The organism is Myroides odoratimimus (assembly GCF_038039805.1).
Classification (GTDB): domain Bacteria; phylum Bacteroidota; class Bacteroidia; order Flavobacteriales; family Flavobacteriaceae; genus Flavobacterium; species Flavobacterium odoratimimum_B.
The window spans coordinates 57672-98106 of record NZ_JBBPHK010000016.1 but is presented as its reverse complement, the minus strand read 5'-3'; the positions used below and the strand labels follow the sequence as shown (position 1 = coordinate 98106).

40 protein-coding genes, 1 tRNA gene and 2 rRNA genes (1 of these 43 running past the window's edge) are annotated in these 40435 nt (G+C 35.0%); 31 read left to right on the top strand and 12 right to left on the bottom strand.

The window, feature by feature from the left end:
• A 23S ribosomal RNA gene (locus AABL85_RS12575) occupies window positions 1-670 on the top strand; the annotation flags it as partial.
• A 103-nt stretch (window positions 671-773) separates the two neighbouring features.
• Window positions 774-883: ribosomal RNA gene (rrf, locus tag AABL85_RS12570) — 5S ribosomal RNA — on the top strand.
• Window positions 884-1030: 147 nt separating this feature from the next.
• Here rrf and AABL85_RS12565 read toward each other — a convergent pair.
• On the bottom strand, window positions 1031-1495 hold the full coding sequence (locus AABL85_RS12565; protein ID WP_286415235.1) for a regulatory protein RecX: 465 nt from the start codon (window positions 1493-1495) through the stop codon (window positions 1031-1033).
• A 19-nt stretch (window positions 1496-1514) separates the two neighbouring features.
• Entirely contained in the window at window positions 1515-2387 is an 873-nt protein-coding gene (locus tag AABL85_RS12560) for a cupin-like domain-containing protein (protein ID WP_341310331.1), read from the bottom strand.
• Window positions 2388-2576: 189 nt separating this feature from the next.
• Between AABL85_RS12560 and AABL85_RS12555 the strand changes: the two genes are divergently transcribed.
• Complete coding sequence (locus AABL85_RS12555; RefSeq protein ID WP_341310330.1) at window positions 2577-3071, top strand: DinB family protein; 495 nt, start codon at window positions 2577-2579, stop codon at window positions 3069-3071.
• Window positions 3072-3116: 45 nt separating this feature from the next.
• Here AABL85_RS12555 and AABL85_RS12550 read toward each other — a convergent pair.
• Window positions 3117-3199 (bottom strand) — tRNA-Leu (locus AABL85_RS12550).
• Between the two features lie 158 nt (window positions 3200-3357).
• Between AABL85_RS12550 and AABL85_RS12545 the strand changes: the two genes are divergently transcribed.
• The 3 genes from AABL85_RS12545 to pth all read left to right on the top strand — a co-directional run bounded on the left by AABL85_RS12545 (window position 3358) and on the right by pth (window position 5632).
• Window positions 3358-4299 carry a ribose-phosphate pyrophosphokinase gene (locus tag AABL85_RS12545; RefSeq protein ID WP_006259932.1) on the top strand — a complete coding sequence of 314 codons (942 nt, stop codon included), beginning with the start codon at window positions 3358-3360 and terminating at the stop codon, window positions 4297-4299.
• A gap of 28 nt (window positions 4300-4327) precedes the next feature.
• Entirely contained in the window at window positions 4328-4936 is a 609-nt protein-coding gene (locus AABL85_RS12540; RefSeq protein WP_286415309.1) for a 50S ribosomal protein L25/general stress protein Ctc, read from the top strand.
• 129 nt (window positions 4937-5065) lie between these two features.
• On the top strand, window positions 5066-5632 hold the full coding sequence (gene pth, locus AABL85_RS12535) for an aminoacyl-tRNA hydrolase (protein WP_006259930.1): 567 nt from the start codon (window positions 5066-5068) through the stop codon (window positions 5630-5632).
• A gap of 61 nt (window positions 5633-5693) precedes the next feature.
• On the opposite strand, the gene aspS is transcribed toward pth, so the two are convergent.
• The 3 genes from aspS to AABL85_RS12520 all read right to left on the bottom strand — a co-directional run bounded on the left by aspS (window position 5694) and on the right by AABL85_RS12520 (window position 9803).
• Entirely contained in the window at window positions 5694-7451 is a 1758-nt protein-coding gene (aspS, locus tag AABL85_RS12530) for an aspartate--tRNA ligase (protein ID WP_041894886.1), read from the bottom strand.
• Window positions 7452-7545: 94 nt separating this feature from the next.
• Window positions 7546-8700 (bottom strand): MFS transporter, encoded by a 1155-nt coding sequence (locus tag AABL85_RS12525; protein ID WP_341310329.1) that lies wholly within the window; start codon window positions 8698-8700, stop codon window positions 7546-7548.
• Between the two features lie 32 nt (window positions 8701-8732).
• The gene (locus AABL85_RS12520) at window positions 8733-9803 is read right to left on the bottom strand and encodes an NADH:flavin oxidoreductase/NADH oxidase (RefSeq protein WP_341310328.1); all 1071 of its coding nucleotides are present in this window, start codon (window positions 9801-9803) and stop codon (window positions 8733-8735) included.
• Window positions 9804-9972: 169 nt separating this feature from the next.
• On the opposite strand from AABL85_RS12520, the gene AABL85_RS12515 reads away from it, so the two are divergent.
• Entirely contained in the window at window positions 9973-10902 is a 930-nt protein-coding gene (locus AABL85_RS12515; protein ID WP_341310327.1) for a siderophore ABC transporter substrate-binding protein, read from the top strand.
• 40 nt (window positions 10903-10942) lie between these two features.
• On the opposite strand, the gene AABL85_RS12510 is transcribed toward AABL85_RS12515, so the two are convergent.
• Window positions 10943-11599, bottom strand: a complete 657-nt coding sequence (locus AABL85_RS12510) for a metal-dependent transcriptional regulator (protein WP_286415316.1) — start codon at window positions 11597-11599, stop codon at window positions 10943-10945.
• A gap of 85 nt (window positions 11600-11684) precedes the next feature.
• Between AABL85_RS12510 and AABL85_RS12505 the strand changes: the two genes are divergently transcribed.
• The 4 genes from AABL85_RS12505 (at window position 11685) to AABL85_RS12490 (ending at window position 17533) form a co-directional block, all read left to right on the top strand.
• Complete coding sequence (locus AABL85_RS12505) at window positions 11685-13955, top strand: TonB-dependent receptor (protein ID WP_341310326.1); 2271 nt, start codon at window positions 11685-11687, stop codon at window positions 13953-13955.
• 16 nt (window positions 13956-13971) lie between these two features.
• The gene (locus AABL85_RS12500; RefSeq protein WP_341310325.1) at window positions 13972-14433 is read left to right on the top strand and encodes a thioredoxin family protein; all 462 of its coding nucleotides are present in this window, start codon (window positions 13972-13974) and stop codon (window positions 14431-14433) included.
• A gap of 882 nt (window positions 14434-15315) precedes the next feature.
• Entirely contained in the window at window positions 15316-15678 is a 363-nt protein-coding gene (locus tag AABL85_RS12495) for a BlaI/MecI/CopY family transcriptional regulator (RefSeq protein ID WP_006259921.1), read from the top strand.
• 163 nt (window positions 15679-15841) lie between these two features.
• Window positions 15842-17533 carry a M56 family metallopeptidase gene (locus AABL85_RS12490; protein ID WP_341310324.1) on the top strand — a complete coding sequence of 564 codons (1692 nt, stop codon included), beginning with the start codon at window positions 15842-15844 and terminating at the stop codon, window positions 17531-17533.
• Window positions 17534-17648: 115 nt separating this feature from the next.
• On the opposite strand, the gene AABL85_RS12485 is transcribed toward AABL85_RS12490, so the two are convergent.
• Window positions 17649-18464: an XRE family transcriptional regulator gene (locus AABL85_RS12485; protein ID WP_006259918.1), complete on the bottom strand. Its 816-nt coding sequence runs from the start codon at window positions 18462-18464 to the stop codon at window positions 17649-17651.
• Window positions 18465-18736: 272 nt separating this feature from the next.
• On the opposite strand from AABL85_RS12485, the gene AABL85_RS12480 reads away from it, so the two are divergent.
• The 6 genes from AABL85_RS12480 (at window position 18737) to AABL85_RS12455 (ending at window position 21134) form a co-directional block, all read left to right on the top strand.
• Window positions 18737-19009, top strand: coding sequence for a hypothetical protein (locus tag AABL85_RS12480; RefSeq protein WP_341310323.1), 273 nt, complete (start codon window positions 18737-18739; stop codon window positions 19007-19009).
• A gap of 69 nt (window positions 19010-19078) precedes the next feature.
• On the top strand, window positions 19079-19306 hold the full coding sequence (locus AABL85_RS12475; protein WP_006259916.1) for a hypothetical protein: 228 nt from the start codon (window positions 19079-19081) through the stop codon (window positions 19304-19306).
• A gap of 466 nt (window positions 19307-19772) precedes the next feature.
• Window positions 19773-20123 carry a hypothetical protein gene (locus AABL85_RS12470; protein ID WP_025125244.1) on the top strand — a complete coding sequence of 117 codons (351 nt, stop codon included), beginning with the start codon at window positions 19773-19775 and terminating at the stop codon, window positions 20121-20123.
• A complete protein-coding gene (locus tag AABL85_RS12465; protein WP_341310322.1) occupies window positions 20120-20290 on the top strand; it encodes a hypothetical protein in 171 nt (56 codons plus the stop codon). Before AABL85_RS12470 ends, AABL85_RS12465 begins: the two co-directional genes overlap by 4 nt.
• A complete protein-coding gene (locus AABL85_RS12460) occupies window positions 20271-20579 on the top strand; it encodes a CHAP domain-containing protein (RefSeq protein ID WP_341310321.1) in 309 nt (102 codons plus the stop codon). Before AABL85_RS12465 ends, AABL85_RS12460 begins: the two co-directional genes overlap by 20 nt.
• A gap of 45 nt (window positions 20580-20624) precedes the next feature.
• Window positions 20625-21134, top strand: coding sequence for a hypothetical protein (locus AABL85_RS12455; RefSeq protein WP_341310320.1), 510 nt, complete (start codon window positions 20625-20627; stop codon window positions 21132-21134).
• 102 nt (window positions 21135-21236) lie between these two features.
• On the opposite strand, the gene AABL85_RS12450 is transcribed toward AABL85_RS12455, so the two are convergent.
• Window positions 21237-21839: an ATP-binding cassette domain-containing protein gene (locus AABL85_RS12450; protein ID WP_341310319.1), complete on the bottom strand. Its 603-nt coding sequence runs from the start codon at window positions 21837-21839 to the stop codon at window positions 21237-21239.
• 496 nt (window positions 21840-22335) lie between these two features.
• Here AABL85_RS12450 and AABL85_RS12445 point away from each other — a divergent pair, with 496 nt between their 5' ends.
• From AABL85_RS12445 to AABL85_RS12435, 3 genes are all read left to right on the top strand, one after another.
• Window positions 22336-22779, top strand: coding sequence for a hypothetical protein (locus AABL85_RS12445; protein WP_006259908.1), 444 nt, complete (start codon window positions 22336-22338; stop codon window positions 22777-22779).
• Window positions 22780-22877: 98 nt separating this feature from the next.
• Window positions 22878-23378: a septal ring lytic transglycosylase RlpA family protein gene (locus AABL85_RS12440; protein WP_341310318.1), complete on the top strand. Its 501-nt coding sequence runs from the start codon at window positions 22878-22880 to the stop codon at window positions 23376-23378.
• Window positions 23362-23763, top strand: a complete 402-nt coding sequence (locus AABL85_RS12435) for a septal ring lytic transglycosylase RlpA family protein (RefSeq protein WP_006262406.1) — start codon at window positions 23362-23364, stop codon at window positions 23761-23763. The genes AABL85_RS12440 and AABL85_RS12435 overlap by 17 nt, the downstream gene beginning before the upstream one ends.
• 2 nt (window positions 23764-23765) lie before the next feature.
• On the opposite strand, the gene AABL85_RS12430 is transcribed toward AABL85_RS12435, so the two are convergent.
• Complete coding sequence (locus AABL85_RS12430) at window positions 23766-24233, bottom strand: CYTH domain-containing protein (protein ID WP_341310317.1); 468 nt, start codon at window positions 24231-24233, stop codon at window positions 23766-23768.
• Window positions 24234-24330: 97 nt separating this feature from the next.
• Between AABL85_RS12430 and AABL85_RS12425 the strand changes: the two genes are divergently transcribed.
• A complete protein-coding gene (locus AABL85_RS12425; protein ID WP_286415436.1) occupies window positions 24331-26403 on the top strand; it encodes a site-specific recombinase in 2073 nt (690 codons plus the stop codon).
• Window positions 26404-26458: 55 nt separating this feature from the next.
• On the opposite strand, the gene AABL85_RS12420 is transcribed toward AABL85_RS12425, so the two are convergent.
• The gene (locus tag AABL85_RS12420; RefSeq protein WP_286415336.1) at window positions 26459-28336 is read right to left on the bottom strand and encodes a monovalent cation:proton antiporter-2 (CPA2) family protein; all 1878 of its coding nucleotides are present in this window, start codon (window positions 28334-28336) and stop codon (window positions 26459-26461) included.
• 176 nt (window positions 28337-28512) lie between these two features.
• Between AABL85_RS12420 and dinB the strand changes: the two genes are divergently transcribed.
• From dinB to AABL85_RS12370, 10 genes are all read left to right on the top strand, one after another.
• On the top strand, window positions 28513-29583 hold the full coding sequence (dinB, locus tag AABL85_RS12415) for a DNA polymerase IV (RefSeq protein WP_341310316.1): 1071 nt from the start codon (window positions 28513-28515) through the stop codon (window positions 29581-29583).
• Between the two features lie 63 nt (window positions 29584-29646).
• Window positions 29647-30543: an LD-carboxypeptidase gene (locus AABL85_RS12410; protein ID WP_341310315.1), complete on the top strand. Its 897-nt coding sequence runs from the start codon at window positions 29647-29649 to the stop codon at window positions 30541-30543.
• Window position 30544: 1 nt separating this feature from the next.
• The gene (locus tag AABL85_RS12405; protein ID WP_341310314.1) at window positions 30545-30904 is read left to right on the top strand and encodes a YraN family protein; all 360 of its coding nucleotides are present in this window, start codon (window positions 30545-30547) and stop codon (window positions 30902-30904) included.
• 181 nt (window positions 30905-31085) lie between these two features.
• On the top strand, window positions 31086-33518 hold the full coding sequence (locus AABL85_RS12400) for a TonB-dependent receptor (protein WP_286415346.1): 2433 nt from the start codon (window positions 31086-31088) through the stop codon (window positions 33516-33518).
• 78 nt (window positions 33519-33596) lie between these two features.
• Window positions 33597-34748 carry a PepSY-associated TM helix domain-containing protein gene (locus tag AABL85_RS12395; RefSeq protein WP_341310313.1) on the top strand — a complete coding sequence of 384 codons (1152 nt, stop codon included), beginning with the start codon at window positions 33597-33599 and terminating at the stop codon, window positions 34746-34748.
• Window positions 34749-34827: 79 nt separating this feature from the next.
• Window positions 34828-35238, top strand: coding sequence for a BrxA/BrxB family bacilliredoxin (locus tag AABL85_RS12390; RefSeq protein WP_006259897.1), 411 nt, complete (start codon window positions 34828-34830; stop codon window positions 35236-35238).
• A gap of 212 nt (window positions 35239-35450) precedes the next feature.
• Entirely contained in the window at window positions 35451-36182 is a 732-nt protein-coding gene (locus AABL85_RS12385) for a lysophospholipid acyltransferase family protein (protein WP_041894832.1), read from the top strand.
• Between the two features lie 80 nt (window positions 36183-36262).
• Window positions 36263-37261 (top strand): acyl-ACP desaturase, encoded by a 999-nt coding sequence (locus AABL85_RS12380; RefSeq protein ID WP_006259895.1) that lies wholly within the window; start codon window positions 36263-36265, stop codon window positions 37259-37261.
• 23 nt (window positions 37262-37284) lie between these two features.
• Window positions 37285-37935: an HD domain-containing protein gene (locus tag AABL85_RS12375; protein ID WP_341310312.1), complete on the top strand. Its 651-nt coding sequence runs from the start codon at window positions 37285-37287 to the stop codon at window positions 37933-37935.
• Between the two features lie 169 nt (window positions 37936-38104).
• Entirely contained in the window at window positions 38105-39505 is a 1401-nt protein-coding gene (locus tag AABL85_RS12370) for an SLC13 family permease (RefSeq protein ID WP_286415355.1), read from the top strand.
• A gap of 102 nt (window positions 39506-39607) precedes the next feature.
• Here AABL85_RS12370 and AABL85_RS12365 read toward each other — a convergent pair whose 3' ends face one another.
• On the bottom strand, window positions 39608-40435 hold the end of the coding sequence (locus tag AABL85_RS12365) for an amidophosphoribosyltransferase (protein ID WP_286415357.1). It continues 1071 nt past the right edge of the window; only the last 828 of its 1899 coding nucleotides appear in the window; its start codon lies off the right edge, out of view; its stop codon occupies window positions 39608-39610.

Below are 40435 nucleotides of genomic sequence, written 5' to 3'. Positions count from 1 at the left end.
TAAGGAGGACATTGCTTGGTGGGTAGTTTGACTGGGGTGGTCGCCTCCAAAAGAGTAACGGAGGCTTCTAAAGGTTCCCTCAGCACGCTTGGTAACCGTGCGTAGAGTGCAATGGTATAAGGGAGCTTGACTGAGAGACTAACAAGTCGACCAGGTACGAAAGTAGAGCATAGTGATCCGGTGGTTCCGCATGGAAGGGCCATCGCTCAAAGGATAAAAGGTACGCCGGGGATAACAGGCTGATCTCCCCCAAGAGCTCATATCGACGGGGGGGTTTGGCACCTCGATGTCGGCTCGTCACATCCTGGGGCTGGAGAAGGTCCCAAGGGTTGGGCTGTTCGCCCATTAAAGTGGCACGCGAGCTGGGTTCAGAACGTCGTGAGACAGTTCGGTCTCTATCTACTGTGGGCGTTAGAAATTTGAGTGGATCTGATTCTAGTACGAGAGGACCGAATTGGACCAACCTCTAGTGCATCTGTTGTCTCGCCAGGGGCATCGCAGAGTAGCTACGTTGGGAAGGGATAAGCGCTGAAAGCATATAAGTGCGAAACCCACCACAAGATGAGATTTCTTTAAAGGGTCGTTGGAGATTACAACGTTGATAGGCTATAGATGTAAAGACAGTAATGTCAAAGTCGAGTAGTACTAATAACCCGTAAGCTTATGTGAATCTCCCCTTGTTTAACTACAAGGGGAGGGCAACTTTCTAAGGATAGTTAAGTTAAAATATCAATATAGTTAACAATATTAGTTACGTTTAGTAACAACCGATTTAAGGTGGTTATTGCAGCGGGGCTCACCTCTTCCCATTTCGAACAGAGAAGTTAAGCCCGCTAGCGCAGATGGTACTGCTAACCAGTGGGAGAGTATGTCGCCGCCTTTCTTTATAGAATCCCCAATCTCATTAGAGGTTGGGGATTTTTTTGTTTGTATAGGGTAGATGTTAAATGTTTAAAAGAAAGAAGTATCAATTGTTTATAGTAATTTTGAAACGTCTTATAAGGCTATAAAAAAGAGCCTTAATAGGCTCTTATTCTTTTTGAAGATCATTTACTTTATCAAGTATATATTCCATTTCATATCCTTTTCTGTGTAAGTATCCTATTAACTTTTGTGTTTTTTTATTTAAGTCTTTATCTGTTATAGAGTGCCAACGTTGTTCTGCTAGTTTATTTAAAGTTTCGAAATACATTGTGTCTTCTATTTCAGTCATCGCTATTTTTATTAGATTAGCTGATATTTTTTTGAGTTTAAGTTCTCCAATTATTCTGTTTTTTCCCCATCCACTAATACGATGTTTACCTCTTGCAAAACTACGGGCAAAGCGCTCTTCGTTTAGAAATTTATTATTTATTAGATAGACGAGTATTTCATCGTGTAGATCAGAGGAGACCTTTAAATTGTATAGTTTAGATATAACTTCAGCATGACATCTGTCTTGATAAGCACAAAAATGTTCTAATTTATTTTTTGCTTGTTCTAGTGTTAGGTACATGTTTTTATTCTTCTTTAAGTTATTTTATACCTAGTCTTTTATGAGTAGTGATTATAGCTTTTTTGTTTTTGTAATCAATCCAATTTTGCCCTTTTAACTTTCTCATAAAACTATCGAAATATCTCATTATAGTAACATTATAGATCGCTTTTGCTAGGTTACTATATTTAGATGGAAATGCTCTTAGACTCATTGATATACTAGGTGTCAGGTATTTCATATAGTGCCAATAACCCTCAGGCATATAAAGCATTTCTCCATGTTTTAGGTTACAGATATATCCTTCTGCATTTTTTAAAGCAGGCCATTTATCAAAATCAGGATTGTCAAAATCAATGTCTTCTCTGGATATTAATGCATGTGGTATTTTATACATGTATTTCGTTTGTTTTGGTGAAAATAGCATACATTGCTTTTCTCCATTAAAATTAAAATGTAATATATTAGAATAATCAATATCAAAATGCATGAAAACCTTTGAATTTGTTCCTCCAAAAAATAACATCGGAAGTTGTTTTACTAAGCGTAATCCTAGTTTAGGCCATCTGAAATCATTTCTAAGACTCGGTACTTCTTTCATGATATTGTAAAGAAATATTCTATAATCAGTAGGTTCCTTTTCAAGTAGATCAATATAATCAGCCATTTTCATTGTTGCATGTGCTTCATTAAATCCATCTTTATGGGAAACAGGTCTGTCATCATAAAGAGGCACTATTTTTTCACCAGCGATTTCTTTTATATAGTTTAAACGCCATTTTTTGTAAGCAGGCCAGTCTTCGGTTAAGTTTTCTATTACAACAGGAATCTGTTTTTTAAAATATTTTTCAATAAAGTCTTTTTCAGATATAGATTTTACTCTTTCTATTTCTTGAAGTTGTAATTTTTTCATGTTATTTTACATTTATACCTCTTTGAACTCTGTAGTATTAAATTTATGTAACCTCAAATTTAATAAATCATTATTGGTTTTTGTTATAAGTTATTCGTAAAATAAGTTTAGTGACCGTAAAAGTTATTGGTCTACATTTTAAGAACTAGTTTAATCTATTTGTAATAGTTGTATCTTTAAAACAAAAACATGAGTATAAGTAATAGTTATTTGTTAGAATTTGGACATGAATTGAATAGTACAAAGAAAATAATTTCTTGTGTGCCTAATGACAGATGGGGTTGGAAACCTCATGAAAAGTCTATGAGCTTAGGAGATTTGGCTAAGCATATTGTAGAATTGACTATTTGGACTGAGAATATCCTAACAAAGGATAGTTTGGATTTTCAAGTAGATTACAAGCCTTTAGAAGCACAAACTACAGAAGAACTATTGGTTCTTTTAGATAAGTATGAAAAGGCTGTTGTATCTGCTTTAAATATGTTTGATGAAGAAAAGTGGATATCTGAGTGGAAATTAAAATCAGGTGATCATATAATTGTTGCTATGCCAAAGGTTGGAGCTAATCGATTTATCGTAAATAATCATATCTACCACCATAGGGGACAGTTATCTGTTTATTTGCGTTTGTTAGATGTGCCTATACCTGGTATGTATGGGCCTTCAGCAGATGATGCTAAATAAAAGTATATATATTAAAAAAGCCTAACTCATTGAGTTAGGCTTTTTTGGTGCCCGGAGTGGGAATCGAACCCACACTCCGAAGAACACGAGTTTGAGTCGTGCGCGTCTACCAATTCCGCCATCCGGGCTGATGACTTATTGTTTGTGAGTGCAAATGTAGATAAAAAAAATTAGGTACAAAGAAAAAATATAAAAAAAATCGTTTTCTCAATTTATATTTTATAAATTTGCACCGCTTAATAAATATAGTTAAGCTCTAACTCGCAACATAACAACTAATTATATAATGTCATATTTCGAACCAGACGCTAAGATTTTTGCATGTGCTCAGAGCGTTGAGCTTGCTGAGAAAATTGCAAAAGCATACGGAGTAGAACTAGGAAAAGTAACTCTATCACATTACAGTGATGGGGAGTTTCAACCTTCTTTTGAAGAATCAATTAGAGGACGAAGAGTTTTCTTAGTATGTTCTACATTTCCGTCATCAGATAACCTGATGGAATTGTTACTAATGTGTGATGCTGCTAAACGTGCATCAGCAAGACATATTACGGCTGTAATTCCTTATTTTGGATGGGCTAGACAGGATAGAAAGGACAAACCAAGGGTTCCAATTGGAGCGAAATTAGTTGCTAAATTGCTTGAGTCAGCAGGGGCAACTCGTATCATGACTATGGATTTACATGCAGATCAAATCCAAGGATTCTTTGAAAAACCAGTAGATCATTTATATGCATCTACAATCTTTTTACCTTATGTAAAAAGCTTAAAACTTGACAATTTAACAATTGCATCTCCTGATATGGGAGGATCTAAGAGAGCTTATGCTTACTCTAAGTTTTTAGAATCAGATGTTGTAATTTGTTATAAACAACGTAAGCAAGCTAATGTTATTGATAAAATGGAGTTAATAGGAGATGTTACAGGACGTAATGTAATCTTAGTTGACGATATGATTGATACAGGAGGTACTTTAGCTAAAGCAGCTGATATGATGATGGAGCGTGGAGCATTAAGCGTTAGAGCTATATGTACACATGCTATTTTATCAGGAAGTGCTTATGAGAAAATAGAACAATCAGCTATTCAAGAATTAATCGTTACAGATTCAATTCCATTGAAGAAGCCTTGTGATAAAATAAGAGTATTAAGTTGTGCTCCATTATTTGCAGAAGTAATGCACAATGTACATGCTAATGAGTCTATTAGTAAGACTTTTGTAGTTTAGAATTTATTAATTTTTTAAATATATTTAAATGAAATCAATTACGATTAAAGGATCTGAAAGAGAAAGCGTAGGTAAAGTATCAACTAAAGCCTTACGTAATGCTGGAATGGTACCTTGCGTGTTATACGGAGGAACTGAAGCAGCTGTGCATTTTTCTGCTGAAGAAAAAGCATTCAAAAATTTAGTTTATACTCCAAACGTACACACAGTGGTAATTGAGTTGGAAGGTGGAAAAACATTCAACGCTATCTTACAAGATATCCAGTTCCACCCAGTAAGCGATAAAATCTTACACATCGATTTCTATCAATTACATGACGATAAAGAAATTACATTAGAAGTACCAGTTAAAATTACTGGAAATTCTAAAGGAGTAATGGCTGGAGGGGTATTGAACCTAAACTTACGTAAATTGAAAGTTAAGGCTTTACCAGCTAACTTACCTGACTTCGTAGAAGTAAACATTTCTAACTTAGAAATGGGGAACAAATTATATGTTACTGATGTACCTGTTAACAATTACAAATTGTTACACACTGATAACACTGTAATCTGTCAAGTAAGAATTTCTCGTGCAGCTATGAAAGCAGCTCAAGAAGCAGCAAAAGCAGCAAAAGCTACTCCAAAGAAAAAATAATTCTTTTGAGAAGATATTTATTAAGAGCACCTGTGTTTACACAGGTGCTTTTTTTATGTCTTAAAATAAGGTTACTTCTTTGCTTTAATGTACTTTTGTAACACAATTAATTATGTCATTAATAGAAGGATGAAGAAGTTTTTAATTATAGGATTAGGAAATATCGGTGCTGAGTATATCAACACACGTCATAATATCGGTTTTAAAGTAGTAGACGAAATAGCTAATGAGCTTGGGGGAGATTGGCAAACTGTAAAACTAGGAAGCTTAGCAGAAGTAAAGATAAAAGGTAGAACACTTTTATTACTAAAGCCTAATACATATATGAATCTAAGCGGTAAGGCTGTTCAGTATTGGATGGAGAAAGAAAAGATTCCAGTAGAGAATATTTTAGTGATTACAGATGATTTAAATCTAGCTTTCGGAACCATTAGAATAAAGCCAAAAGGATCTGATGGAGGTCACAATGGATTAAAAAGTATTCAAGGTACTTTAAACTCTGCTGCATATCCTCGTTTTAGATTTGGTATCAGTGATGAATTTAAGAAAGGACAGCAAGTTGACTATGTTTTAGGGGTATGGGATGAGAAAGAGAAAGAACAGTTGCCAGAACGTCTTAAAATGGCTTCTAAGGCAGTACAAGAGTTTGCTTTAGGAGGATTAAATAATGCTATGAATACTTATAATGGAAAATAGATTAAGTGAAGCTTATAAAGTAAAAAAGGAGTTACTCAATGAGTAACTCCTTTTTTTATCATTATACCTGTGGTTTTACCACATTGATATGTAATTCTTCTAATTGTTCTGGGGTGATAGTTGACGGAGCGTCAATCATTACATCTCTACCAGAGTTGTTTTTAGGGAATGCGATGAAGTCTCTAATTGTTTCTTGCCCTCCTAAGATAGCCACTAATCTATCTAGACCAAAAGCTAAACCTCCATGAGGTGGTGCTCCATATTGGAACGCATTCATTAAGAAACCAAATTGTTTTTCAGCTTCTTCTTTGCTAAATCCAAGGTGTTTAAACATTAATTCTTGAGTAGCTTTATCGTGGATACGAATAGAACCACCTCCAATTTCGTTACCGTTTAATACCATATCATAAGCATTAGCACGTACTTTACCTGGGTCTGTATCTAATAATGGAATATCTTCTACTTTAGGTGAAGTAAATGGGTGGTGCATAGCGAAGTAACGTCCAGCTTCTTCGTCATACTCGAATAGAGGGAAGTCGATAACCCACAATGGTGCGAACTCATCAGACTTTCTTAATCCCATACGATTACCTAATTCCATACGTAGAGCACTTAATTGAGCTCTTGTTTTATTTGCAGGACCAGAAAGTACTAAGATTAAGTCACCAGCTTTAGCACCAGTCACCTCAGCCCATTGCTTAAGATCTTCTTGGTCATAGAACTTATCTACAGAAGACTTAAATGATCCATCAGCTTCACATTTACAGTACACCATACCAGAAGCACCTACTTGTGGGCGTTTTACCCAATCAATAAGAGCATCTATCTCTTTACGAGTGTATGAAGCAGCGCCAGGAACAGCTATACCTACTACTAACTCTGCACTATTAAATACACCGAATTCTTTATGTTGAGCTACAGCATTTAACTCACCGAACTCCATCCCAAAACGGATATCTGGTTTGTCGTTACCATATTTTCGCATTGCTTCTTCAAAAGTCATACGAGGGAACTTATCAACTTCAATTCCATGAACTGATTTTAGTAAATGTCTAGTCATTCCTTCGAATGTATCCATAACATCTTCTTGGTTTACGAATGCCATTTCACAGTCTATCTGAGTAAACTCAGGCTGTCTATCAGCACGTAAATCCTCGTCACGGAAACATTTTACTATTTGGAAGTATCTATCCATACCACCTACCATTAACAACTGCTTGAATGTTTGTGGTGATTGTGGTAAAGCGTAGAATTCTCCAGCATTCATACGAGAAGGCACTACGAAGTCACGTGCTCCTTCAGGAGTAGAACTAATTAAGTAAGGAGTTTCTACCTCACAGAAATCTTGAGCAGAAAGATAATTTCTTACCTCTTGAGCTACCTTGTGTCTAAACAATAAATTGTTCTTCACTGGATTTCTACGGATATCTAAGTAACGGTATTTCATACGGATATCTTCTCCACCATCAGTATCATCTTCGATAGTAAATGGAGGAACAGCAGATTCGTTTAACACTGTTAGCGTATCTACTAAAATCTCAATATCTCCTGTAGGGATATTTGGGTTTTTAGAAGCGCGTTCGATTACTTGTCCTTTTACTTGAATTACAAACTCTCGTCCAAGGTTTTTAGCTGCTTCGAATACTGCTTTATCAGTTCTCTCTGCATCAAAGATTAATTGTGTAATCCCGTAACGGTCACGTAAATCAACCCAAATCATAAAACCTTTATCGCGATGCTTGCTTACCCATCCTGATAGGGTAACTTCTGTATTTATATCCGAAGCTCTTAAGGCTCCGCAATTATGCGTTCTGTACATTGCTAAAAATTATTTCCTACAAATTTATAAACTTATTATGAATGATAGAATAAAAGCCAAAACAATATGCTTTAGATTTTATAAATATCTATTTTTAAGCTGTTTCTGTTTTTTTCATTCTGATAAATACATATGCTAGTAACGCTCCACATAACGCTAATCCAGCTCCTACCCATTCCGGTGAGTTGTATCCTAATCCCAAAGTGATAGGTAGTCCTCCTAATGAGGCCCCTAATGCATTACCGATATTGAAGGAAGCTTGTCCAGCTGAAGCAGCTAACATTTCAGAGCCTTTTGCATTGTTGATTAACAACATTTGTAAAGGCGAACCGATCGTGAATGCTACTAATCCTGTGATAAGTGACATTGCATAAGCCATCCATTGGATATGGACAGTGTAATATACGATAATTAAACAAGTAGCCATAGCACAGAAAGAGAAAATAACTGCTTTAGCAGGAGGGAAGGTATCAGCTAGTTTTCCTCCTACGAAGTTTCCTAAGAACATACCTAGCCCTACTAAGGTCATGACTAAAGGTATCTTAGCTTCTGATATTAAAGCAATATTAGTCATCATCGGTGCGATATAACTAATCCAAGCAAATAACCCTCCTGTACCAATAGAGATTAACGCTACTAATACCCAGGCTATAGGTGTTTTAAAGAAGGCGGTTTGTTTCTTTAGATTTGTTTCTTTGTCTGCTTCTAATTTTGGTACCCAAAATGCAATAGTGATAGCAGATACAATTCCAAGAGAGGCGATTAGCATATACGCTGTTCTCCATGAATATTCTTGTCCGATGTATGTACTCAATGGTACTCCTACTAGATTAGCAGTAGTAAGCCCTGCGAACATGATGGCTACTGCTTGTGCCTCTTTTCCTTTTTGAGCTAATCGCGTTGCTACCACAGATCCTACCCCAAAGAATGCTCCATGAGGAAGTCCTGACATAAAACGCGAGATAATTAACGTTGTATAACTAGGTGACAATACAAATAGTAAGTGAAAGAAAGAGAACATCACCATTAACGCCATCAATATTTTGTGAGGAGCGTATTTATTAGAAGACATTACTAGTAATGGAGCTCCTACTACTACCCCTAAGGCATAAGTAGAGATGAAGTTACCCGCTTTAGGTATGCTTATTTGTAAGTCTTTAGCGATGTCAGGTAGTAGTCCCATCATTGAGAATTCTGTCATTCCGATGGCTAGCCCACCTACAGCTAATGCTATTAAACTTTTGTTCATTGTTGTTTTACTGAGTTTGATTTTATGTAATATTATATTGTTTCTTTTCCTCTTTCGTATTGATTTGCCCATGCTAAACTCACACCAAGTTCATTAGCTGCTCTCATGACGAAGTGAGGATCTCTTAGAAATTCTCTACCGAGTAAGATACAGTCTGCTTGATTAGCCATTAGTATATCTTCTGCCTGTTGCCCTGTCTTGATTAGGCCTACGGTACCTACTAGTATATTGGTTTGTTGTTTTATGGCTTCTGCAAAAGGAACTTGATAATTAACCTCAACTTTTATTTGTTGATGTCTTACTAGCCCTCCTGTACTTACATCTATAAGTTCTACTCCTTTTTCATATACTATCTTAGCTAGCTTTATGCTCTCCTCTAAAGTCCAACCTCCATCAGCCCAGTCAGTAGCTGATATTCTTAACCACAGACTTTGAGTAGTCAAGACAGATTTAACGGCCTCTATGACTTCTAAGATTAGTCTAATCCTATTCTCAAAAGTACCTCCATACTCATCTGTACGCAGATTGGTTAATGGAGATAAGAACTGATGTAGTAGGTAACCATGAGCGCCGTGTAGCTCTATGATTTCATAGCCTGCTTTTACAGCACGTTCAGCCCCTTGTCTAAAAGCTTCTACTATTCTTTTAATCTCTACTTTATCCATTGCTATCGGAAGGTTTTCTCCTTCGTTGAAGGCAATAGCAGAAGGAGCTATAGTTTGCCATCCATTCTCACTATTTGGAGCTATCTGCGCTCTATTGATCCAAGGTTTTTCACAACTTGCCTTTCTTCCTGCGTGGGCTAATTGTATACCAGGTACAGAACCTTGACTTTTTATAAAGTCAGTTATCTGCTTTAGTTTGGTTATATGTTCATTTGACCATATTCCTAAATCAGCATAGGTTATTCTTCCTTCTGGACTTATGGCTGTCGCTTCTTGTACAATGGCAGCAGCTTTTCCTATCGCAAATTGCCCATAGTGTACAAGGTGCCAATCACTCGCAAAACCATCTTTTGCAGAATATTGACACATAGGTGAAACAATGATTTTATTGTGTAAAGTATTGTCCCTTAGTTTTAAAGGAGAAAATAGAGTTTTCATAATTTGTGTGTTGTTTGGTGATGCAAAATTATTAATTCCAAAATAGAATAGAAGGTCTTTTGTCCTAAAAGATATTTTTAGCAATAAAAGTTACAATAATTTGAGGAGTTCTTCTCAAGTAACCTTATATTTGTTATTTATAATTAATTTAAATAAAGACATAATGAGAATGACTTCTAAGGTTATTACTAGTACAGTACTAGCAGCCATGCTTTTTGTAGGTTGTAAAAAAGAAAACACTAAAGCTTCTTCTGAAGAGACGATTACGATAGAGAACATGGGTAGATCAGTTAGTTTTAATAAAAAACTAGAGAATGTAGTAGTGTTCGACGTGGGAGCGATGGAGAATATGGCAGAATTAGGTATACCATTTAAGGGAATGGCTAAGGTGTACAGTCCTAATTTCCTTTCTAAATATGCAGATGACGAGAGTATTGTGAATGTAGGATCTTTTATGCAGCCTAACTATGAGTTAGTAAGTTCAGTAGATCCAGATCTAATCATTATGAGTAACTGGTTTGATAAAGATTACCCAGAGTTCGCTAAAATAGCTCCTACCATTTCTTTAGGAATATCAGGAAGTAATTATTTAGCAAGCACAAAAGACAATCTTAAAACAATTGGTTCTGTTTTTCAAGTAGAAGATAAGGCAGATAAATTGATTGAGAATATCGATACTAAAGTAGCTGAGATGAAAGAAGTGATTAATAAGAGCGATGCTAAAGCTTTATTAATCTTATATAACAATAAGAGTTATAGTGCCTTTGGAGAGGACTCTCGTTATGGATATATATTTAATGATTTAGGTGTGAAGTCTGCAGCAGCAGGTTTGATGGGCGGAAGTGATCACGGTAATGTAGTATCTAGTGAGTTTGTGCTAGAACACAATCCTGACATTATCTTTATCATCGATAGAGGTGCTGTAATGGAGAATGTAAATGCTGATAAAAAAGATGTTGAGAATCCATTGATTCAAAAGACTAATGCATATAAGAATGGTAAGATTGTTTATCTAGATCCTAATGCATGGTATCTTGCAGGAGGAGGATATATCTCTCTAAATATCATGTTAGATGAAGTAATGAAAGCGTACAAATAATAAAGTAAAAAGCTTCTCGAAAGAGAAGCTTTTTTTATGTCTATTGTTTTTTAACGAACAGATTACTTGCTATTTTTTTGGTGATGGTGATCGTATGGTCGTCTACTCTGATGGTGTACGACTGATCAAAAGGCTCTATATCTAATATCTCTAGTTTTGACCCTAAAGATATTTTCTGTTTATCTAAGTACTGTAAAAATTCTGTAGAAGAGTCTTTTACCCCTACACATACCACTTCTTGATTAGCGTCTATTTCGGATAATAATTTTTTATCTATCTGTTTTATTTCTCCTTTTTCGTTAGGAATAGGGTCTCCATGAGGATCTTCTGTCGGGAATCCTAGAAATGCATCTAGTTTATTAATTAACTTTTCTGATTTTATATGTTCTAATTCTTCTGCTACATCGTGAACTTCATCCCAATTAAATCCAAGTTTATCCACTAAGAATACCTCCCATAGTCTGTGCTTTCTCACGATCATCTTAGCAGCCATAACTCCCTTAGGAGTAAGTGTAACTCCTTGATACTTTTGATATTTAATCAGCTCCTTATCATTTAGCTTCTTTATCATATCTGTCACAGATGAGGCTTTGGTTTCTATTTTTGCAGCAATAGCATTTGTCGAAATTCCTTGAGTTTGCCCTAGTGATAAATGGAATATAGTTTTTAAATAATTCTCTTCTGAATAGGTAAGCATGGATTGTTTTTTTGTTTAAATACAAAGTTAGTGTTTTTTTAATTACAAATTAATTTTTAGCTTTGCCTAAATTTAATTAAAAGCCATGCGTAAAAGTATTTTTAAACTTGTAACAATAAATATTTTTCTTTGTCTCTTTTTTGCATTGAATTCCTATGCTCAAAATATCAAAGGAAAAGTTCTTTCTAATGGAACTGCGCTTTCTTATGCTACAGTTACATTAGTTGGAACAGATAAGGGAGTAGTCACTGATGAGCAAGGTAGTTTTACTTTCGAGTCCTTAAAAGAAGGAAGCTATACGGTGAAGGCAGACTTCGTAGGTTTTGCCGCTCAGACCAAAAAGGTAACTGTAAAAGGAACTCAGACGAGTACAGTATCTTTCGAACTAAAAGAAGATGCTAATCTAGATGAGATCGTTATCTCTGGTACACTGAAGCCTGTGCTAAAGTCAGAAGCAGTAGTACCTGTAGAGATATATACACCTGCATTCTTTGAGAAGAATCCTACAGCTAGTTTATTTGACGCTGTACAGATGATCAATGGGGTACAACCTCAGCTAAACTGTAATGTATGTAATACAGGTGACATCCATATCAATGGTATGGAAGGGCCGTATACTATGATCCTGATCGATGGTATGCCTATCGTATCATCTCTATCGACTGTATACGGGCTATTCGGTATCCCGACGAATATGATCGAGAGAGTAGAAGTAGTTAAGGGGCCTGCCTCTTCACTATACGGAACAGAAGCGATGGGTGGTATTATCAACGTGATTACTAAAGATCCCGAACACGCAGCGAAGCTAAGTGTAGATGCGTTCAGCACGACTTGGTTAGAGAATAATATTGATTTAGGAGCTAGTTATAAACTAGGGAATAAGGTAAAAGGACTTTTCGGAGGGAACTACTTTAAGTTCGGAGAACGAAAAGATAAAAACGGGGATGGTTTTACAGATGTAACACAACAAGACAGAGTATCTCTATTCAATAAAGTCTCTCTAAAGAGAAAGGATGATAAAGTAGCTAGTCTTGCACTGCGCTATGTGTATGAAGATAGATGGGGAGGAGAGACTAACTGGAAGCGCAAGCAACACCGTGGAGGAGAAGAGGTATATGCAGAGAGCATCTTCACTAACCGCTTCGAAGCGATAGGGATGTACCAGCTACCGACTACAGAGAATATCTATACACAGTTCTCTTACATCTATCACAAGCAGAACTCTATGTATGGACCAGAGTCTTATGATGCTAAACAACAGGTAGCTTTCGCTCAAGCTTATTGGGATAAGACCTTAGGAAACCACAGTCTTTTACTAGGTTCGTCATTTAAGTACACTTATTATGATGACAATACTCGTGCTACGGGTATCTATGATGAGAACGGATTAGTAAAGAATCAACCAGAAGAAACACCAATACCAGGTATCTTTATCCAAGATGAATGGACGCTTAATAAAAAGAACAAATTATTATTAGGATACCGTTTTGATTATGATAAGACACATAAGGGGATTCACTCTCCACGTGTAGGATACAAGTACACACCTCATCCACACCATACCTTAAGAGGAAGTTTTGGTACAGGGTTCCGTGTCGTGAATGTCTTCACAGAAGATCACAGAGCGTTATCAGGAGCTAGAGAAGTAGTATTCGCTGAAAAACTAGACCCAGAGAAATCATACAATGCTAATATCAACTATACAGTAAAAGTACCTTCTAATTTCGGAGTGTTTAATTTCGATTTGAACGGGTTCTATACTTATTTCACGAACAAGATTGATGCAGATACAGATACAGACCAGACTAAGATTATCTATGCTAACCTAGATGGGCATGCTATCTCTAAAGGAGTATCTCTTAATGTAGATGTGACATTTGACTTCCCACTGAAGTTGATGGCAGGAGCTACTTATATGGATGTATTCAGAAAAGAAGACGGAGTAAGAGAGCAAATTTATCACTCTCCTAAATGGTCAGGTAACTTTATCGCAAGTTATAACTTCGGTAGCGGATTCACAGCAGATTTAACATCAGACTGGAAAGGACCGATGAGATTACCACGCGTAGAGAATGACTATAGACCTGAGTACTCACCATGGACAGTATTAGCAAATATCCAAGTGACTAAGAAGTTTAACAACGGATTCGAAGTATACGGAGGAGTGAAGAACTTATTCAATACGTTACCAAAAGAAGATCCGATCTCTAGATGGTGGGATCCATTCGGAGAGCCAGGTAATGGTGTAGCACCACCTCCAGGTAGAAATGATGTAATCTTCGAACCAAACGATTATAGTTATACCCCATTACAAGGGATAAGAGGATTCTTAGGAGTGAGATATAACATTTTTTAGTTAGCACATAAGCAGAATGACGAGATTTTATTTTTTTTTCATGTTTAGTTATTTCTTTGGGTTAGCGCTCTATGCTCAACCCAAAGAGATAATGTTTTCGGAGTTAGAGCAAGTGATGGCTACTAACCCTAAGCCCGTTGTGGTGTTTATGCATACAGATTGGTGTAGCTATTGTACCCTGATGGAAAAGAAGACGTTGAACAATGATAAAGTGATGCAGAAGTTAGATGAAGATTTTTATTTCATCTCTTTTAATGCAGAACAAGAAGAAGCTATAGAGTATAAAGGAAAGCGCTATGAGCTGAGAAAGACTGGTGTTCATGCAAAGCAGCACGAGTTAGCAAAAGAGTTAGCTCAGTCTAATGCTTATCCCGCTGTTATATTTCTGAATGAGAAACTAGAGATCATGTATCGACATTTTGCGTATGTACGATCTAATGATATGTATAAACTACTGAATGCTATAAAACCTTCTTAGCATTTAGAATAATAAGACTAGATACAGTACAGAACGTTAAGCGTATATGTATTGACGATTTAATAGTTGCAGTATTAGTACATCTGTACATATACATTTGTATTAGATACATAGTTAGTTAGAATTATGTTGCAGGCCTTACACAGTACACTACTGTGTAAGGCCTTTTTTTGTTTAGTAGTATTAGATATGTTGTACATTAAGTATTGCTTCTAATGACCTTACTGTTTTCTTCCATACACCTAGCTTTTTTAGAGTAGTTTGACCTCGATGTGATAGTGAAGTAGTTTGCCTATTTATGATGTTTTTAAGCTGATACTCAATTTAAAAACATAAAATTTTCTTTTTCTGAATGTCTAGATGATTATAAGATGATAGAGATTGTAGTTTTTTTTATTAAAGTTTAAGGCTGTTTATAAGTTCTGAGAAGACTTAGTATACATATAGGTGAATTTGGCTTAAGCTTTCGACCTATAATTTTCTCATATCCTGTGATAGCATATCTTTAGTTTACTACCGATTTGCTAGGGGTTTGCTAGCACCTTGCTGGCACCTTTCTTCGACAAAACCATGCTCTAGGCAAGAAAACTTCGAGGAAAGTGCAAGAAAACCTCAAGGAAGTGCAAGCTAAACGCTATCGTAGAACATCAGAAGATGTTATAAAAAAGTATTTTATTCTATATCAAAGACACATTGATAACTAGTCAAGTACACGTAGTCTAAATTAAGAAGGGATTTAACGCATCGCTTTATTGATAAGGAATAAAGACTGTTTAAGTATTCAGATTGACTTGTATAGCTTTATTATTTTAATTAAAAACTAAATAATTAGTTTTATAACTAATAAAATAGTTATATGTTTGTGTATATCAAATTAGGATTATGGAAAAATTGACCAATAAAGAAGAAGAGATTATGTGCATCCTTTGGAAATTAGAAAAGGGATTTGTGAATGATATTCTAGAGCACATGCCAGAGCCTAAGCCACATTATAATACACTCTCTACGCTAGTTCGTATATTAGAAGAAAAAGGGGTAGTGTCTTATAAAGCTTATGGCAAGTCACATCAGTACTATCCTCTGGTGAAGAAAGAAGACTATCGAAAGATGTTTATGGAAGAGACCATGGAGAAGTACTTTGATAATTCGTTTAGCAATCTAGTTAGTTTCTTCGTGAAGGATAAAAAATTATCTAAGACAGAGCTAGAAGAGCTAATGGATATTATAGAAAAGAATAAAAAATAGTTTGATTAACAACCAACCAATCAACTGAATTATGACACCTATTCTTATATATATATTAAAGGTAAATGGACTACTACTGGTAGTGTATTTATGCTATAAACTGTTTTTACAGAAAGAGACGTACGTCAAGACGAATCGATTGTATTTTATAAGTGGTATTTTTTTGAGTCTAATACTGCCTTTGCTTACTTATACGAAGGTAGAAACGATCATCTTAGCGCCAATGCCTCTCCCGATTATGGATGTAGTGGAGGATGTGGAGATAGTACAAGAGGAGAGTCTATGGACGATGAATGAGGTGTATCAGTACACATCTTATCTTTATTTAACGATCACGCTATTGAGCCTTTTGTGGTTTGGGTATAAACTGATCAAGCTAGTCAGACGTATTAGTAATATGCCTAAGACGGATATTCATCAGAATATACGAGTGGATAGAACGAGTAGTGATGCTTATTCTTTTCTACACTATATCGTATTGCCAAAGGATTATGAAGAGCTGAATCAGCTAGAGGTAGTGTTGCTCCACGAGGAAGTACACGTACAGCAGAAGCACAGCTTAGACCTTATCCTCTTAGAGGGGTTAAAACACGTATTCTGGTTTAATCCGATGATACGATTGCTACAGAAAGAGGTAAACCTAAATCTGGAGTATATCGTAGATCAAGAGATTGCGAAAAGAGAGGATAGCTATATGTATCAGCGCGCACTCGTACTATACGAGTCTAATAAGATAGCGTGTGTACCTGTGGTGAATACTTTTGGCTCTTCAGATCTGAAGAAGCGTATATTAATGCTTAACAACCCAAAATCAACTAATATGAAACGTTTAAAATTATTATTAATCACTCCTGTATTAGCAGGGTTCTTTTTCCTCTTTCAGATAGAGGTAAAAGCGAAATATATAGAGAGTCCAGCTTTTGAAGTAGATCATGTAGAAGACACTTTATTAGATGAGTATACAGACATAACTACTGAGGCAGAAGAGGATCAGCTAGATCAATCTGGTAAAAAGAAGGCTCCTAATCATGATGATATGGCAGCAATAACGGAAGAAGCGATAAGAATAGGAGAGAAAGCGTCTAGACTAGTGGATGAAACTGAGCGTATAAGAGAAGAGGCTGAGCGTGTAAGCAAAGAGATATTAGAAGAGAGAAAAGTAATTCTAGCTAAAGCGGAAGAAATACGTAAAGAAGCTTTAAAAGCACGAAAAGAAGAGTTAACTAAAGCACGAGAAGAAAGTATAGCTAAAGCGGAAGCTGCTCGTTCTAGAATGCTAGAAGAGAGAAAGAAAAGGGAGGCAGCAAAAGAAGATCTAGATTTTCGTTTAGAAGAATACAGAAAGAAGTTGACGGAAGGCACAGTAATAGATGGTAAGAATGTAGTTATCATTAAATCAGATAAGCGCAGTAAAGGGGAGTTTGTGTATTATGTAAACGGAAAGCTGTATGATGAGAGTAATAAACATGAAGCAGAAGCACTAATAGAGAAATCAGGTGTTAAAACTGTTCGCGTTTATAATAGGGCAGCTGCAGCTGATGAACTTGGCTATACGGGCAATGGTTCTGTGTATGGTTTTACATTAATGACAGATGAGGATCGTGCGAATGAGGCTAGAGTAGAAGTGATAACTAAAAAATATAAAGAAAAAGTCATTAGGGATATGACTCAAGTACAGAATAGCGACTATAAAGGACTAGTATATGTCAATGGTATGAAGAAGTCTGCCGAAGATCTAAAAAATATACGCACAGATAAAATGGTGTCAATGGATGTATTTAAAGGAGATGCAGCAGTCGAAAAATATGGTGAAGAAGGAAGAGAAGGGGTTATCCTAATACGTGTAAAACCTTAAGTAATATTCTTATATAAGATTATGTTAGCGAGTGTGATCTCTATAAGAGGTTACCACTAAAAAGAGATAAAGCCAGATTACGATCTGGCTTTATTATTTTAAGTAAATTATCTGTTTAGAAAATACGTTTAATCACGTGGAATATTTGGTATACGCTATTAATAGGGTATTCAAATGGTTCGTATATTTTATTACGGCTAGATAGGGTGATGACACCTTTTTTCTCGTCATAGTTCGTAATGTCTTTTAAGAAGGTAGCATCTTTAGTGATGACGATGAACCCATAAGTAGTGTTTCTAAAACCGCCTTCCCATAGGTGACGTCCTACTTCACGTCCTAGTACTTCTGCTCCATCAGGGGTATCTTCTATATTCCCTCCATTCATAGAGTCTCCTACTACATCAAATGCCTTATAATGACCAAGCCCAAACTTATCTACTCTGAACTGTACTGTGTCAAACTCCTGTATAAGCTGTGCATCATCCTGATAGCAGGTAATATAAGAAGCATGAGCTGATGAAGGGATCTTCAGTACCTCTATATAGATACGCCCATCAGGGTAGAAGGTAAACTTGTTTCCGTGATTATTATACATAATCTCAGGTACAGTATCCTTCGTAATATTAGTGGCTTCGAAGTTATAGAGCTCTTGCGTAGGAGTATCTCCTGTTAGCTCTTGTATCGCTGGAGATGTATGTGATGTTAATAACATACTCCCTTCTCCTGTTAGTAACCAATGCTTGCTTAAGCTTAGGGCAAATTTGGTTAGATTCTCTATAAAGTTATCGCTGATGTTTACACGTCCATTTACTATCTGAGAGAAAGAAGACTTAGTATACCCTAGTTTTTGAGCTAGATCTGTTTGGTTCTTCGCTAATCCCTCAAAGAAAATCCACTTGATGGCATCGTTAACGCGTTGAATTCTATCCATAATAGTAATGATATTTTTAAAACTATGTTTCCAATTGTTTTTATAATCGAAACTTTGTTTATATATTTGTAAGAGTAATAGGAACAAAATTAGTCAAAAAAAGCATAGATAGCTAATTTTAAAGGGATAAACTGAAATAATAGCGGTAGAATACTTCGACTGATTCGAGTAAGATATTCTAAATAAGCAGTAAACTCTCCTTTATAATACGAACGATGTTTATATTCTGGGTGTGTTTTGTTCGATATATCAACACCAAAAAATAAATTATTATGAAAGCAGTGATGAGTACATCAACCGTATTTGAAGCAGGAGAGCCAGCTATTCTGACTTTAAAAGAGAAACGAAGTATAGAGCGTGAACTGTATCTATACAGTGCTTTATACAGAACTAATGGCACTGGATACTTTACCTCAGGGGAGCGTATCTGTATAAACCAAGAGAGAGGGTATCACCTAAGCGTAGGTGGAGATGAAGAGCTAAAACCTTATCAAATATCTAGGGAGTTAGAAGAAAAAATAGCTAAGCTAAGATCTAGAAGGTAGTGTATAAGGAATAAGTTTTATAAATAAAGTTTCGATTATTAAGTTGTTTTATCATTAAAAATAAAAGTTATGACAAAAAGAGTAGCAGGTAGTCAATTAAATAAGTTGAGAAGATATAAACTGATCTTGGATTTGTATAATCAATACAAGACAGAAGACATCCCAGTGACGGTGGTGTGGAAGAAATATATCTGTCCTGTGTATCCTATCTCTCGTACGACTCTATATGAAGTGCTGAATACACCAGTGTATAAAGAACTCGCAAAAATAGAGGCAACTATGAAAGACCTAGATTAGAGTTATCAACAGTGTTTATAAGATGTGAACAGAGTTGTTCAGCCTCTTGACAACAAATAGGTTATGGTGTTGATAAGTGAGATCTTTGTAGAATAATAATTAGGTTATCAACAGTGACTATAAGAAGTGAACAAGAGTGTTCAGTTACTTAACAGAAAGTTGAGTAGGGGGTAGTAAAAGAGCGATCTTTGTAGAGTAGAAATGCAGAAATAAAAATTAGGAATATAGGAGTAGTACTTGCACAATTGGCGCCTACGTGCAATGTCTTTCCATCAGTATATTCTTTCCATTACAGATGAGAGTAATCTCATCACAGTATTTATAATCCAATAAAAAATAGAGTAAAGTGTACTTGCTGTCAAAAAGCGAGCAAGGATAATTATGTCTTTATTGTTTATGTATTACCCAATATAAATAATTGAAAATATGATAATTAAAATATAACCAATCCAAAACCAGTGTGCTAATGAATGAAACAATAATAGTGACGGTAGTAGGCTTAGTTTCATCATTAGCGACATGGTGGGCGGCTAGACGTAAGAGTAAAGCTGAGGTACAAAGCTCAGAGCTCGATAATGTAGAGAAATCTCTAAAATACTATAGGGATATAGTAGATGACTTAGGAATTAAATTAAAAGAAGCTACCAATGAGCTTTATAAAACGTCTAATCTGCACCGTGAGGCTATCGATGAGCTAACTGCTGCTAAGAAGGTAATCATCAATCTAGAACAGAAACTAGAGAAATTGGCTCTACAGAATAAGGAGTTGATCGATGAACTAAGGAAATATAAACAGCTAAATGGTAAGAGAGAATGAGAACACAATTAGTTAAACAAGCTCAGAGCCAACTTCATGTACAAGAATGGCCTATCAAGAATAATAAAGGACCTGGAGTAAAAAAGTATCTGAACAGCGTAGGGTTAGGCGAGGGGTATGCGTGGTGTATGGCTTTTGTGTACTGGTGTGTACAAGAGGTGTACTGATTATAATCTGCAAAATCCTTTAAAGAAAACTGGAGGCGTTTTAGCTCAATGGAATGCGAGTAAAGAGCTTCGTGTTACTAAACCTGAGGTAGGAGATATCTTCATTATGGACTTTGGGAAAGGATTAGGTCATACAGGTATCGTGATAGCTGTGAATGGAGATATTATCACAACTATAGAAGGAAATACGAATGACCAAGCAAGTAGAGAAGGGTACATCGTGGCTGAGAAGAAACGTCATATCCAAACGATCAATAAAGGATTTATCAGCGTGTTTAGTAACTCGTGATGTTACACAGTCTACCCAATTACATAATCAAAAAACTATATAAATATGAAAAAGCATGATCGATATATGCTCGTTTTTTTAGTGTTGTTGTTAGCACTTCTATTGATGAGCTGTGGTAGTCGAAAGACAGCGATTAATATGCAACCGACCACCACTGAGCAGGTAACTCATACAGTAGAAGAAGTAAAGAGGGATACAATACTGGTGATCCCTGCTGATAAGAGTCAGTATATAGCTGAACTAGCTGTACAAGGAAATAAAATAGTAGTGAAAGATGCGAATATAAAGCGCAGTAAAAACAAGGTGTTACAACCGCCTAGAGTACAGCTTCAAAATAATAAGCTTATCGTAGACTGTGAGTCAAAGGCTCAACGCTTATTCTTCGAATGGAAGGATAAGTTTATCAAAGAACAAAAGGTAGTGGAGACAAGGATACCCGTAGCTGTACCTCTGACTCTATCATGGTGGCAACAGACACAGATATGGCTAGGAAGAGGGTTTATGTTGTTGGTGTTCCTTGGTATGATAGGGTTAGCTCTTAGAGTAAGAGTGTGAAAAAAGTAACCAATCTAAATTATAGAGAGACAGTTTAATGAGACAGATCTTTAATAACAGATAAAGTTTAATAAAATTTATTTACCAACGCTCTAGGCTTGCTTAGGGCATTGGTTTTAATATTCCATTCTCTAGGAGTAGTGATTTAGTAGCTATAGTGTTGACTACATCAGTGTTGTGGTCTGTGAGGATGATGATTTTATGTCTAGCAGTGGTTCTAATAGCATCTGCTATAAACTCTTGTAGTAATGGAGAAATACCTGCGAAAGGTTCGTCTAATAGACAGATAGGTTGAGGTAAGTTTAGAATGTAAAGCGTCTGGATGAGTTGTTGTTCACCAGTTGACAAGTCATTAATTTTAGTATCTAGATATTGATGAAGAGATGTGCTTCGAATCATATCTTCTTTTACAACATCTTTTACTGTAAGATGCTTAGGAAAGATATTGAATTGAGGTTTATAGCTAAAGTACTGATTGAGCTCATGCTTATTGTTGATAATATTCTTGTCTATTCGGATATAAGCATGATTTGCTTTAAGTGTACCAAATAAGATTTTCATTAATGTACTTTTACCAGCGCCATTGCGTCCACGAATATTGAGTATATCTCCTGTGGAAGCAGTGAAGTATATGCCTCTGAGTATGGGGGTATTCTCAATCGTGTAGCTAAGGCTATCAATATGTAGGGTATGGTTATAAGACATGTAATAAATATTGAATGAGACATGTGATGACTAAACAGCATAAGGCCGTTAGGAGTAAGGTTTTTATAATCGGCGTTTGATTGTTGCGATGATAGAATAGTTCGTTCTTCTTGAAGGTCAGAAAGTAGATACTGTATAGACCTAACGTAATTATAGGGATAAAGAAAAACAGAACATTGCGCATCACTATGCTTAGGATGATATTTAAAGCGAGTATAGATAGTATGTTTCTCCAGGGGATAATCATGTTGGGATGCATAAATGTATAGTAGTTAGAGTAATAAGGTGTAATGTACCTCTTTTTATTTATTAGAAGGGAATTAAGATAATTTTAATTTAGCAAGAGGCTGATTTGTTAGATTAGTGGAACAAGTAGATTATGTTTATAAATAAAGATGATGTTTTCGTTAGAGTGTAAATTAATTGTAAAACTTCATTGTGTCCGTTGGCTTTCAATAGTTTTAATTATATTTGCCTCTAAACTAATAACATCAATATGAATTTCGGTACTATTATTAAAGAGGCACACTCGGGTGTAGCTTATTTAGCCTTGATTTTCTTAGCTATAGTAGCAGTGAATGCTTTTATGGGATTATCAGGGAACAAAGAGTTTAAAGACAAAGACAGAAAATTAGGATTGTTTGGATTGATATTCACTCATATTCAGTTATTATTAGGTCTTGTACTTTATTTTGTATCTCCAATGGTTCAAGGATTTGGAGTAGCAATGAAAGATTCTACATTAAGACTTTATGCTTTAGAGCACCCATTGATTAACATCATTGCGATAGTATTAATCACTATAGGATGGTCTAAACACAAGAAAGCGACAGATAGTAAATCTAAGTTTAAGAAATTTGCGATTTTCTATACATTAGGATTAGTGTTGATTTTATCAAGACTTCCATGGAAAGTATGGATGCCAAGTTTATTCGCTTAAGCTTATTAAAATATAGAGTAAAAAAGGATCTTCGAAAGAAGGTCCTTTTTTTATTGGTATGCTTATTGCAAATATTCCTCTGTTCTATTTTATAAAACATGAAAACATATCAATATTTACTAGCTATATCTTTTGTAATTTTCTTATCGAGTTTCGGTGGGACTACAAGAATCGTAAAAGAAAATAATGTAAAAACATTATTGACAAAAGTGACTCCAGATTCTCTAGAGTTAGACAACGATTCTATCGTAATAGGAGAAGAAGAAACAGAAGACTTTATCGTAGTAGATGATGATACACAAGCATCTTATTATCACGATAAATTCACTGGAAGAAAGACAGCTAGTGGAGAGGTGTTCGACAACCAAAAATACACTGCTGCCCATAAAACACTGCCATTTGGGACAAAAGTGAAAGTGACTAACTTAAAGAATAAACGCTTTGTGATATTGACTATTACAGATCGTGGACCATTCGTTAAAGGTAGAAGTATAGATATCTCTAAAAAGGCTTTTGGTGAGCTAACAGATAATGTTGGTCGCGGTGTTCTAGATGTAAAAATAGAAAAGTTTATAGGAGAAAATGAAGAACAATTATAGTATAAAATATTATTTTATTGTGATTATATTAACCCTGTTTTTAGGAAGTTGTTCTTCTGTAAAAAACGGACAATACACTTCTAAAGGTAATTACAAATCAAATGTAACTGCCTCTTATTACCACAAAAAGTTTAATGGAAAGCGTACAGCGAGTGGGGAAAAATTCCACAACTCGGGGATGACAGCCGCACATAAAAGCTTACCTTTTAATACGAAAGTAAAAGTTACGAACGTAAGTAATAAAAAATCTGTAAAAGTTCGTATTAATGATAGAGGGCCTTTTGTTAAAGGGCGCGAAATAGATCTATCTAAAAAAGCCTTTATGAAACTAGCGGATCACAAAGGCGAGGGATTACTACAAGTAGATATTAAAATCATTAAGTAATACTACCATTTCTTATAAGGATGATTAGCGATATAAGAGTTGTAATACTTTAGATCACCTGTCACTTCCTCTCCTAACCATATAGGTTTCTCGAATTGTTCAGTTTCGGTAGTTAATTCTATTTCCGCTAGAATTAAACCTTCATTATCTCCGTGAAAGATGTCCACTTCGTAAGTGTGTTTACCAATTTGGATAAGATATCTCGTTTTAGATATTACAAAATCTTCACATAAGGCTATAAGTTGATTCGCTTCATCATAGTTTATTTCTTTTTCCCATTCTAGACGAGAAGTACCTGCTTCATTACTCTTTCCTTTAATAGTAATATAGGCTTTAGTGTCTTTTAATCTGATGCGAACAGTTCTTTCTGGATGAGAGTTAAGATAACCTTGAGTTATTTTATTAGACTTAAAGGATTGCTCTATGAATTCTAGAGAGTTGACTAGAAATTTTCTTTCTATTTCGATCATGATTGTTAAGAATAAAATGTAATTTTATGCCAAAATAAACGTTTTTATTTTACTAACGATTTAAAAGTAGATTTTTTTTCAAATGAAATTACGACATATGTTACGCTCACCTCATGGGGTTGAGGAATTATTTAATAAATATGTTATTGACGGGAAGGTTTATGCTACAGAGGATTTACTTTTTATTGTTGATTTAGTACATATTTTTAGACCTAAGAATAATAAAAAAATAAATAGAGTATCTATTGATGCACTTTTAGCTTATCTAAAGACACATGAGATAGAAAGAGTAGCCTTAATGGAATACCTAAAAGAACTGTTATCTAATCGACACTTTAGTCGTATGGTATCAGATGCTGGTATACTACAAGATGCTGATTTCTTCGATGAGGTAAAAAAGAGACTATGGGCAAAGGTGCTACCATATCAGCCAGAGAAACAGACTTATGAATACGTTTTAAATCAGGTGTTCTATAAACATACTGATGCTGAATGGGTAGATATGATACCTGAAGAACAGTTAATAGAATTGTTTACCCTACTAAATTTCAATACTATCTTCACAGAAGAGAAAGATGGAGGCGCGCTTAACGAATTGTTGACATCTATAGATATTATTACTCAGCGTATGAGTGGTAGAGCGATGGAAAGCTCGATTATTAATATGGTGCCTGAGTATTCTCATTTGGAAAGCCCCTTTAGAGCTTTGGAACAAGAGTTTTCTATTGTATTGCAAAGTTTCCATAAAGGAGAAATGAAGTTCTTATTAGAGAATGATATTAACTATAAGCAAATCGTGGTATTGCATAAGCAATGTCAGGAATTTGTAAACCAAGCCTTCAAGAATAGTTCTAAGTATGGAATCTCTATGAAAGTGAATCAAAGTTTACTTAGGTTGAGACAACAACTGGCAAGGGTATATATTCTTATCTCTATCTTGGTAGTAAAAGAAGGCACATTATTAGAACGACAACAAAATTCTATAACACTAGCTCGTAAGCTGATAGAATATAACTGTTATAAGTATAATGTAACAGGACTGGTCAAAGAGAGTACACAGCTGATTTCTTATGAGATTACACAACATACTGCTAAAACAGGAGAGCACTACATTACAAATACGGGTAAAGAATACTGGCATATGTTCCGTGGGTCTATGGGGGCTGGTATTGTTGTTGGTTTTATGTGTATTTTAAAAGTTTTTGCGCATGAAGCTGATGTAAGTAATTTTGGTGAAGCCATGTTGTATAGTTTAAATTATGCATTAGGTTTTTGTTTAATTTACTTACTCGGTTTTACTTTAGCTACAAAACAGCCTGCAATGACTGCAGCTACAATTATTACTGCTATTGAGAATGGAAGAAAACAACATATAGACAGTGTAGATAAGCACATTGGCTTTGCTAAGCTATTCGCTAGGTTGTTTAGATCACAGTTCATTGCTTTCATTGGTAACGTGATTTTAGCATTCCCCGTGGCACTTTTGTTGATTTGGGGAATAGACCAGTTGTTTGGTGTAAATATCACTTCTCATGGATGGGACAAAATGTTAATAGATGCTGATCCTATTGAATCACGTGCTTTGTTTCATGCAGGAATAGCTGGGGTATTCTTATTTATGTCAGGTATTATATCAGGTAATGTATCAAATAGAAATAAACACAATAAAGTATTTTATAGAATCCAAGAACATCCATGGTTAAAAAGAAATATTGGTGTTGCTAGTACAACAAAATTGGCAAACTGGGTAGATACAAAATGGCCTGGTATTATTTCGAATGTTTGGTTTGGTATTTTTATGGGTACTTGTGGGACAATAGGAGCGTTTATAGGTTTAGGTATTGATATAAGACACATTACATTTGTAAGTGGTAACATTGCTCTAGGTTGGTATGGATCAGGCTTTAATGCTCCTGTAAATATGCTTGTATGGGCTTTTGTAGGAATGTGGTTAATAGGATTAATGAACTTTTTAGTGAGTTTCTCTTTATCTCTATTCTTAGCATTCAGATCTCGCAATATACCTCTGAAGGAAACTAAGGATTTGGTTAAAGCTACATGGAAACATTTTAAGAGCTTTCCGATGGAGTTTTTCTTACCTACATCAAGTGTAATCGTAGATAAACCTGCACAGCAGACAGGGGATAAGAAAGAAGATAAAACAAAGTAATTTATTTGTATATAAATAAGAGGGGGCTATTACACGTGTAATAGCCCCTCTTGTATTAATTGATGTCGTTAGAATCAGACGCTGTTTTAGGTTGATTATTGTGACTTCGAGTATTCTTTAAACTGTTTTTCAACATTTCTGATTGTTCTGCAAACTCTAATCTAGATACATTGATGTAGTCTTCTAAATTATGTATGTTTTTGGCTAGCTTTCTAAGAGATGCTCTATCGCTTTTGATAAAGAGTTCACTTTGCATATTTGCTTCTTCATGGCTAAAGCCTAATTTTTCCAGCATTACTCCACCTACATATACAGCAGAGAAGAAAGTCTCTCTATACACTTCTGTAAGACCATCCTGTAAGTATTCATAAGCATTCTTACGGTTCTTCGCTCTTACAATAACTTCTACATTTGGGAAGTTCTTACGAAGTACAGCTACTAATTGTTGATTTAGTTCAGGAGGATCCATTGCAGCAATAACGTAATCGGCTTGATCCACACCAATAGACTTTAGTATATTAATAGAAGTAGCATCTCCATAATACACATTAAAGCCTAACTTGCGTAAATGATCTACACGTTCTGCATCATTATCAAGAACTAATGTAGGTACATCATTAGCTTGCAGTAGTCGTCCGATTGTATTTCCAAAGTCTCCAAATCCTGCAATTACAATTTTCTTTTCAGCAGTAATATGTGATAAATCGTCGTATTCTTGTTTTTCTGTAGTAGAAGGGCTTAATCCTAAGTAAGGAGCAATCCATTTCTCATTAAGAAGTAACAAGATAGGCGTCACCACCATAGACAGTGCTGTAGTAGCTAGTAAATAATCATACCATTGTTGGTTGATCAGATTAATTGTTTTTCCTAATGCCAAAATAACAAAGGCAAACTCTCCAATTTGTGATAATAAGATAGCAAATAAGAAGTTCTGATCTTTTGGAAACTTCTTCCACTTTCCAATAGCTAGTAAAACAATAGTTTTAATTGCCATAGTACCTAGTAGTAAACTAGCGATAATAAGTGGTTCATTGATTATGATCTGGAAGTTGATAGTAGAACCTACTGCAATAAAGAAGATTCCTAAGAGGAGTGCTTTAAAGGGTTCTATATCACTTTCTAGCTGATGCTTATATGGGTTATTCGCTAGTACTACTCCTGCGATAAACGCTCCTAAAGCAGGTGATAAACCTACCATCTGCATTAATAGTGATACTCCAATCACTAGTAATAAAGCGGAAGCAGTGTAAATTTCTCTAATCTGTAAACGACCTACTGATTTAAATAAAGGGTTTACAATATAGTTACCCACTAAGAAGATAATAGATATAGCTCCTAGTATAGCTAGTGTTTTCATAAAAACTGGTGCTCCGTCTAACCAGCTGTCAGCTTCAGTAGTAATAGGTGTCTTAGTAGAAACAGCTAACAATGGAATAATAGCCATCATCGGAATTACCATAATATCTTGGAAGAGAAGTACGGCAAAACTTGATTTACCCGCATTGGATTGATTTAATCCCCGCTCAGATATGGTCTGTAAGATAATTGCGGTAGATGACATGGTGATTACAAACCCCATAGTCAAGGAGGTTCCGATACTTAAACCAACACCCCAATGTGCAATTGCAGCAACGATAGCAGTAGTACCTACTGCCTGGGCGGTACCAAGTCCAATAATCTCGTTTTTAATTTTCCAAAACTCTTTAGGGTCTAGTTCTAACCCTACTAGGAACAGCATCATTACAACACCGAATTCGGTAGCATGCATGATGTCAGCACTGTCATTTCCAACAAACTTTAGTACAAAAGGGCCAATTAAAACACCTGCAAAAAGATATCCTAATACTGAACCCATTCCTAATTTCTTAGAAATTAGGACACATACAACAGCTGCAAATAGAAAGACAAATGCTTGTGCCAAAAAATCATTCATTACGTTTAGCTATTTTTTTTTAGTTAATCAATAATGATATAATTATCATTATATGTTTTCATAGTTCTTACAAAATTAAAAAAAGAGAATAGGATTATTAAGAATATATTTAAAAAAAAGAAGATTATTTTTGTACAAGACGTTTTTTAGGTCTGAATAGATAATTAGTTGATTAGATGAATCGTAAGATTATACATGTTGATATGGATGCTTTCTACGCTTCTGTAGAGCAATTAGACTTTCCTGAACTAAGAGGAAAGGCACTAGCTGTGGGTGGTAGTGAAGAAAGAGGTGTTATCGCGGCAGCTAGTTATGAAGCTAGGAAGTATGGAGTGCGTAGTGCAATGAGTGCGATGATAGCAAAGAAGAATTGTCCTCATCTTATTTTTGTCAAACCTCGATTTGAAAGATATAAAGAAGTTTCTCGTATTATACGTTCTGTTTTTTATGAATACACTGATCTTGTAGAGCCTTTAGCATTAGATGAAGCATTCTTAGATGTAACAGAGAATAAGATAGGATGTCCTAGTGCTACGTTGATAGCCAATGAGATTAGGATGAAGATATTAGAACGAACAGGATTAACAGCATCAGCAGGTATTTCGATCAATAAGTTCTTAGCAAAAATAGCAAGTGATTACAATAAGCCTAATGGGCAAAAGACGATTGAACCCGATGAGGTGATTAGTTTTTTAGAAGAATTAGAGATAAAGAAGTTCTTTGGGATAGGGAAAAAGACTGCGGATAGGATGTATCATTTGGGAATTTTTACAGGTAAAGATTTAAAGGCAAAATCAGTAGAATTTTTAACAGAGCATTTCGGAAAGGCAGGACAAATATATTATGATATTGTGAGAGGACTTAGCAATTCTCCTGTAAGGCCTAATCGTACTATAAAATCCGTAGGTACAGAGCGAACGTTCGATGAGAATCTATCTTCTGAGGTTTTTATTGAGACTAAGCTTGATATGTTAGTAGAAGAGCTTAGTTTGCGTTTAAAGAAACAAAATTTAGGAGGTAAAACGATTACATTGAAGATTAAGTACTCTGATTTCGTACAGCAAACACGTAGTACTACTGTTCCTTATTTTGTATCAGATAAAGATATTATTCTTGATTTAGCGAAGGTGTTATTATATCAAGATAAACTAAAGGATTCAGTCCGACTAATAGGTGTGTCACTTTCTAATCTTAATACAGATGAAAAGAAGAAGCCTATAGCAGTACAATTAAGTTTTGATTTTTAATTTTGTATAAATCAGAGAAGTACTTTAGTATTTTGAAGATTGTAATTTTAATGTATTTAAAAAATGATAAAACCAGCATATTTAAAGAAAGGTGATAAAGTAGCTATTGTGTGTACAGCGAGAAAGTTTAGTCACGAAGAAGCGAAACAAGCAATCGCTCTGTTAGAATCATGGGAACTCGAAGTTGTATTAGGAGATACTATTGGTTTAGATAATTATCAACTAGGAGGAACAGATCAACAAAGGGCAAATGACTTTACAAAACAATTAAAAGACCCTAGTATAAAAGCTATATGGTGTGCTAGAGGAGGATACGGTACAGTGCGTATTATTGATGATATTGACTTTAGTGGTTTTGTTGATAATCCGAAATGGGTAATAGGTTTTAGTGATGTGACTGTATTGCATAGTCATATTCATAATCTAGGAGTAGAGACTATACATGGACTTATGGCTTTTAGTGTAGAGAAGTCTTTAGTAGAATCTAGAGATTCGTTATATAGAGCTTTGTTTGGACAAGAACTTATTTATGAGATAGACAGTGACAGTAGTAATAGATTAGGTATTGCAGAAGGGCAGATAGTAGGAGGAAACTTATCTATATTATATAGTCTTTTAGGTTCTAGGTCTTCAGTTGATACAAAAGGGAAAGTACTCTTCATAGAAGATCTAGATGAATATTTATATCATATTGATCGTATGATGCATAATCTAAAGCGAAATGGTATGCTTGAAGGACTTGCTGGTTTAGTTGTTGGAGGGATGACAGACATGCATGATAACGCAATACCTTTTGGTTATGATGCAAAACAAATTATACTATCTATAACAGCAGAGTATGATTATCCTATTGTTTTTGATTTTCCTGCTGGACATGGAGTTAGCAATTTAGCATTAAACTTAGGAAGTCAGATTCATTTAGAAGTTAATTCAGAGAAGACTCAATTAAAGTTTATATAATATGGCTAAAAATCATGAGGTAGGTAAAGAAGGAGAGAATGCTGCTGCTGATTATTTAATTAGAAGAGGGTATGAGATTCTCGCTAGAAATTATTTTGCTGAGAAAACAGAATTAGATATTGTTGCTTTAAAAGATAATATCCTTGTCTTTGTTGAAGTCAAGACGAGAAGCTCTCTTGATTTTGGTACCCCTCAAGATTTTGTAAATAATCGGAAGATAAAATTATTGATTAAAGCCGCTAATCTGTTTATTACCGAATTTGGAAGAGAAGAAGAAGTTCGTTTTGATATTATCGGTATCCATAAAAAAGAAGACATCTTTGATATAGAACATATAGAAGATGCTTTCTATTTCTTTTAGATAGTATTAATGATAATTTCCTAAAAAATGCCCTGTTTTATAAGATCGAAATATAGGTTTTGTAAGGATTATACTCATTTGGTATATAGTTATTTAAAAAAAGTCTTAATAAGGTTTGTTTCTTATTTAGAATCATTTTATTTTTGCACTCGTTAAATGAGTCTAAATAACATAATAAAGTATGAGATTAATCAATACTCTTTTGTTTACTATTGGTGGGGTAATAGTAAGTATAGCACAAACGTCGACAATTAAAGGACGTGTTGTGGATGAAACTAATAAACCAATTCCTTTTGCAACAGTTTTTGTAGGGGAAGGAAATGTGGCTACACAAGCTGGTGAGAATGGAGAGTTTAAACTTGTTGATGTACCTAGAGGTAAAGCTCTAGTAAAAGCGTCTTCAGTTGGTTTTGTTGATGCTCAACGTGAATTAAATGTTGCAAAAACGGATGAAGTACTTAACTTCGTTCTATCTTCAGATAGTCAGTTAAATAATATTACTGTTTATGGTAGAAGTAATAAGGATGTAAAAAAACTACAATATTTAACTAGACTTCCATTAGGATTACAAGACCAAGTTCAGTCTATTAGTATTGTATCAGGACATATTATTAAAGAACAAGGGGCATTAACTATTACTGACGCTGCACGTAACGTAGCTGGTGTGGTACAGTTCTCTAACTATGGTGGGCCTGCTGAGAGTATGTCTATTCGTGGATTTAGAGGTACTCCTGTATTACGTAATGGTGTAGGTATGGACTCTGACTTTAGAACAGCATCAGCTATGGCTGATATGCAAGGAGTAGAAAGTGTTGAGGTAATAAAAGGATCAGCAGCTGTATTACAAGGAATTGGTAATGGTCTTGGAGCTGCGGGTGGTGTTATTAACTTAGTTACTAAAACACCTAATTTTCAAAATAAAAGAGAAGTTAGCTTCCGTACAGGAAGTTATGGACATGTGAGACCTGCTTTTGATATTGAACAAGTATTAGATAAAAAAGAAACTGTATCATTCCGTTTGAACGCTGCTTATGAGAGAAATGATGGGTGGAGAACGCATACTGGAAATGATCACTTCTATATTAACCCATCGTTAGCTTGGAAAATAGATGATAAAACCAAATTAACTGTTGAGATGGATTATTTATCTGGGGATTATACACCAGATAGAGGAACTGTAAATTTAGCACCTGATTATGTTGAAGCATTATATAAAATGCCTCACAATAAATTCTTAGGATTTAAAGGAGATAATCAGAGTATTAAAATGCAGAATTATGTTGCTCGTTTTGAGAGACAACTTACAGATAAGTTGACATTCAGAACTTCATATACTGCTTCTATTTATAATGAAGATAGTCGTACTACAAGTGTTGGTACAGTGAAGAAAAAGAATGATATTACTGATTGGAATGACTTCCAAAATATTAGACGTACTGTGTCTAGAGGTGAGACAGGGGATTATAACTCTGTATTCCAAGCTGATTTAGTTGGAAAAGATATCTTTACAGGAGTTCTTAAACATACATTCCAAATAGGGTTTGACTATAGACAGACAAAAACGAATAGTGGAAGTGTAACAGGACAAGTATGGGGGAAAGACAAAAATGGTAATCCTGCTTTAGTAAATTATACTAATGATATAAATGTTTTAGGACCGATTGACAATACATTCCCAGAGGACATTATCTTTGGTGATATTAATAAAACTAGAACGATGAGTCCAACTATTGGATTTATGGTACAAGATTACGTTGCAATTGGTGATAAGTTAAGTGCAATGTTAGGAGTGCGTTATAGTAGATTAAATGGAAGCACTACTGAGAATGCTACTATTGATCGTTGGAATCCTATCTTTGGTTTAATTTTTAAACCTCAAGAGAATATTAGTACATTTATTTCATACACTACAACTTCAAGCTTAAGACAGTCTAATAAGCTTATTCATGGAGGAGGTACAGCTGGTGCTTCAGATACTAAACAAGTTGAGTTTGGTTTTAAATCTAATTGGTATAATGATCGTTTAGGAGTTAACTTTAGCTATTTTATGATTAATCAAGATAATTTATTAGCTCCTTATATTGATCCTATTACTAATGAACAATCTAAAACAGAAAGTATCTTAGTAGGTAGTTTAAAACGTAGTGGCTTTGAGTTGGAAGTTAATGGTAAAATTACTAATAACTTAGAAGTGATGTTAGGATATGCTAACTTAGACGCTAGATATAAAGATAGCCCTAACTATGTAGATGGTTCTGCTCCAATGAATGCTCCAGAACATGTGGCTAATGGATGGGTTAATTATAAGTTTAATGACGGTAAATTAAATGGACTTTCATTAGGATTAGGAGTTTATTATGTTGGTCAAAGACCAGTTAATGAATATGCTAGAACTGCTGATGGACATGGTTCAAATGTAAATAAACGTCCATTTGATATGCCAAGTTATATCACAGCTAATGGACAGATATCTTATACATATAAGAATGCTACTTTAGGAGTTTATATGAATAATATATTTAATGAGTTAGGTTACACTTCATATTATAGAGGAGGATACATCAATGAGATTGCACCTAGAAATTTTGCAGCTCAATTAACTTATAGATTCTAATTATAACAGTTGAATTAGTAGACAAAACACGACTTTACTCGAAGAGTAGAGTCGTGTTTTGTGATTATAGACCTTTTTATGAAGACAAAAAAGAAGAGCACCTTTCGAAAATTAATGAACGACTTACATTTATGGCTTGGTATAGCTAGTTCATTAATACTATTTGTGGTATGTCTAACAGGGACAATCTATACTTTTAAAAGTGAGATTCAGAAACTGTTAGCACCAGACATGTATAAGTTGACTGTTGTTAAGGATGAGGTATTATCTATTGATGAGATGAAGGCTTATGTTGAATCCACTTTTCAAGGAACAGTACAACGTGTAAGTATAACCCATAAGAAGGATGCTCCTTATGTATTTTCAGTAAGTTTTGCAGAGAAAGAGAAGAAGAACGAAACTGTATATCTTAACCCATATACAAATGAAGTTGTAGGCAGTGGTAGAGGACCTGCAGACGAATTTTTTATGACTGTATTTAAGTTACACAGATGGTTGTTGTTAGAGAGTGAGATAGGGCGTCCTATAGTTGGAATAGCGACTATTATTTTTGTGTTCTTGTCTATTTCGGGATTGATTCTTTGGTTGCCAAAGAAAATAAAAGGATGGAAGAGCTTTAAACCTGGCTTTAAGATTAAGTTTAATGCAAATTGGAAACGTATTAATCACGACTTGCATAATACATTAGGTTTCTATACTCTTATTATTGTTTTGATTATGTCTTTGACAGGATTGTGTTGGTCTTTCGAGTGGTATAGAGATGGGTTGAGTAAAGTGTTAGGGACAAAGGTATTCGGTGGGCGTAATGAAGCGAAACCAGAATCTACTTTGACAGAAGGAGCTAAGACCTTAGATTTGTCAGACGTTATACAGCGAGCTAATCAGACTATTTCATACGAATTTAGAACGATGACAATATCTTTTCCAAAAGGTGATACAGGATCTTTTGAAGTCAGTAAAAATGAAGCAGCACGTTTTAACGAAACTGTGACTGACAGAGTGTTTATAGATCAGTATTCAGGTGATATTATTAGACAAGATATGTTTAGTGATAAGAGTATAGGAGAGAAGATAGCTAGTTCTATTCGTGCTTTACACTTTGGAGATATTTATGGAATGTTTTCTAAAGTTATTTACTTCATTGTCTGTTTGATAGCTACAAGTTTACCGATAACAGGTGTTTTTATCTGGATAAATAAGATGAAGAAGGGTACTTCTAATAAAGTATAACATTTCTTTATAATTCAGATGTTTTTATGTTTAATAAAAAATGTAACTTTGCTTAATAACCTAATTTTAGATTTATATTATGTATCCAGAAGAAATAGTAAAACCGATGCGTCAAGAATTAGTTGATGCAGGATTTGAATCATTACATACAGGAGCTGATGTAGAAGCAGCTTTACAAAAAGAAGGGACTACATTAGTAGTTGTAAACTCAGTATGTGGATGTGCTGCACGTAATGCACGTCCAGCAGCAGTAATGAGTTTAGGAGGAGAGAAAAAACCTACTAATGTAATCACTGTATTCGCAGGAGTAGATAAAGAGGCAGTGGATGTTGCTCGTCAGCACATGTTCCCATTCCCTCCATCATCTCCTTCTATGGCTTTGTTTAAAAATGGTGAATTAGTTCACATGTTAGAGAGACATCACATTGAAGGAAATACTGCTGATGCTATAGCAGAGAACTTAATGGATGCTTATAAAGAATTTTGTTAAGAATCATGACCACCTTTTGGTGGTCTTTTTTTTGTCCTTTCTTCACTATTATAAGGTTAATCTATTCTAGTTAATTTGTTTATAATTTTTTTTAAGTAGATAGTTTTTATGTAAATTCACAAATATTGTGACTTATATAAGAGTTAATTTGCGAGGTATGTTTATTGTTGTATATATGTTTAAGTGTATATTTGCGATAAACTAATCGATTAATGCAAAAAATAATATCATATCCTATATCTATACTATTTGTGATTATTATGCTAATAGTATTATGTGTATTTCACGCATTACAGTGGATTGCATTCAACCTGTTTGGATATAAAGCTCATAACGTTACTGTTAATGGGCTTGTATGGTGGCTAATGGCTTGTACAGGTATCTTAGGCACGAGTTATAAGTTCCGTCAAGAAGAAGAACTTCCTACAGATCGTCCGATCATATTTGTTTCTAATCACCAGAGTATGTTTGATATTCCGATGATTATTTGGTTTTTTAGAAAGAATCACCCAAAGTTTGTTAGTAAGAAAGAACTAGGAAAAGGTTTCCCTAGTGTATCATATAATCTTAACCATGGAGGTTCTGTATTAATAGACCGTAAGGATGCTAAGCAAGCATTAACAGCTATTAAAGGATTAGGACAATATATCACTAAGCATAACCGATCTGCAGTCATCTTTCCAGAAGGAACACGTAGTAGAGATGGTAAGCTGAAGAGGTTTTCTGAGAATGGAGTTAAAATGCTTTGTAAGTTTGCGCCTGATGCATTAGTTGTACCTTTGACTATTAATAATTCTTGGAAGATATTCCGTTTTGGAAACTTCCCTTATGGATTAGGAGCGAGAATAAGCTTATATGCTCATCAACCTTTTGCTGTGAAAGATTACTCTTTTGAGGAAATTATGCAGAGGTGTGAAGACAAGATTAAATCAAAAATAGAATAAAATTCTAAATATAAACTAGCCTTTTGCTACTGTCAAGCAAACTAAACCAAGAAGTAGTATAGAGGCATAAACATAATTGTATGTCTATAAAGAATGTTCGCCTAGAAGTAATGCAATTCTTAGAAAAGAATATTGATAGCTTCGTAGAGAGTTATCTGATCCCCGTAGAGAAAATATGGCAACCATCAGACCTATTACCAGATTCAGAAGGTGAAAACTTTTTGGAAGAAGTAAAGGAATTAAGAGAATACGCTAAAGAATTACCTTATGATTTTTGGGTTGTTTTAGTAGGTGATACTATCACTGAAGAGGCATTACCAACGTATGAATCATGGTTAATGGATGTAGAAGGAGTCAACCAAAAAGATGGTGAAGGTGGTAATGGATGGGCTAAATGGTTACGTCACTGGACTGGTGAAGAGAACCGTCATGGAGACCTTCTTAATAAGTACCTATATTTATCTGGTAGAGTAGATATGAAAGAGATAGAGATTACTACTCATCACTTGATTAATGATGGTTTTGATCCAGGTACTGATAGAGACCCTTATAAGAACTTTGTATTTACGAGTTTCCAAGAGTTAGCGACTTATATTTCTCATAACCGTGTAGCTAAATTAGCTAAGCAGTATGGAGACCATAAGTTGTCTAAGATCTGTAGATTGATTGCAGGAGATGAGATGAGACATCACCATGCATATAGTGAGTTTGTTGACCGTATCTTTAAAGTAGATCCTAGCGAGATGTTATTAGCATTTGTGGATATGATGAAGAGAAAGATCACGATGCCAGCTAACTTAATCCGTGAATCAGGAGGTAAGATGGGAGATGCTTTTGAGCTGTTCTCTGATTCTGCACAGCGAATAGGTGTTTATACAGCGCATGATTATATCGATATCATGCAGAAATTAATTGACCGTTGGCAAGTAGCAGAGTTGAATAATCTTACTGATGACGCAGAGAAAGCAAGAGATTATTTAATGAAATTACCAGCGCGTATGGCTAGAGTAGCTGACCGTATGACCATTGGTAAAGAAGAACACATATTTAAGTGGGTTAAACCAGCCCTTATTAAATAATAAAACAATACAACACAATAGATATGGACAAGCGTATAGATCAAGTCATCCTTTATGTAAAGAAAGAGTTACAGCAAGCTGAGAGCGGTCACGACTGGTTCCACATTGAACGAGTTTATAAGAATGCTTTAAACATCGTAAAGGGAGAGGGAGAAGTGAATCTAGAAATAGTGAAGCTAATAGCCCTACTACACGATATAGCAGATAGTAAATTTCACAATGGAGATGAGACAGTAGGCCCAATTAAAGCTAGAGTATTACTAGAAAACTTAGGATATGATGAAGATACTATTGTACATGTTGTAAAAGGAATTGAAAATATATCTTTTAAAGGAGGTAACTTTAATCAAGCTTTTCGTTCTAAAGAATTAGATATTGTACAAGACGCAGATCGATTAGATGCTATCGGTGCTATTGGTATCGCTAGAACATTTAATTACGGAGGGTATAAGAATAATTTGATTCACGACCCTAGTATTGATCCTAAGATTGGAATGTCTAAAGAAGAGTATAAGAAGAACGTTGGAACTACGATTAATCACTTCTATGAGAAATTACTTCGTTTAAAGGATCTAATGAATACCGAAACAGGAAAACAATTAGCAGAAGGAAGACATCGCTTTATGGAGTCTTTTCTTGGCCAGTTCTACGATGAGTGGGAAGGTAATGCTTAGTACGTTTTATAAGAATAAGAAGAAGCCATTCGTATGAATGGCTTTTTTTATGCCTTCTAAAGAGATTATTTCTGATAGAAATCAAATAATAAAGCGTTTTTCTATCTAATAGGTATTGTAAATTTATTTTTTTGTTAACTTTAGTTAAAATTATTAAACACGACTGAATATGCGTTTAGACTATGAGCATGAAAATCGACCATTAAAATCGAAGAGAAATTACCTTATTATCTTTTTTAATGTTATTGCGTTATTACTTCTTATCAACTATTTACCATACGAACCACAAGTTAATAAAGGATTAGCTCTTCTAGTCTTTGTAGCTGTGTTATGGTTGACAGAGGCGATACATGTGACCACCACAGCCGTGTTTGTACCTGTGCTTGCCATAGGACTTGGGTTGACGGATACTAAGCCTGCTTTAGCCTCTTTTGCAGATCCTACTATATTTCTATTTTTAGGAGGTTTCGTATTAGCAGGAGCGCTGCATGTGCAGAAATTAGATATGATTATAGCCAATAAGATTATGTACCTCGCTAAAGGAAGATTGTCTTATGCTGTGTTTTATCTCTTTATAGCTACAGCCGTATTATCGATGTGGATTAGTAATACTGCTACAGTAGCGATGATGTTACCCCTAGTGATAGGAGTATTAGGTCAGTTAGATAAAGACCAGTATAGAAGTACCTATGTGTTTGTACTCTTAGGTATAGCGTATAGTGCTAGTATCGGAGGGATGGGAACAGTAGTAGGTAGCCCACCTAATGCTATCGTAGCTTCTCAGTTAAATATTTCTTTTGCAGAGTGGATGAAGATGGGGATTCCTATGGTCTTGATATTATTACCACTGATGATAGGGGTGATTTACTTTGTGTTCAAACCTAAGTTGGACTTTGAATTTAAAGCTAATACAGAGAGAATTCCAATGACTTCTGATAGATGGCTAACATTAGCTATATTTATTACTACAGCACTGTGTTGGATCTTTAGTGATCAGTTAAATCCACTAGTAGCTTCCTTAGTAGGCTTTGAAAGTAAGTTTAGTAATTTTGACACCTTTATTGCCTTAGGAGCATTTATGTTGATCTGTGTGAGTCAGGTTTCTAGATGGAAAGAGTTACAGCACAATGTAGATTGGGGAGTTCTTCTTTTATTTGGAGGAGGTTTGACTTTGAGTATGGTACTTAGAGATTCTGGCGCAAGTGAAGTTTTAGCAGACTTATTAGTATCAGTGATTCGTGATAGTAGTTATTTCACTATTGGGCTAGTAGTATCATTCTTTATTGTATTCTTGACAGAGTTTACTTCTAATACAGCTAGTGCTGCCTTGTTAGTTCCTTTGTTTATTACGATATCAGACCAGTTAGGATTACCACCATTAGGATTGTCTATGATTATAGGTCTAGGAGCCTCATGTGCCTTTATGTTGCCTGTTGCTACTCCACCTAATGCCATTGTATTTGGTACAGGTGATATTCGTCAGAAGGATATGATGAAAGCAGGTTTTGTATTGAATATTATCTGTGCGGTATTAATTGCTATTATCGCGTACTTCTTTTGGTTACAATAACTAATATAAGTTATATTATATAAAGTAAAAGGGCTGTTATCTTTTGATAACAGCCCTTTTACTATTTAGTCTCTTGTGATGAGATATGCTTTATTTTATATTCTAGTATGGTTTTTCGTCTCTTCCTTCGTAGAAGTTGATAAAAGCTCTATTTACCACTCTATTTCCTCCTTTAGTAGGATAATCACCAGTGAAGTACCAGTCTCCTAAATTCTTAGGACAAGCGATATGTAAGTTCTCTACAGACTGGAATACAATCTTAACTTCAGACTTTATATTCACATCTTTTACCATTACAGCGATCTTATTAGAAATCTCTTCATCTGTAAATGGTGCATAGATATCTTTTACATAGTTAATGACTTCACTATCTTGTAAGTGCTCTTGTGCTTTAGACTTCTTATACACTTCATCTACGATATGATATAAGTTGCGCTCTTTTAATAGCTCTATAGCAGCTTGGAAAGCGATTAATCCCTCTAGCTTAGCCATATCGATACCATAGCAGTCAGGGTATCTCACCTGTGGAGCAGCAGATACCACCACGATACGCTTAGGGTTAAGTCTATCCAGCATGCGGATAATACTCTTTTTAAGTGTAGTACCACGTACGATACTATCATCGATGATCACTAAGTTATCAGTAGGTTTAATCACACCGTAAGTCACATCGTATACGTGTGCTACTAAGTCATCACGACTACTGTCATCTGTGATGAATGTTCTCAGTTTAGCATCTTTTACAGCGATCTTCTCTGTTCTTAGTTTTACAGATAAGATCTCTTGTAACTTCGCTTCAGATAAGTCTTCTTTATTCTTTAGAATATCACTTATTTTACGTTGATTAAGGAAGTCTTGTGCTCCTTCTACCATCCCGAAGAATGATGTCTCAGAAGTATTCGGGATATAAGAGAACACAGAGTTATCTGT

What these genes read in the sequence shown, in the direction of transcription:
- AABL85_RS12565 (WP_286415235.1), bottom strand. Translation starts at nt 1,495, where the DNA reads ATGTACCTAACACTAGAACAAGCAAAAAATAAATTAGAACATTTTTGT.
- AABL85_RS12560 (WP_341310331.1), bottom strand. Translation starts at nt 2,387, where the DNA reads ATGAAAAAATTACAACTTCAAGAAATAGAAAGAGTAAAATCTATATCT.
- AABL85_RS12555 (WP_341310330.1), top strand. Translation starts at nt 2,577, where the DNA reads ATGAGTATAAGTAATAGTTATTTGTTAGAATTTGGACATGAATTGAAT.
- AABL85_RS12545 (WP_006259932.1), top strand. Translation starts at nt 3,358, where the DNA reads ATGTCATATTTCGAACCAGACGCTAAGATTTTTGCATGTGCTCAGAGC.
- AABL85_RS12540 (WP_286415309.1), top strand. Translation starts at nt 4,328, where the DNA reads ATGAAATCAATTACGATTAAAGGATCTGAAAGAGAAAGCGTAGGTAAA.
- pth (WP_006259930.1), top strand. Translation starts at nt 5,066, where the DNA reads ATGAAGAAGTTTTTAATTATAGGATTAGGAAATATCGGTGCTGAGTAT.
- aspS (WP_041894886.1), bottom strand. Translation starts at nt 7,451, where the DNA reads ATGTACAGAACGCATAATTGCGGAGCCTTAAGAGCTTCGGATATAAAT.
- AABL85_RS12525 (WP_341310329.1), bottom strand. Translation starts at nt 8,700, where the DNA reads ATGAACAAAAGTTTAATAGCATTAGCTGTAGGTGGGCTAGCCATCGGA.
- AABL85_RS12520 (WP_341310328.1), bottom strand. Translation starts at nt 9,803, where the DNA reads ATGAAAACTCTATTTTCTCCTTTAAAACTAAGGGACAATACTTTACAC.
- AABL85_RS12515 (WP_341310327.1), top strand. Translation starts at nt 9,973, where the DNA reads ATGACTTCTAAGGTTATTACTAGTACAGTACTAGCAGCCATGCTTTTT.
- AABL85_RS12510 (WP_286415316.1), bottom strand. Translation starts at nt 11,599, where the DNA reads ATGCTTACCTATTCAGAAGAGAATTATTTAAAAACTATATTCCATTTA.
- AABL85_RS12505 (WP_341310326.1), top strand. Translation starts at nt 11,685, where the DNA reads ATGCGTAAAAGTATTTTTAAACTTGTAACAATAAATATTTTTCTTTGT.
- AABL85_RS12500 (WP_341310325.1), top strand. Translation starts at nt 13,972, where the DNA reads ATGACGAGATTTTATTTTTTTTTCATGTTTAGTTATTTCTTTGGGTTA.
- AABL85_RS12495 (WP_006259921.1), top strand. Translation starts at nt 15,316, where the DNA reads ATGGAAAAATTGACCAATAAAGAAGAAGAGATTATGTGCATCCTTTGG.
- AABL85_RS12485 (WP_006259918.1), bottom strand. Translation starts at nt 18,464, where the DNA reads ATGGATAGAATTCAACGCGTTAACGATGCCATCAAGTGGATTTTCTTT.
- AABL85_RS12480 (WP_341310323.1), top strand. Translation starts at nt 18,737, where the DNA reads ATGAAAGCAGTGATGAGTACATCAACCGTATTTGAAGCAGGAGAGCCA.
- AABL85_RS12475 (WP_006259916.1), top strand. Translation starts at nt 19,079, where the DNA reads ATGACAAAAAGAGTAGCAGGTAGTCAATTAAATAAGTTGAGAAGATAT.
- AABL85_RS12470 (WP_025125244.1), top strand. Translation starts at nt 19,773, where the DNA reads ATGAATGAAACAATAATAGTGACGGTAGTAGGCTTAGTTTCATCATTA.
- AABL85_RS12465 (WP_341310322.1), top strand. Translation starts at nt 20,120, where the DNA reads ATGAGAACACAATTAGTTAAACAAGCTCAGAGCCAACTTCATGTACAA.
- AABL85_RS12455 (WP_341310320.1), top strand. Translation starts at nt 20,625, where the DNA reads ATGAAAAAGCATGATCGATATATGCTCGTTTTTTTAGTGTTGTTGTTA.
- AABL85_RS12450 (WP_341310319.1), bottom strand. Translation starts at nt 21,839, where the DNA reads ATGTCTTATAACCATACCCTACATATTGATAGCCTTAGCTACACGATT.
- AABL85_RS12445 (WP_006259908.1), top strand. Translation starts at nt 22,336, where the DNA reads ATGAATTTCGGTACTATTATTAAAGAGGCACACTCGGGTGTAGCTTAT.
- AABL85_RS12440 (WP_341310318.1), top strand. Translation starts at nt 22,878, where the DNA reads ATGAAAACATATCAATATTTACTAGCTATATCTTTTGTAATTTTCTTA.
- AABL85_RS12435 (WP_006262406.1), top strand. Translation starts at nt 23,362, where the DNA reads ATGAAGAACAATTATAGTATAAAATATTATTTTATTGTGATTATATTA.
- AABL85_RS12430 (WP_341310317.1), bottom strand. Translation starts at nt 24,233, where the DNA reads ATGATCGAAATAGAAAGAAAATTTCTAGTCAACTCTCTAGAATTCATA.
- AABL85_RS12425 (WP_286415436.1), top strand. Translation starts at nt 24,331, where the DNA reads ATGTTACGCTCACCTCATGGGGTTGAGGAATTATTTAATAAATATGTT.
- AABL85_RS12420 (WP_286415336.1), bottom strand. Translation starts at nt 28,336, where the DNA reads ATGAATGATTTTTTGGCACAAGCATTTGTCTTTCTATTTGCAGCTGTT.
- dinB (WP_341310316.1), top strand. Translation starts at nt 28,513, where the DNA reads ATGAATCGTAAGATTATACATGTTGATATGGATGCTTTCTACGCTTCT.
- AABL85_RS12410 (WP_341310315.1), top strand. Translation starts at nt 29,647, where the DNA reads ATGATAAAACCAGCATATTTAAAGAAAGGTGATAAAGTAGCTATTGTG.
- AABL85_RS12405 (WP_341310314.1), top strand. Translation starts at nt 30,545, where the DNA reads ATGGCTAAAAATCATGAGGTAGGTAAAGAAGGAGAGAATGCTGCTGCT.
- AABL85_RS12400 (WP_286415346.1), top strand. Translation starts at nt 31,086, where the DNA reads ATGAGATTAATCAATACTCTTTTGTTTACTATTGGTGGGGTAATAGTA.
- AABL85_RS12395 (WP_341310313.1), top strand. Translation starts at nt 33,597, where the DNA reads ATGAAGACAAAAAAGAAGAGCACCTTTCGAAAATTAATGAACGACTTA.
- AABL85_RS12390 (WP_006259897.1), top strand. Translation starts at nt 34,828, where the DNA reads ATGTATCCAGAAGAAATAGTAAAACCGATGCGTCAAGAATTAGTTGAT.
- AABL85_RS12385 (WP_041894832.1), top strand. Translation starts at nt 35,451, where the DNA reads ATGCAAAAAATAATATCATATCCTATATCTATACTATTTGTGATTATT.
- AABL85_RS12380 (WP_006259895.1), top strand. Translation starts at nt 36,263, where the DNA reads ATGTCTATAAAGAATGTTCGCCTAGAAGTAATGCAATTCTTAGAAAAG.
- AABL85_RS12375 (WP_341310312.1), top strand. Translation starts at nt 37,285, where the DNA reads ATGGACAAGCGTATAGATCAAGTCATCCTTTATGTAAAGAAAGAGTTA.
- AABL85_RS12370 (WP_286415355.1), top strand. Translation starts at nt 38,105, where the DNA reads ATGCGTTTAGACTATGAGCATGAAAATCGACCATTAAAATCGAAGAGA.